Genomic DNA, 50,173 nt, shown 5'->3' with positions numbered 1-50,173 from the left:
TCTGGCGCCAACGTCCACGACAGCCAAGCCCTGATCCCGCTCGTGCGGGGCATACCGCCCATCCGCTCCCGCCGAGGCCCCCGCCGGCGCAGGCCCGGCAAGCTCCACGCCGACAAGGGCTACGACTACCGCCACCTGCGACAATGGCTGTCCCGACGCGGGATCCGACACCGCATCGCCCGCAAAGGCATCGAGACCTCACAACGACTCGGCCGACACCGCTGGACCATAGAACGCACCATGTCCTGGCTCGCCGGCTGCCGCCGACTCCACCGCCGCTACGAACGCAAGGCCGACCACTTTCTGGCCTTCACCAGCATCGCCTGCACCCTCATCTGCTACCGCAGACTCACCAAATGAGATGACTTCTTAGCACTGTGCTGATGTGACGCGTCTGGTCCGGACGGCGCGGTGTCGCCAGGCTGTGTGAGTGGCAGAACGAGTGCGGGTCCATGAGATCGACGACGAGGGAAGGCGCCTGCTGCGGATCATCCGCAGAGGCACGGGGCCGGTGGTGTGGTGACCTGGCGGCGGGCCCAGATGGTGCTGTTGTCCGCTCAGGGCATGTCCGTGGCGAAGATCGCCGAGGTGCGTTTACCAGCGCGGACCGGGTCCGGGACGTGATCCACAACTTCAATGCCGACGGCTTCGACTCCCTCTAGCCGAAGTACAAGGGCGGCCGGCCCAAGACCTTCACCCTTCCCGAACGCCGCGAAATCAAGAAGATCGCCAAGTCCGGGCCGGCCGAGCACGGCCTGCCGTTTTCGACCTGGAGCCTGGCCAAGCCGGCCGACTTCCTGGTCGCCAAGGGGGTGGTCGACGACATCAGCTATGAGGGCCTTCGGCTCCTGCTCCGCGAGGAGGGCGTGTCGTTTCAACGCATAAAGACCTGGAAGACCTCCCGCGACCCCGACTACGCCGCCAGGAAGGCCCGGGTCGAGCACCTCTACGCGCTCGCCGATGGCGAGGTCGTACCCGAGGAAGGCGAACCTGAAGTCGTCTTATGCGTGGAGGAGTTCGGGCCGCTCAACCTCCAGCCCCATCCTGGGCGGCAGTGGGCCGAGCGCGGCGGGAAGCACAAGGACCCTGACCGCCAGGCCCGGCCCCGCCGACGGGCGACCTACACCCGCCCGCACGGTGTGCGGCACCCGTTTGCCGCCTACGACCTGGGCGAAGACAAACTCTACGGCCACACCAAGCCGAGGAAGAACCGGACGAGGTTCCTGGAGTTCTGCCGCTATCTGCGCAGTCTCTACCCGGCCGAGATCCGCATCGCGATCGTGCTGGACAACTACTCCCCGCACCTGACCACGAAGAAGGACACCCGGGTCGGTGACTGGGCGGCGGCCAACAACGTCGAGTTCGCCCACGCGCCGACCAACAGCTCCTGGCCCAACCGCATCGAGGCCCAGTTCACCGCCTTGCGCTACTTCGCCCTGGACGGCACCGACCACGCCAGTCACAAGGAGCAGGGCAGCATGATCCGCCGCTACATCATCTGGCGGAACAAGCACGCCGCAGACGAACGCCTACGCAAGGTCGTCGACAGAGCAAACGTCGCCTGATGCAGCACTAGTGCCGCGACGGGGCAGAGCTTGCCGGGGGCGCTTGGGGGCCGTCCGGTCGGGGGGCTCCCGGGCGTCGGTCCGCGCCCGGGAGAACGGCTGTGCCGGCTGTCGGTGGTCCGTGAGATCCTGGGCATCTCCACGACCACCGACGAAAGCCTGCCAGTGACCGCTACTGATCGTTCCATCGAGCTCGTCAACGCCGCCGCCCAGGCGGCCGCGGACCGGCTCGCGCACGACATCATCGCGTACGACGTGAGCGATGTGCTGTCCATCACCGACGCCTTCCTGCTCGCCTCGGCGCCCAACGACCGCCAGGTGAAGTCGATCGTCGACGAGATCGAGGAGCGCCTTCAGAAGGAGCTGGGCGCCAAGCCGGTGCGCCGTGAGGGCGACCGGGACGCCCGCTGGATCCTTCTCGACTACGTCGACATCGTCATCCACGTCCAGCACAGCGAGGAGCGTGTCTTCTACGCGCTGGAGCGGCTCTGGAAGGACTGCCCCGAGCTGGAGCTGCCCGAGGACGCCGTCAAGACGCGCGGCAAGGGCAAGGAGCACGCCGAGACGGCGGGCGAGCACGCCGGGATCGCCGGTGACCCGGACGGTGAGCTGAGCTGAACGGCTCCAAGAGCGGCCGGGGCCGCCGTATAGTCCTGTGGCGGCACGGCCAGACCGCCTGGAATCTGGAGCGCCGCTTCCAGGGCTCCACGGACATCGAGCTGACCGAGGAGGGCGTCGGACAGGCCCGCAGGGCCGCCCGGCTGCTCGCTTCCCTCAAGCCGGCCGCGATCATCGCCTCCGACCTGCGACGGGCCGCTGCCACGGCCCGTGAGCTGACCGCTGTCACGGGCCTCGACGTGGCGCACGACGCCGGGCTCCGCGAGACGTACGCGGGCGCCTGGCAGGGCCTGACCCACGAGGAGATCGTCGGGCGGTTCGGTGACCAGTACGCGGCCTGGAAGCGCGGCGAGCCCGTGCGGCGCGGCGGGGGCGAGCTGGAGACCGAGGTCGCCGACCGCGCCGCGCCCGTGGTGCTCCGCCACGCCGAGAAGCTGCCCGACGGCGGCACGCTGGTCGTGGTCAGCCACGGCGGGACGATCCGCACCACCATCGGCCGGCTGCTGGGCCTGGAGTCGCACCACTGGGAAGGGCTCGGCGGGCTCTCCAACTGCTGCTGGTCCGTCCTCGGCGAGGGCGCGCGCGGCTGGCGCCTCCTGGAGCACAACGCGGGCACCCTCCCGGAGCCGGTCCTCGGTGACGACGACTGAGCGTCCGGCGGCCGGGTGTTCGCCGGCGGAGCCACCGGATTTCGCTTTCCGGCAGGTCGCAGGCTAAAGTTCTTCTTGTTCGCAGCGCACGGCGCGGGGAACATGAGGGGCTATAGCTCAGTTGGTAGAGCGCCTGCATGGCATGCAGGAGGTCAGGAGTTCAATTCTCCTTAGCTCCACAATCAGCATCACGAACCGGATCCCGTCCCCTGCTGGGGGGCGGGATTTCTGCTGTACGGACGCTATTTCAGGCTGACCAGCAGTCCCCGGCGTGGCAGAATCGGACGACCGGATGGGGGCCAGGGACCGGACCGGGAGGGAGAGCGCGATGTCCGCCAGCAGTATCGGCTGTCCCTCGGGCGATCCGTCCACTCCGGCCCGCGCGCTCGATGGTCATCGCGGACATTCCTACGTGTGCACGGCCGCTGTGGCCACATCTGGAGCTGATTGATGGGTGCGCACAGGCGTACATGCGACTGGTGCGGCAGCGGCACGCCGATCGTACGGGACATGGACCCGCTCAACCCCGAGTACCAGTACTGGTGCGAGGAGTGCGCGCGGGCGCTGATCATAAAAGGCGACCCCATCGAGACCTACCGCGAGTTGGAGGGCGAACCGATCTACGGCCGCCTTCTGGAGGAGCACTGCACCCTCAAGCGCTTCTACTCCTTCGCGACCGCCTGATCGGGACCGGCCGGGACCTGCCGGGCCCGGCAGGGGGCGTGATCAAGGGCCCGGCCGAGGGGCGATCGGCGCCCGGCGGCACCCGGTCCGGCCCCCGCCGGAATCGATTTGGTGGTGGGGCACAGGGACCGTTAATGTTGGCCGTGCCGCCGAGGGGGAAACTCCGGGGCGGTGGAACATGAGGGGCTATAGCTCAGTTGGTAGAGCGCCTGCATGGCATGCAGGAGGTCAGGAGTTCAATTCTCCTTAGCTCCACAGCGAGCAGTGAAGATCAAGAGAAGCGGGCCGTCCGATCAGGGCGGCCCGCTTCTCGTACTACCCGCTTTCCCACGCTTCTGGTGTTCCCGGGCGTCTCCCGGTGCCGGTGGACCGGCGGGACCCTGGAGCGGGGCCCGCCGGCACGCACGTGCTCCGGCTCAGCCGCGGCCCCGGCCGAGGGCCTTGCGCCCGCCGCCCGGCGGCAGCGCCGCGCGCGAGGACTCCTGGCGCGGCGGCTGCGGAGGCGCCGTCTGCTCCAGCCGGAGCGCCAGCGCCGGGCACCGCCGTACAGCGCGCTGGGCCGCCCCCTGGAGGTGCATCGGGACATCCGCCTTTGCGGGCGTGGGGAAGCCGTCCGGGCTCATCCGGAACAGCTCGGGGAGGATGTCCGCGCACAGGCCGTGGCCCTGGCAGAGCGTCCAGTCGATGGCGAGCCTGCCGCCGCTCGGAATGGACTCGACCTCGTCCTGGTAGCCGGGGTTGGGCAGCGGCAGCACCCCGGTCGTCTCGCGTCCGCAGCCGCCGTTGAGCACATGCGCCGCGAGGTCGTCGGTGAACGCCGACAGGGTGGAGGAGAAGAAGCGCGCGGAGCCGTCGGGGTGCTGGCACGCGCCGCGCTTCTTGACCGACTGGGTGACCGCGCGCAGCGCCTCCAGGGCCGCCTGACCGCCGCCGTTGATCACATCGGCGAGACCGCCCGCCGCCGCCGGCAGACCGAGCTTGCACGGTCCGCACTGCCCGGCGGTCTCGGCGGCGAGCCAGTTGGCGACCCGTAGCGCCTCGCCCAGCGGGCAGGTCTCGGGGCCGATCGGCAGGATCGCGCCCGCGCCCAGCGCGCCGCCGAACGACTTGAAGGACTCCTTCGAGATCACGGCCTCGTGGGCGGCGATCGCGTCCATCCAGTTGCCGTGGTAGCCACCGGTCAGGACGCCCTGGGGCATCGGCGGGGCCCCGGCCATCTGGAGGATGTAGCGCAGCGGCACGCCCGAGGGCGCCTCGATGACCATGGGCCGGGCGACCGCGCCGGAGATGGTGAGCATGACCGTTCCCGGCTCGGTCTCCAGCCCGGTGTGGGCGTAGCGGCGGGCGCCGATCCGTGCGCCGATGGCGAGTTGGGCGAATGTCTCCGCGTTCGACAGCAGCGTCGGCAGGCCGCCGACGCCGGACTCCGCGGCGCGCTCACGGCGGCCCGGCGGCTTGGCGGGCCCGCCGTTGATGGCCCGGATCACGGAGGACGCCTCGCCGGAGACCATGCGCTCGGGCGTACGGACGACCTTGGCGCGCAGTTGCTGGCCGCGCCGGTCGGAGAGCCCGCGTTCGGCGAGGGCCGCGCGGATCGAGACCTCGGTGGAGTTCCTGGTCACGGCGATGACCAGGGTGCGCGCGCCCAGGGCCTCGGCGGCCAGCAGCGCGCCGTCGAGGATCAGGTGCGGCGCCCGGTTGAGCATCACCGTGTCCTTGCGGCAGGGCGGTTCGCCCTCGCTGCCGTTGACGACGACGACCGGCCGGACTCCGCGGCTGATCGCCGACTTGGCGACGGCCCGGAGTTTTCTGTGGAAGGGGAAGCCCGCGCCGCCGCGGCCGGTCAGGGATATGTTCTCGGCCAGCTGGGCCAGCCGCTCGCCGGTCATCGCCTCCAGCGGCCCGTGCACCTTGAGGTGCATGGGCAGGTCGAGGCGTTCGACGAGATCGAATCCCTGAGTGAGCTGGGGGAGGCCGACGACACGGACTTCGGGGACATCGGGGAGAGGGGCGTTCACGGTCGGTCTCCTGCGGGTGCCTGCCAGGGTTCCCCGGCCGGGGGCGGATAGAGGGGGCCCGGGGTGGCCGCCTCGTCGTACGGGAAGGGGCCCGATCCGGGCTGACCGGGTCCTGCCTGCGGCCGGCCGTCGTAGGACTGACCGTCGTAGGCGGGTACGGAGCCGGTGTCGTACGGGGGAACGGCGCCCGTGCCGTACGCCGGGACCGAGCCCGTGTCGTACGTCGGGGCGGGACCGGTGCCGTAGGGGGACGCGCCGTCGGGTCCGTAGGGGGAGCCGGTGCCGTACGCGGTGGCGGCGCCCGGATCGAAGGCGGGGGTGGCCCCGGTGTCGTACTGCGGGTTCTGCTGTCCCGGAGGGGCTGTCCCCGGGTTGTACCGAGGGATCGACCCGGTGTCGTACGGAGTGTTCTGACCGCCGTTGCGGCCACCGTCGTAGACAGGGGTGGCCCCGGTGTCGTACGGGGTGGCCTGGCCCGTGCCGTACGCGGCGTTCGCCCCGGGGTACTGGGGGGTCGCGCCGGTGTCGTATGGCTGGTTCTGGCCGCCGTCGTACGGGGGGATCGCCCCCGTGTCGTACGGGGCCGCCGGGGGCTGGGTGAACGCCTGCGCTGGCCGGGGCGGCGAGGGGGCGGGCCAGGAACCGGGCGCTCCCATGGGCTCGTCCTGGATGACCGGCAGCTCCTCGGTCATGGGGATGCGCTCGGCGAAGGGGATGTCCCCGTTGCGCTGACCTCCGGCCGCGGGGGAACCGGGGGGCTGCGCGGGCATCCGCGTGGTCGCGTCCATGGACATGGCGCGGTAGCCGGCGGAGATCCCGGTACCGCTCTCCTGGCCGCGGTCGGAGCCGGGCCCTGAGAAGCCGTCGCCGCCCCGTGGAGCGACGAACATGTCGGCGAGGGGGTCCGCGGCCGAGAGCGGGTCCACGGCCGGTGTGGCCTCGTACAGCGGCGGCGACGGGGCGGCGAGCCGCGGGGGTGTGCGCCCTCCGCCGAGCGGGGCGGAGAGCGAGGCGGAGGCGATCGGGTCCTGCTGCGGCCTGGCCTGGTACTCGCGCTGCGGCGGGATGCCGCTGGCACCGGGCAGGGGAGAGGCCGAGAGGTCGCGGAGCCCGGACCCGGACTCCTGCGCCTCGACGGTGGAGCCCGTCATCGAGACGATCCCCTCGGCCACGCGCCGCTGGACATGACGGGGGAGCAGACGCAGGGAGACGACGCCGGCGACCCCGAGCACGGTCAGGGAATACATCACAGTGACGTAGGTAGCCGCGGGACGTCCTGTGAAGAGTCCGTGAATCAGGGCGAAACACCATGCCGGATAGGCCACCATGTGGATCGCCCGCCAGCGGGCGGCGTACTTGCCGGGAAGGGCGAAGACGCTGCGCATGGCGCCGGTCGTGCCGGCCACGATCATCAGCAGTCCGGCGAGTGAGCCGAAGCCGATGAGGCCGTTCGTACCGGAGACACCCAGGCCGAAGGGGAGCAGGGCGCCGATGAGGGCGACCTTGCCGAGAGTGATCTTGATGGTGACGTGAAGCAGCAGGAAGCCGATCGAGGCGACGGCGGTCGCCCGGTGGATGCCCTGGGCCAGCAGCCGCTGCCGGGGCGCGAGGAGCAGCCGGTCGGTGGCTATCAGACCCCAAACGACCGCCCCGGACAGCGACAGCAGTGACAGCACGCCCGCGCCGAAGTCGATGAAGGCCTGAAAGGCGTCACCTCCTACGACGGCGAGTAGTGGTACCAGTACCAGTGCTGCGGCGGTCGCGATCCCCTGGATCGTCCGGCTGTTGCCGGACTCGGGATTGGGCGACGCGCCGGGCTTGCTTTGAAGGTTCATAGGGGGCAACTCCGAAGGGCTCGGGAAAGCGGTCCCGCTGCCGCATGCTAAGTGGAGCCATACCGGTCAGTACCCGGTTTACAGGTTTAGCCAGGTGAAGGTGAGTTATCCGACTCCGCCGTTGCCCGGATAGGTCCGATACGCGGAGTAAGGCGGTCAGTTGAGCTTCACCGTGCGGTCACCTGGCGGCCCTTCCCGCGGTCCCTGAGGGCGGACCGTGCGCGCGGAACGGGCACTGCGGTACCCTGACGCCATGCGTGCCGTACGCCTTCTGCTTAGCGGGCCGCGCTGACCAGTCCCGACCGATGACCGATCCGGTCGGAGTCAGCGCGGCGTCCCCTCCTGTGTGAGGGGCATTTTTCTTTCGCTGACCGGTGGACCGGTGCGGCCCTGTGCCGCCCGGTAGGGCCGGCCCCCGCTGGCAGAGACGATCGATGGAGCTTCAGGACACCATGAGCGAGACGAATCCGGCTGCCGCTTCCGCCGCCGCTGCTTCCGCCGCTGCCGAGACGGCAGCTCCGCACCGCTACACCGCCGCCATGGCCGCGGACATCGAAGCGCGCTGGCAGGACTTCTGGGACGCCCGGGGCACGTACGAGGCACCGAACCCGACGGGCGAGCTGGCCGGCGATCCCGAGCTGGCGGCCCGGCCCAAGAAGTTCATCATGGACATGTTCCCCTATCCCTCGGGCAGCGGACTGCATGTCGGTCACCCGCTGGGCTACATCGCCACCGACGTCTTCGCCCGTCACCAGCGCATGACCGGCCACAACGTCCTGCACACCCTGGGCTTCGACGCGTTCGGCCTGCCCGCCGAGCAGTACGCGGTCCAGACCGGCACGCACCCCCGAGCCTCCACCGAGGCCAACATGGAGAACATGAAGGCCCAGCTCCGCAGGCTGGGCCTGGGCCACGACCGGCGCCGCTCCTTCGCCACGATCGACCCGGACTACTACAAGTGGACCCAGTGGATCTTCGTACAGATCTTCAACTCCTGGTACGACCCGGAGGCGGACCGCGCGCGCCCCATCGACACGCTGGTGGCGCAGTTCGAGAGCGGGGAGCGTACGACGCCCGACGGGCGCCCCTGGAGTGAGCTGAGCGCCCCTGAGCGCGCCGACGTCCTGGGCGGCTACCGGCTGGCGTACGCCTCCGACGCACCCGTCAACTGGTGCCCCGGCCTGGGCACCGTGCTGGCCAACGAGGAGGTCACCGCCGACGGCCGCTCCGAGCGCGGCAACTTCCCGGTCTTCAAGGCGAAGCTGCGCCAGTGGAACATGCGCATCACCGCCTACGCCGACCGGCTGCTGAACGATCTGGACGCCCTGGACTGGCCCGAGGCCATCAAGCTCCAGCAGCGCAACTGGATCGGCCGCAGCGAGGGCGCCCGGGTCGACTTCCCGGTGACGGACGCCGCCGGGGCGAGCGCCGCGATCACGGTCTTCACGACCCGTCAGGACACCCTGTTCGGCGCCACGTACATGGTCCTGGCGCCCGAGCACGACCTGGTCGAGAAGATCGTCCCGGCGGCCTGGCCCGAGGGCACGCACGAGGTGTGGACGGGCGGTCACGCGACCCCCGCCGAGGCCGTCGGCGCGTACCGCAAGCAGGCCGCGGCCAAGTCCGACGTGGAGCGGCAGGCCGAGGCGAAGGACAAGACCGGCGTCTTCACCGGCGCGTACGCCACCAACCCGGTCAGCGGCGAGCGCCTGCCCGTCTTCATCGCCGACTACGTGCTGATGGGGTACGGCACCGGCGCGATCATGGCCGTACCGGCGCACGACGGACGCGACTTCGCGTTCGCGCGCGCCTTCGAGCTCCCGATGCGCTGTGTCGTCGCGCCCACGGACGGCCGGGGCACGGACCCCTCGACGTGGGACGACGCGTTCTCCTCGTACGACGCGCCCGTCGTCAACTCGACGGGTACGGACCTCACCCTGGACGGTCTGGGCGTGGCCGAGGCCAAGGCACGCATCACCGACTGGCTGTCCGCGCGCGGCATCGGCGAGGGCACGGTCAACTTCCGGCTGCGCGACTGGCTGTTCAGCCGCCAGCGCTACTGGGGCGAGCCCTTCCCGATCGTCTACGACGAGGACGGCACGGCGCACGCGCTGCCCGAGTCGATGCTGCCGCTGGAGCTGCCGGAGGTCGACGACTACTCGCCCCGTACGTTCGACGCGGACGACGCGGACACCCAGCCGGAGACGCCGCTCTCGCGGAACGCGGAGTGGGTCGACGTCGAACTGGACCTGGGGCAGGGAGAGGGCCTCAAGCGCTACCGCCGCGAGACCAACACCATGCCGAACTGGGCCGGTTCGTGCTGGTACGAGCTGCGCTACCTGGACCCGCACAACGAAGAGAAGCTGGTCGACCCGGCCGTCGAGCAGTACTGGATGGGCCCGCGCGAGGGCCAGCCGCACGGTGGCGTCGACCTGTACGTGGGCGGCGCCGAGCATGCCGTACTGCACCTGCTGTACGCACGGTTCTGGTCCAAGGTGCTCTTCGACCTGGGGCACATCTCCTCGGCCGAGCCGTTCCACAAGCTCTACAACCAGGGCATGATCCAGGCGTACGTCTACCGGGACAGCCGCGGTATCGCGGTGCCGGCGGCGGAGGTCGAGGAGCGCGACGGCGGCTACTGGTACCAGGGCGGCAAGGTCGGCCGGGTCCTGGGCAAGATGGGCAAGTCCCTGAAGAACGCGGTCACCCCGGACGAGATCTTCGCCGAGTACGGCGCCGACACGCTGCGGCTGTACGAGATGGCGATGGGCCCGCTGGACGTCTCGCGTCCGTGGGACACCCGCGCGGTGGTCGGCCAGTTCCGGCTGCTCCAGCGCGTGTGGCGCAACGTGGTGGACGAGACGACCGGCGAGGTCACCGTCGTCGACACCGACCCCGCCGACATCGACACGGACACGCTGCGCGCGCTGCACAAGGCGATCGACGGAGTCGTCCAGGACATGGCGGGGCTGCGCTTCAACACGGCCATCGCCAAGGTCACCGAGCTGAACAACCACCTGACCAAGACGGGCGCCCCGATCCCCCGCGCGGTCGCCGAGCCCCTGGTGCTGCTGCTCGCGCCGCTGGCCCCGCATGTCGCCGAGGAGCTGTGGCGCAGGCTGGGGCACACCGACTCGGTCGTGCACCGGGACTTCCCCGTCGCGGACCCCGCGTATGTCGTCGACGAGGCCGTGACCTGCGTCGTGCAGGTCAAGGGCAAGGTCAAGGCGCGGCTGGAGGTCTCCCCGTCCATCTCCGACGAGGAACTGGAGAAGCTGGCACTGGGCGACACGGGCGTGATCGCGGCGCTGGGCGGGGCCGGCATCCGGAAGGTGATCGTGCGGGCGCCGAAGCTGGTGAACATCGTGCCCGCCTGACCGGGCACACCGCGTCCCCGCACGGCGTACACAGGGCTTTCCCCTACGGGCAGGTTGGGGGTTCCGATGGAACCCACGGCCTGCCCGTTCCGTTTACGGTGGAAGGGACACGACCGACTGCGAAGGGGCGCTCCATGGACGTCGCGATCACGATCATGGCGTTGCTCTTCGTCGCCTTCATGGCGCTGGGGGTGTACGCGGGCGTCAAGGCGGTCGGCGCCGCCAAGCGGGGCGTGGACCGTACGATCTCGCAGGCCCGCCGCACGGTGGAGGACACGGCCCTGCGTGCGAAGAGCCTGGGCCAGCCCGGTACGGCCGGGGAGCTGGCCCAGCTACGGCTGAGGCTGCGCACCTCGATGCGCGCCACCCAGGACGCGCTCCAGGCGGGCGTGGCGGAGGACGCCTCGCTCTCCGAGTCCATCCAACTGTTCGAGCGGCTGAGCGTGCACGGCCGGGAGCTGGACGACGAACTGCGCCAACTGGAGCGGGACCCCGATCGGAGCAGGGTCGGGCAGCGGCTCCCGGAGCTGCGGGAGCGCACGGACCGGATCACCCACTCCGCGGACTCGCTGCGCTGGGCCGCGCGGGACCGGGCGCGGAAGTTCTCCGAGGACGACCTGTCCACGCTGAGCGAGCAGATCGACGTGGAGTCCGGGGCGCTGCGGCACTGGTCGACGGAGCCCACGGAGCCCACGGGGTGGTCGGGGCCGACGGCTCCGACGGCCTGGCCGAAGGCTCCGGGGGAGCGGGAGACCGGGGGCGACGGGGACCGGTCGGCGCCGTCCGCCGCGGGGGAGCGGCCCGAGGCCATCGAGCCGCCCGATCCGCGGCGCCGGACCACATACCCCTGGCAGAAGCAGGCCAGGCCCGAGACGACGAACTGACCGTGTACCAGGGCCGGAACCGAACAGTGGGGCGGGGCCGGGCTGCCGCCCCATGAGGACGACGGGTAACCTCCGGCTCATGTCCCGCCATGTCGCGATCGTCACCGATTCCACGGCCTACCTGCCGCCGCAGACGATGGAACGGCACGGCATCACCGCGGTGCCGCTGACCGTTGTGCTCGGGGACCGCGCGCTGGAAGAGGGCACGGAGATCTCGGCCCGTTCACTGGCCCTGGCGCTCCAGAAGCGGACGTCCGTGACCACGTCCCGGCCGAGTCCCGAGGTCTTCGCCGCCGCCTACCGGGCCGCGGCGGACGGCGGGGCCAGGGAGATCGTCTCGCTGCATCTGTCGGCCGAGTTCTCCGGCACCTACGACGCCGCCGTGCTCGCCGCCAAGGACGCGCCCGTACCGGTACGGGTGGTGGACACCGGAATGGTGGCGATGGCGCTCGGATTCTGCGCGCTCGCGGCGGCCGAGGCCGTGGAGGGCGACGGCACGCTCGACGAGGCGGTGGCCGCCGCCGAGAAGCGGGCCGCGGGCACCACCGCCTATTTCTATGTCGACACCCTGGACTATCTGCGCCGGGGCGGCCGGATCGGTGCCGCGCAGGCGCTGTTCGGCTCCGCGCTCGCGGTGAAGCCGCTGCTCCAGCTCGACGGCGGGCGCATCGAGATGCTGGAGAAGGTACGGACGGCGTCGAAGGCGATCGCCCGGCTGGAGGAGATCGTCGCCGACCGGGCCGGCACCGGCGCGGTGGACATCGCGGTGCACCATCTCGCGGCGCCGGAGCGGGCCGCCACGCTCGCGGAGCGGCTGCGTGAGCGGCTGCCGGGACTGGTGGACCTGCATGTCAGCGAGGTCGGCGCGGTGATCGGGGCACACACGGGGCCGGGGCTGCTGGGGGCTGTGATCTCCCCGCGCTGACCCGGGCGCCGGGTGTCCTCAGACTCGCGCCGTTTCCTCATACGCGGACTTTTCCCTCGTTCATACGTGGACTATTCCCTCGTTCGGATGGCCGAGTTATCCACAACTGGCGGGTTATCCACCGGAATTCGGGGCGCTCAGCGCGATCGGGCGGCGGCGCCTACCGTTCTGTGGCATGGCTCTCCGAACACGCTCAGTAACCAGCGGCCCGGGCCGTTCCCCCGGCTCCGACGGCCGTGCCCGCCACGGTCGCACCCGTCCCCGTCCCCGTTCCCCTTCCCGTCTCCGTGCTCACGCGGCGGTCCGTACCGGGACGCCGGCCCGCGTCGGTACGCGTCCGGTGCCCGGCCCCGGGCTTCCGTCCGCGCCCGCGTCGCCGCCGTTTCCCGTGCCGCGATCTCCGGTGCCCGCCTCGGCCCCGTCTCCTGCCGTGGCCCGGGCCCCGGTCGCGCCTCTGACGGAGCCGCGCCGCCGGGCGGCCGCGCTCTTCCCGGCCGCCGCGGTGGACGCTCCGACCGCGGCGACCTCGGTGGACCCCGCGGAGCCCCGCGTACGCCGCAAGGGTGAGCGGAGGCGCGCGTGGGCCGGGGCGCTGGTGGCGGTGCGTGAGCGACTGCCGCTGTGGGTCCAGCTCCGGTGCGGTCTGGAGCTGCGGACGCTGGGCGCGCTCGCGGTGGTGCTGGTGGTGGCCGCCGGGCTCGCCGCTCAGCACTTCTGGACCGGGCGCCCGCAGCCCGTCCGGGCACCCGAGTCGGTCCGCGCGGACGCAGCCGCCCCCGGCGATATGCCCGTGGGGCTGCCCGAACCGCTGCCCAAGGCCGTCGCGCCCGAGCCACCGCCCCCGCCCGAGACGGCCCGGATCGTGGTGGACATCGGGGGCAAGGTGCGGGAGCCGGGCGTGCTGCGGCTGCCCGCCGGGTCGCGGGTCGCCGACGCGCTGCGGGCCGCCGGGGGCGTCGAGCCGGGCGCCGATCTCACCGGGCTCAACCGGGCCCGGCTGCTGATGGACGGCGAGCAGGTGGTGGTCGACGGGCCCGCACCGCCGGGCGCGGCCCCGGGCGGTGGGCTTGGCGGGCCCGGTGCGGGAGCGGCGGCGGGTTTCGGTCCCGGCGCGGGGCCGGGCGGGCCGCAGGCCGTACCCGTCAGCCTCAACACCGCCACCCCGGACCAGCTCGACACGCTCCCCGGCGTCGGGCCCGTTCTCGCCCGGCACATCATCGACTACCGCACCCAGCACGGCGGTTTCCGCTCCGTCGACGAGCTTCGCGAGGTCAACGGCATCGGTGACCGCAAGTTCGCCGACCTCCAGCCGCTCGTACGGCCATGACGCGCCCCGCGGCCCACCGGACGGTCGACCCTCGGCCGTCGACGACCGACCCCCGCCCGCCGGCGGCCGATCCGGGCCAGGAGGGCCCCGCCGATCTCCGGCTCCTGCCGCCCGCCCTGGCGGCGTGGGGCGCGGCGGCCCTGGCCCTGGGTGTCCCGGGCCGCTGGACGGTGCTCGGGGTGCTGGGCTCTCTGCTGGCCTGTGCGCTGCTCCTGGTGCGGTCGGGCGCCGCGCGCGGGCCCCGGCTCACCGGGGTGGCCGCCGCGGGGGTACTGCTCTGCGCCGCCGCCGGGGCCGCCTCCGCCGGGCTGCACGGCGCGGACACCCGGCGCGGGCCCGTGCCCGGCCTCGCCGAGCGATACGCGCCGGTCACCGCGGAGTTGACGGTCACCTCCGACCCTCGGCGTACCCGCCCCCGGCCCGGGGGCGACCGGACGGCCGCGGGCGGTTTCGTCCTCGACGGGGACATCACCCGAGTGACACCGGTACGGGGCGGGGCCACCGCGGTCCGTACGCCCGTCCTGGTGATCGTCCCGCCCGGTGAGCACCCCGGTCGGTGGCAGCGGCTGCTGCCCTCCACCCGGCTCCGGCTGACCGGCCGGCTGGCGCCCCCGCCGCACAGCGACGACCGCTACGCGGCGGCCCTGCGCGTCACGGGAAAGGGCGCGCCGACGGTCACCGGCCCGCCCACCCGCGTCCAGCGCACGGCGGGAGCGCTCCGCGCGGGGCTGCGCGCGGCGACCGAGGGGCTGCCGCCCGATGCCCGCGCCCTGCTGCCGGGGCTGGTCGTCGGGGACACCGCGCGGATCACCCCCGAACTGCACGACGCCTTCGCCGCCACCGATCTGCTCCATCTCATGGCCGTCTCAGGATCGAACCTGACGATCGTGCTCGTTCTGCTGATCGGCCCGCCGGGGCTGGCGGTGCGGGCCGAACGGCGCGGGCTCGCCCCGCGCCTGGGGATCTCGCTGCGGACCACCGCGCTGCTCGGCGGGGCGCTCACCCTCGCGTTCGTGGTTGTCTGCCGACCGGAGCCCAGCGTGCTGCGGGCCGCCGCCTGCGGGCTGATCACCCTCCTCGCCATCGGCACCGGCCGCCGCAGAACACTGCTCCCCGCGCTGGCCGCCGCCGTCCTGCTGCTGGTACTCCTCGACCCCTGGCTGGCCCGCAGCTACGGCTTCCTCCTCTCCGTGCTGGCCACCGGCGCCCTGCTCACCATCGGTCCACGCTGGAGCGCCGCGCTGACGCGGCGCGGGGTGCCGCCGAGGCTCGCGGAGGCGCTGGCCGCCGCCGGGGCCGCACAGGCGGTCTGCGCGCCCGTGGTGGCCGTGTTCGCGGCCCGGGTCAGCCTCGTCGCGATCCCCTGCAACCTCTTCGCGGAGCTGGCGGTCGCCCCGGCCACGGTTCTCGGGTTCGCCGCGCTCGCCCTGGCGCCGGTGGCGCTGCCCGCCGCCGAACTGCTGGCCCGGTGCGCGGGCTGGCCGGCGGGGTGGATCGCGTCCGTCGCCCGCGGTGGCGCGGCACTGCCCGGCGCCCAGACGGAGTGGCCCGGCGGCTGGCGCGGCGGGGCGCTGCTCGCCGCACTCACCGTTCTCGTCGTGGTCGCCGCACGGCGGATCCCGCGCCACCCCTGGGCGGCCGCGCTCTGCGCCGTACTCCTGCTGCTCGCGATCGTGCGGCCCCCGCCGTTCACCCGGATCGTCACCGGCTGGCCGCCGCCGGGCTGGACATTCGCGATGTGCGACGTCGGCCAGGGCGACGCGACCGTACTCGCCGCCGGCGACGGCACCGCCGTGGTGGTGGACACCGGCCCCGACCCCGGGGCCGCCGACCGGTGCCTGCGGGAACTCGGCATCACCCGGATCCCGTTGCTGCTGCTCACCCACTTCCACGCCGACCATGTCGCTGGGCTGTCCGGTGTGCTGCGCGGCCGGGCGGTCGGCGCGATCCAGACCACGACCTTGCCGGAGCCCCCGGAACAGGCCGCGTTCGTGCGACGCGTGGCCGAGGCGGCGCGGGTGCCCGTCGTCCGGGCCGTCCCCGGGGAGCGGCGGTCCATCGGGACGCTCGACTGGCGCGTGCTCTGGCCCCGGGCCGGGGTGCCACCGGCCGCCGCCGAGCCCAACGACTCCAGCGTCGCCCTGTTCGTACGGGTCGCCAGGGGCCCGACCCTGCTGCTCCTGGGCGATCTCGAACCACCCGCCCAGCGCGGCCTGTCGCGGGACCATCCGGCGCTGCCCCCGGTGGACGTGCTCAAGGTGGCCCACCATGGTTCGCCCCATCAGCACCCGGGGCTGCTCAGGGACGTACGCCCGAGGCTCGCGCTGATCTCGGCCGGCCGGGACAACCCGTACGGGCATCCCGCGCCCCGTACCGTCGAGGCGCTGCGCACCGGGGGAGCGGCGGTGCTGAGCACCGACCGGGACGGGGCGATCGCGGTCGTGGGGGCCGGGGCGGGGCTGCGGGCCGTTCCCCGGGGCCCGGGACCGGGGACGGAGCGGTGAGCCGTGGCACCGCGCTCTCTACGACACCGACACCGCCTTCTCCACGACACCGCGTTTCTCTACCTGTTGGTACGTTTGCCTCGAACGGGGCAAGAGTGATCGAATGTATATTCGTCATGGGTCGCCGTTCCGACGACGTTCCGCGGTACGGCCCCGTAGAGCCCGACCGCACAGGGGTACGCACGCCATGATCAGCCGCCTGCTCGGCCGACGGACGGCCGCTCATCAGAAGCCCGGTCCGTTCGCCGGTCTCTCCGTACCGCCCGGCGCCGGACTGCTCAGCTGCCGCGTCATCGACCCGGTCAATGAGCCGGTCGGACAGGCCGAGTTCACGGTGAGCGACAGCAACGGCCGCAAGATCGTGAGCGGGGAGACCGACCCGTTCGGGACGATGGTGGCGATGGTCCCCCTCGGGGAGTACCGACTGGCGATATCCGCCGACAGTTTCACCCCGTTCCGGGGCAATGTGACGGTCGGCGACGGCGCCGAGTCCAGCGGCCTGGGGGACATCACTCTCCAGGTGGCCCCGTCGCTGCCGCTGCCCGCGCCCGGCGACTGGGAGATCGAACCGGCCCACTCCCGGATCGGTTTCATCGCCCGTCACATCGGGCTCGCCCGGGTCCACGGCCGCTTCGACAACTTCGCCGGGGCGATCCGGATCGGCGAGACGATGGAGCAGTCGGCCATGCATGTCGTCATCGGCGCCGCGTCGATCGACACCAGCGTGCGGATGCGCGACGACCACCTGCGCTCCGCCGACTTCCTCGACGTGGACAACTATCCGACGCTGGAGTTCTACAGCGACCGTTTCACCCATCGCGGCGGCAACAACTGGGGGATCACCGGCGCGCTCACCCTCCATGGCGTCACCCGGACCGTCACCCTCGACGCCCACTACCTGGGCATCGGCAACGGCATGGAGGGCGAGACCCGTGCGGCCGTCCGCGCCAGTACGGAGCTGCATCGCGAGGACTACACCGTCAACTGGCAGTCGATGCTGGCCCGGGGCATCGCGGTCGTCGGCTCCAGCATCAGGATCGAGATGGATATCCAGATCGTCCCCAAGACCTGACCGGGCGGCCCACGGGCCCGGCCGGCCTGGGAGAATACGGCCGTGAGCGATGTGAGACACGTACTGGTGCTGCCCGATCGCGACGCCGCGGAGGAGGTGGTGCGGGCGCTCGGCGAGCGCTTCCCGGTGACCGAGGAGCCCCAGCTCGTACGGGATGCCCTGGCCGGGGAGGACGACGCCGAGGACGCCCAGTGGCTGGTGGTCGTGGAGGACCCGGAGGCGCGGCTGGACTCCGCGGCGCTGGACACCTTCGTCGCGGACTGGGACGGCTGGCGCGAGGCCCCGTAACTCCGCCCCGCCCCCGGGACGCTCGAACCCCGGGCCCCCGGGACGCTCGAACCCCGGGCCGTCGGGGCCCTCGGGCCCCGGGCCCGGTCAGACGCCTCTCGCTGTCGGTGGGGCGTGAGATCGTGGACCACGATGGCCACCAGAAAAGCTTCCACCGACGATCCGCTCGCCCCGCTCACACTCGCCGTGGGCCAGGAGGACCTGCTGCTCGACCGCGCCGTGCAGCAGGTCGTCGCGGCGGCCCGCGCCGCCGACGCCGACACGGACGTCCGCGATCTCACCTCCGACCAGCTTCAGCCCGGCACCCTCGCCGAGCTGACCAGCCCGTCGCTCTTCGCCGAGCGCAAGGTCGTGGTCGTACGGAACGCGCACGACCTCTCCGCCGACACGATCAAGGACGTCAAGGCGTATCTGGACGCGCCCGCAGAGGAGATCACGCTCGTCCTGCTGCATGCCGGGGGAGCCAAGGGCAAGGGGCTGCTGGACGCCGCCCGGAAGGCGGGGGCCCGTGAGGTCGCCTGCCCCAAGACGACCAAGCCCGCCGAGCGGCTGGGTTTCGTACGGTCGGAGTTCCGCGCGCTGGGCCGCTCGGCCACGCCCGAGGCGTGCCAGGCCCTGGTCGACTCGATCGGCAGCGATCTGCGCGAGCTGGCCAGCGCCGTCAACCAGCTCGTGGCGGATGTCGAGGGAACGATCGACGAGGCGATTGTCGGCCGCTACTACACGGGCCGCGCCGAGGCGTCCAGCTTCAACGTCGCCGACCGCGCCGTGGAGGGCCGGGCGGCCGAGGCTCTGGAGGCGCTGCGCTGGTCGCTGTCGACCGGAGTCGCCCCCGTACTGATCACCAGCGCCCTCGCCCAGGGAGTGCGGGCCATCGGCAAGCTCTCCTCGGCCCGCGGTGGCCGGCCCGCCGATCTCGCGCGCGAGCTGGGGATGCCGCCGTGGAAGATCGACCGGGTGCGCCAGCAGATGCGCGGCTGGACGCCGGACGGTGTGGCGATCGCGCTGCGGGCCGTCGCCGAGGCGGACGCCGGCGTCAAGGGTGGCGGCGACGATCCGGAGTTCGCCCTGGAGAAGGCGGTCGTCGCGATCGCCCGCGCGGCCCGCTCCGGCCGCCAGGGACAGGGCTAGCGCGACCACTCCGGCCCGGACACGCCGAAGGCCCTGGTGTCCGTTCCGGGGGAACGGGCCAGGACCTTCGACGTCAAGCTGTGCAGCTCATGAAGCTGATGAACGCGCACCCGCGTGGCGAACGCAGTCGCGTGCGAGTTCGGGGGTCGCCGGTCAGGAGCGGTAGAGAGGGCCCGCTGAGTCCTTTCCGGCGGTACACATCAAAGAGACCGGGGCTCAGCCCTGGAGGGTGGCGACCTTGGAGGCCAGCGCCGACTTCTTGTTGGCGGCGGCGTTCTTGTGGATGACACCCTTCGAGACGGCCTTGTCGAGCTGACGGGACGCCTCGCGAGAAGCCGCGGTGGCCTTCTCGACGTCACCGGCGGCAGCGGCCTCGCGGGCCTTGCGGATCGCGGTCTTGAGCGACGACTTGACAGCCTTGTTGCGCAGGCGTGCCTTCTCGTTGGTCTTGTTCCGCTTGATCTGGGACTTGATGTTCGCCACGTTATGAGCCTTCTCAGCTTTGATGAATTCGTTGACCCGGTACAGCACCGACTCGATACAGCACCGTCCGGCCCACCCCGCCGAGGCGGGGACCCCCGCCTCGGCGAGGCGGAGAGAAGAGGGACCGGGACGCAGCTAGTCAGGCTAGCAGCGACCCCGCGACCGGCCCAAACCGGGCGCAGTCCCGTACCCGTGGGACCATGGAGCCTACGTATCGATCCGCGTCCACCCGAGACGAGACGCCGCGCGTCTCAAGAATCAGGACCCTGCGTGCCCGCGACCCCTCTCCATGTGCCCGAGCCGAGCCGTACGGACCCGGCGCTGCTCCGCAACTTCTGCATCATCGCCCACATCGACCACGGCAAGTCGACGCTGGCCGACCGGATGCTCCAGCTCACCGGAGTGGTCGACCAGCGGCAGATGCGCGCTCAGTACCTCGACCGGATGGACATCGAGCGCGAGCGCGGCATCACGATCAAGTCCCAGGCGGTCCGGCTGCCCTGGGCCCCCACCACGGGAGAGGGCCAGGGCACGACCCACGTCCTCAACATGATCGACACGCCGGGACACGTGGACTTCACCTACGAGGTCTCCCGTTCGCTCGCGGCCTGCGAGGGCACCATCCTGCTCGTGGACGCCGCCCAGGGCATCGAGGCGCAGACGCTCGCCAACCTCTACCTGGCGATGGAGAACGACCTCACCATCGTCCCGGTGCTCAACAAGATCGATCTGCCGGCCGCGCAGCCGGAGAAGTTCTCCGAGGAGCTGGCAAACCTCATCGGCTGCCAGCCCGAGGACGTCCTGCGCGTCTCGGCGAAGACCGGTGTCGGGGTGGACGTCCTGCTCGACAAGGTCGTCAAGGAGGTTCCGCCGCCGGTCGGCGTCAAGGACGCCCCCGCCCGCGCGATGATCTTCGACTCGGTCTACGACTCCTACCGGGGGGTCGTGACGTACGTCCGAGTCATCGACGGCCAGCTCAACAAGCGCGAGCGGATCCGGATGATGTCCACGGGCGCCGCCCACGAGCTGCTGGAGATCGGGGTCTCCTCCCCGGAGATGACCCCGGCCGACGGCATCGGCGTCGGCGAGGTGGGCTACATCATCACCGGCGTGAAGGACGTACGGCAGTCCAAGGTCGGCGACACGATCACCACCCTGAACAAGGGGGCGACCGAGGCGCTCGGCGGCTACAAGGACCCCAAGCCGATGGTCTTCTCCGGCCTCTACCCGCTGGACGGCTCGGACTACCCCGAGCTGCGCGACGCCCTCGACAAGCTCCAGCTCAACGACGCCGCCCTGGTCTACGAGCCGGAGACCTCCGCGGCGCTCGGCTTCGGCTTCCGCGTCGGCTTCCTCGGTCTGCTCCACCTCGACGTGATCCGGGAGCGGCTGGAGCGCGAGTTCGGCCTCGACCTGATCGCCACCGCCCCCAACGTGGTCTACCGCGTGGAGATGGAGGACGGCACGGAGCACACGGTCACCAACCCGAGCGAGTTCCCCGAGGGCAAGATCGACTCGGTGCACGAGCCGGTCGTACGGGCCACGATCCTCGCCCCGAGCGAGTTCATCGGCGCGATCATGGAGCTGTGCCAGAGCCGGCGCGGCACGCTGCTCGGCATGGACTACCTCTCCGAGGACCGCGTCGAGATCCGCTACACGCTGCCGCTCGCCGAGATCGTCTTCGACTTCTTCGACCAGCTCAAGTCCAAGACCCGGGGCTACGCCTCGCTCGACTACGAGCCCACCGGCGAGCAGACCGCCCACCTCGTCAAGGTCGACATCCTGCTCCACGGCGACAAGGTGGACGCGTTCTCGGCGATCACCCACCGGGACCAGGCGTACGCGTACGGGGTGCGGCTCGTCGCCAAGCTCCGCGAGCTGATCCCGCGCCAGGCCTTCGAGGTGCCCATCCAGGCGGCCATCGGCTCCCGGGTGATCGCCCGCGAGACGATCCGCGCCATCCGCAAGGACGTCCTCGCCAAGTGCTACGGCGGTGACATCTCCCGGAAGCGGAAGCTGCTGGAGAAGCAGAAGGAGGGCAAGAAGCGCATGAAGATGGTCGGCAGCGTGGAGGTCCCCCAGGAGGCGTTCATCGCCGTGCTCTCCAGTGACGACTCCGGCGGCAAGGCGAAGAAGTAGACGAAGTAACAGCAGCGGCCGTTCCGATGCCGGTCCGATGGCGCTACGGGCCCTCACACCGCGGTGTGAGGGCCCGTAGCGCCATCCGGGTGCCCCCCTAAGCCCCCGGAAAGCTCCCGAGAGCCCCCGCGCGGGCGCCGCTTCGTTATGAAGCGGCTGCTTACGGGCCCTTACGCGCCGGGCGGGCGGCCTCTACCCTGAGCGCAGATTCGTAGTTACTCGTCGGTTTAGTTAATCGCCGGTCGCAGCATTAGTTACTCGTCAGTCACAACTCAGTCAGCACGTCGGCAGCGCTGCCGCGGGCCCGGAGGATGCCGTGAGCGACACTCAGACCTTGATCGAGAACCGGCCGCCCTCCGTGGCGACCCTCTTCATTGAGCGCGTGGCGGCCACGCCGGACGCGGAGGCCTACCGCTACCCCGTCCCGGCCGTCGGCCAGGGCCCCGACGAGTGGCGCTCGCTGAGCTGGGCCGAGGCGTCGGAGCGGGTGTACGCCGTGGCCGCCGGGCTGATCGCGCTCGGCGTACAGCCCGAGGAGCGGGTCGCGCTCGCCTCCGCCACCCGTGTCGAGTGGATCCTCGCCGACCTCGGGGTGATGTGCGCGGGCGCCGCGACCACCACGGTCTACCCCTCGACCAACACCGAGGAGTCCGCGTACATCCTCTCCGACTCCGGGAGCCGGGTGCTGATCGCGGAGGACGCCGCCCAGCTCGCCAAGGCGCGCGAGCGCCGAGCCGAGCTGCCGCATCTCGCCCATGTCGTGGTGATCGAAGCGGCCGGCGCCGTGCCCGCCGAGGGTGACCCGGAGGACTGGGTGCTCTCGCTCGCCGATCTGGAGGCGCGCGGCACCGCGTATCTGGCCGATCACCCCAAGGCGGTCGAGGAGCGGGTCGACGCGATCACCGCCGACCAGCTCGCCACCCTCATCTACACCTCGGGCACCACGGGCCGCCCCAAGGGCGTACGGCTGGGGCACGACAGTTGGTCGTACATGGCCAAGGCGATCGCCGCCACCGGCCTGATCAACACGGACGACGTGCAGTACCTGTGGCTGCCGCTCGCCCACGTCTTCGGCAAGGTGCTGACGTCCGGGCAGATCGAGGTCGGCCACGTCACCGCCGTGGACGGCCGCGTCGACAAGATCATCGACAATCTTCCGGTGGTCCGGCCGACCTACATGGCGGCCGTGCCGCGGATCTTCGAGAAGGTCTACAACGGCGTCGCCGCCAAGGCACGGGCCGGCGGCCCCGCCAAGTACAAGATCTTCCAGTGGGCGGCCGGGGTCGCCCGCGAGCACGCCGTCGCCGCCCAGGACAACTTCCGCCGTACGGGCACGAGGAACGTGCCGTTCGCCCTCGGTGCCCGCCACAAGGTCGCCGACGCGCTCGTGTACAGCAAGCTCCGCGAGGCGTTCGGCGGCCGGCTGCGCGCCGCCATCTCCGGTTCCGCCGCGCTCGCGCCCGAGATCGGCTACTTCTTCTCCGGCGCCGGGATCCACATCCTGGAGGGGTACGGGCTGACCGAGACCAGCGCGGCCAGCTTCGTCAACCCGGGCGAGGCGTACCGTACGGGCACCGTCGGCAAGCCGCTGCCCGGCACCGAGGTACGGATCGCGGACGACGGCGAGATCCTGCTGCGCAGCCCGGGGGTGATGGCCGGATATCACGGGTTGCCGGAGAAGACCGTGGAGGTGCTGGAGTCCGACGGCTGGTTCCACACCGGGGACATCGGCGAGCTGTCCAACGACGGCTATCTGCGGATCACCGACCGCAAGAAGGACCTGATCAAGACATCGGGCGGCAAGTACATCGCCCCGGCCGAGGTCGAGGGCCGGTTCAAGGCGGTCTGCCCGTTCGTCTCCAACATCCTGGTGCACGGGGCCGACCGCAACTACTGCACGGCGCTGATCGCGCTCGACGAGCCGGCGATCCTCGGCTGGGCGGCCGAGAACGGCATGGCCGGCCGGCCGTACGCCGACGTGGTCGCCTCGGCGGCGGTCGAGCAGCTCGTCGACGGGTATGTGAAGCGGCTCAACGAGGGCCTGCAGCGCTGGCAGACCATCAAGAAGTTCCGGCTGCTCCCGCGCGATCTGGACATCGAGCACGGTGAGCTGACGCCCAGCCTCAAGCTCAAGAGGCCCGTCGTGGAGCGGGAGTACAAGAATCTGATCGAGGAGATGTACGAGGGCTCCCGCGAGGCCTGACGCGGGACATGACGTGCGGGGGCGGGGCCGCGAGGGCAGACTCGCGGCCCCGCCGGTCCGACGCCTTGCCGGTCCGACGCTTTGCCGGTCCGACGCCCCGCCGGTCCAGCGCCCCCTCGGTCCAGCGCCTTATCGGTCCAACTGCCTGTCGACTTACCGGCTCATCGATCTGCCGGCTCGCCGGCCTACCGGTCCCGCCCGCGCCGCAGTTCGCCCAGCGCGTCCTCGATCCGCTCCAAGTGGCGCCGCAGATCGGCCAGATGCTCCGGCGCGTCGCTCCGCAGCGCGTCCTCGATCTTCGCCAGCCGGCCGGCCACCTCCCCGAGCTGCTCCTGCTCGCGCGCCAGCGCCCGCTCCAACTGGCGGTTCTTGCGGTGCAGATCGAGGAAGACGCTGACCTTGGCCCGCAGCATCCACGGGTCGAACGGCTTGGTCAGAAAGTCCGCCGCGCCCGTGGCGTAACCCCGGTAGGCGTAACCGCTGTCGGAGCCAGGTCCGTTCAGGAAGATGATCGGGATGTCCTTGGCCCGGTCGAGCCGCTTGATCCGGTACGCGGTCTCGAAGCCGTCCATGCCGGGCATCCGGACGTCCAGCAGTATCAGCGCGAACGGCTGGCGCAGCAGTGCCTCCACCGCCTCCTCGCCGGAACGGGCCCGTACGAGCCGCTCGTCCAGCGAGGCCAGCACCGCTTCGAGCGCGGTGAGGTTGTCCTCCATGTCGTCGACGAGCAGAATGCCCGCGCGCTCCGTGCCGACCGCTGTGCCGTTCATGTGCTGATCATCCTTGTTGGTCCTTGTCCGGCCTGTGTCTTTCGGCCAGCGAGGCAAGAATGCTCTGTCCGGGGCTGTTTCGCACGCGGTTCCGGAGCTTTGGCCCGCACTCCGCGCCACCGCCGCGCCACCCCTACGGCGGCCGGTCCGCCCGCCCGTGCGGATCCCGCTGTCAAGGCCCGGGGGCAATCTCCGGCGACTTCCATGACTCGGTGCGTAGGAACGCCCTCCGTCTGTCACTCTGTCGGGATCGTAAGCGGCACAACGCCAGAACCGGATCAGGAGCCGCAGTGGGGCCCATTCCGATGCCGCGCGACACCCGCCACCGTCCGGCACCCCAGGTGCCGTTACGGAGGGACGCGCGGTCCATCTCCCGTACCAGCCTGCCCGGCAACCCGCTCGCACCGTCCGCCGCACGCCGCTTCGCACGCGCGGCGCTCGCGGACTGGACCAGCCTCGGGCTGCTCGCCACCTGCACCTACTGCCAAGGGGAGACAGGCTGCTCCCCGGGCACGCACAGCACCGATCTCCTCGCCGACGACGCCGTGCTGATCGTCGACGAACTCGTCACCAACGCGGTCGTGCACGCGGGCACCACCGTCGAACTGCTCTGCCGGCTCGAAGCCCCCTGCGAGGATCCCTCCGGGGACCTCGCGGGGGCACGGGCAGGCGACGAACCGGCCGCGCTCGTCCTCGAAGTCTCCGACCACCACCCGACGCGGTCCCTCCAGAGCGACCCGAACGGACCGCCGCCCTCCGGCACGCCCGAGTACGGCCGTGGGCTGCAGCTCGTCTCCGCGCTCGCCGAACGCTGGGGCATCACCTACCGTGCCGGCCTCAAGACGGTCTGGGCCCGGCTCCCCCTCGAAGGGCGGGAAGCAGGACCCGACGGCGGACCGGCCGAGCCCGCCCTGCGCCGCGGTCTGCGCGCCGCCGAGATCCTGGCCCCCGCACCCCGGCGTACGGTCCGCGACGAACCGGAGTGGGCCGGCGGAGGGGCCCTCTCCTTCCTCGCCGAGGCGTCCGAACTGCTCGCGGGACAGCTCGACGAGGACCTGGTCGCCGCGCTCGCCGGCCAACTGCTGGTGCCACGCCTGGCCGACTGGTGCGCGGTCTGGCTGGACGGCGACGGAGCACAGGCGGGCGCGGCGCCCCGGCTCGCCCGTGTCTGGCATGCCGACGAGTCCCGTATCGAGCCGCTGCGCGCCACACTGGCGAAGGAGCCGCCGCGGCTCCCCGGCCCGCCGCACGGCACCCCGGTGCCGGTGCCCTGGCCGGCCTTCGAGGGCGCGGTGGGCGACGGCGCGGCGCTCGCCTGCCGGCTCGTCGCGAACGGCCGCGCCCTGGGCACACTCCTGCTCGGGCGCCCCGGGCAGAGCGCCGTCCCCGACGCGGTGACCTCCCTCGTCGAGGACTTCGCCCGGCGCGTCGCCCTCGGTATCGGCGCGGCCCGCCGCTACACCCGGCAGGCCACCATCAGCCGCGTCCTCCAGCGCGGACTGCTGCCCACCCAGATGGCGCGCATACCCGGCGTCGCCAGCTCCCTCGTGTACGAACCGAGCGACGAGGGGCTCGCGGGCGGCGACTTCTACGACGTCTTCCCGTGCCCGCCCGGCGATCGCTGGTGCTTCATGCTCGGCGACGTCCAGGGCAGCGGCCCCGAGGCCGCCGTCGTCACCGGCCTCGCCCGCCCCTGGCTGCGGCTGCTCGCGCGCGAGGGGTACGGGGTCGGTCCGGTCCTCGACCGCCTCAACCGGCTGCTCCTCGACGACGCGACGGAGGCGGCCGAACCGGCGTCCCTGACGGCCGTCGGGGCGGCCGGCGGGCCCGGGGGGCCGCCCGGAGCCCTGGCGAGCCCTCCGGGGCCGCCCGAGGGCCGCCAGGCCCGCTTCCTGTCGCTGCTGTACGGCGAGCTGACGCCCCTGCCGGACGGCGGCGGCGTACGGTGCGTCCTCGCCAGCGCCGGCCACCCCCTGCCGCTGCTCCTGCGTCCCGACGGCACCGTGAGGACCGCCGCCGAGCCGCAGGTGCTGCTCGGGGTCGTGGAGAAGGTCGCGTACGAGAGCAGCACCTTCGACCTGGAGCCCGGGGACACGCTGCTCTGCGTCACCGACGGCGTCACCGAGCGACGCTCGGGCCGCCGGATGCTCGACGACGGCGACGGGCTCGCGCGGGCCCTCGCGCAGTGCGCCGGGCTGACGGCACAGGGGGTGGCGGAGCGGATACGGCGCGCGGTGCACGAATTCGCGGAGGCGCCGCCGGGGGACGACCTGGCGCTGCTGGTGCTCCAGGCGGAGTGATCACGGGCGGGCGGGGCGCGGCGGGCCGGGTGGAATCCAGCCCCGTCCAGCCCCGTCCAGCCCCGTCCCGCCCTTCCCCTCGCGTACGGGACACTGGGTGCATGCCTTCCGCACTGCCCGACGGTGACCCCATGCCCGAGACCGGAGCGCTGCCCCGGCACGCCCTGGCAGGAGCGGCGGACCGACCGCTCGGCTTCTACCTGCACGTTCCGTACTGCGCGACCCGCTGCGGCTACTGCGACTTCAACACGTACACGGCGACCGAGCTGCGCGGCTCCGGCGGAGTGCTGGCCTCCCGCGACAACTACGCTGACACCCTCGCCGACGAGGTCAGGCTGGCCAGGAAGGTCCTCGGCGACGACCCGCGCCAGGTCCGTACGGTCTTCGTCGGCGGCGGCACCCCGACCCTGCTCGCCGCCGGGGACCTCGTACGGATGCTGGGCACGATCCGTGACGAGTTCGGGCTCGCGGAGGACGCGGAGATCACCACGGAGGCGAACCCCGAGTCCGTGGACCCGGCCTACCTCGCCGCCCTGCGCGAGGGCGGCTTCAACCGGATCTCCTTCGGCATGCAGAGCGCCAAACAGCACGTCCTGAAGGTCCTCGACCGTACGCACACCCCGGGCCGCCCCGAGGCGTGCGTCGCGGAGGCCCGCGCCGCCGGGTTCGCCCACGTGAACCTCGACCTGATCTACGGCACGCCGGGGGAGACCGACACCGACTGGCGCGACACCCTCGCGGCGGCGGTCGGCGCCGGCCCCGACCACATCTCGGCCTACGCGCTGATCGTCGAGGAGGGCACCGGGCTCGCCCGCCGCATCCGGCGCGGCGAGGTCCCCATGACGGACGACGACGAGCACGCGGACCGCTACCTCATCGCGGACCAGGTGCTCGCGGAGGCCGGCTTCTCCTGGTACGAGGTGTCCAACTGGGCCACCACGGAGCAGGCGCGCTGCCTCCACAACGAGCTGTACTGGCGCGGCGCCGACTGGTGGGGCGCGGGCCCCGGCGCCCACAGCCACGTCGGCGGCGTGCGCTGGTGGAACGTGAAGCACCCCGGCGCGTACGCCCAGGCCCTCGCGGAGGGCCGCTCCCCGGGCGCGGGCCGCGAACTGCTCACCGAGGAGGACCGCAGGGTCGAGCGCATCCTGCTGGAACTGCGCCTGGCCGACGGCTGCGAGCTGTCCCTCCTCCGCCCGGCCGGCCTGACCGCCGCCGTCCGCGCCCTGGCCGACGGCCTGCTCGTACCGGAGCCGTACGAGGCGGGCCGCGCGGTGCTGACGCTGAAGGGCCGCCTCCTGGCGGACGCAGTCGTCAGGGACCTGGTGGACTGATCACCCGCCGGTGTGAATCCCCGCGGATTCGGGTGTGGCTGCTTAGGCTGTTCTCCTGCTCTGCCGCTAACAGAAGCGGCGGAATGTGGAGGCTCACGGAGATGACCGCTGTGGATGAGCGACCGATCACCGAAACCACCGCCGAGCGGCACGAGAGCTTGGAAGCTTGCTACAGGAGCCTTGAGGTTCCCGGGAAGCTCAAGGCGGAACTCCTCAGGGATGAAATCGTGATGATGGCTGGGCCCGACTGGGTCCATAACCTGATCGTGCTGTTCGTGGAACGGCAGATCCCGATCGACCACTGGTATCCGGTCCAGACCCAGGACCTCTCGATCCCGGGAGAGCCCGCCGAGCCACAGCCGGACCTCGTCGTGGTCGAGCACGGTGCTTTTGAGGGGCCGGGGCGCCTGGTTCCCGCCCCGGCCGTCACTCTGGTGCTTGAGGTCGTTTCCAAAACCAGCATCGACCGTGACTACGGCGTCAAGCGTTCGATCTACGCGGCGGGCCGTGTCCCGGCCTATCTCATCATCGACCCGACGGAGGCGCGTTGCGCGCTGCTCACCGAGCCGACCGGCAGCGGCGAAAACGCGGACTATCGAGTGGAGCGGACCGCCAAGTTCGGTGATCCGCTACCCCTCGACATGCTCGGGATCGAGCTCGACACCAGCAGGTTCGGGACTCTTCCCCCGGTCAGGACTCACCGCCGACCGTGACGAAGTCGATCAGCTCCTCCACCCGCCCCAGCAGCGCCGGCTCCAGATCCCGGTAGGAGTGCACCCGGGACAGGATGTGCTGCCACGCCGCCCCCGTGTTCGCTGGCCAGCCCAGCGCCTCGCACACGCCCGTCTTCCAGTCCTCACCCCTCGGCACCCTCGGCCAGGCCGCGATGGACACCGAGGACGGCTTCACGGCCTCCCAGACGTCGATGTACGGGTGGCCCACCACCAGGACGTCCGGCCCGGCCGCCGCCGCCGCGATACGGGACTCCTTCGAGCCGGGTACGAGATGGTCGACCAGCACGCCGAGCCGGGCGTCCGGCGCGGGGACGAACTCGGCCACCACCGCCGGGAGATCGTCGATGCCGCCCAGAAACTCCACGACCACGCCCTCGATGCGCAGATCGTCGCCCCAGACCTTCTCCACCAGCTCCGCGTCGTGCCGCCCCTCCACATAGATCCGGCCCGCCCTCGCCACCCGCGCGCGGGCGCCCGGCACGGCGACCGAGCCCGAGGCCGTACGGGCCGGGGCGGCCGGCCCGGCGGCGCCGGCGCCCGGACCGCCAGGGCGCGGCCGGACCAGCGTCACCGGCCGGCCCTCCAGCAGGAAGCCGCGCGCCACCAGGGGGAAGACACGGTGCTTGCCGAAGCGGTCCTCCAGGGTGACCGTCGGCCCCTCGGCGGTCTTCTCGCAGCGGATCACCGCGCCGCAGAAACCCGTCGTCACCTCCTCGACCACCAGATCGGTTTCGGCGGGGACCTCCGGCGCGGGCGTGGGCTTCTTCCACGGGGGCGTCAGATCGGGGCTGTAGCTGCGCATGCGGACGACGATAGGCGGGGCGTGACCGCGGGGCTACGAGGGCGCCCCCGAACCGCCGAACCGCGCGGCCAGCGCGTCGCGTTGCGCCCGTACGAACGCCGCGTCCACCACCGCCCCGTGCCCCGGCACGTACACCGTCCCGTCCCCGCCGCCCAGCGCCAGCAGCCGGTCCAGGGCGGCGGGCCAGCGCGCCGGGACCGCGTCGGGGCCCGCCTGCGGCTCGCCCGACTCCTCCACCAGGTCCCCGCAGAAGAGCACCGCCGGCCCACCGGGACCCCCCGCCCCGCCGCCCGCCCCGGGCACCAGCAGCGCCAGGTCGTGCGCCGTGTGCCCCGGCCCCGCGTTCGCCAGCACCACCCGCCGCCCGCCGCCCAGGTCCACCGTCAGCTCGCCGCACACCGCGTGCCCCGGCCGGACCAGCAGATCCACCGCCTCGGCCGCCTCCGCCTCCGCGACCCCCTCCCGTACCGCCTCCTCGTACAGACTCCCCGCGGCCCCCTCCCCGGCCAGCAGCTCCGCCAGACCGACCGCCCCGTACACCGCCACGCCCGAGAACGCCGCCGCCCCCAGCACATGGTCGAAATGCGGATGGCTGAGTGCGACATGTGTCACGCGCCGGCCGCCGAGCAGCGCCCGCGTCCCCGCCCGGAGTCCGGCGCCCTCCCACAGCGTCGACCCCGTGTCGTAGAGCAGCGCGCCCCGCTCCCCGACCACCAGACCGACGGTCGCGTCCCACCCCGGCAGGCGTCTGCGGCCCACTCCGGGCCCCAGCCGCTCCCACCCGTGCTCTTCCCAACGGACGTCCATACCGGGACGCTACGGGAGACCACTGACATCCGGCGCCGGGATCCGCCGGGATCCGCCGGGTAGCCTGGTCGGCCGCCCTTGCTCCGTGTACGCCTTACGGCCGTACACTGAACCGGGAGCCTCTGGCACTCCTCCGGAACGAGTGCCAACGGGCGCCGGCGAGTGCCACGGCGGGCGAAGGACGACGGACGACATCGGGAGGTGTGCGCCATGCTCAGCGAACGCAGACTCGAAGTGTTGCGCGCGATCGTCCAGGACTACGTCGGCACGGAGGAGCCGGTCGGTTCCAAGGCGCTCACGGAGCGCCACAAACTCGGCGTCTCCCCGGCGACCGTACGCAACGACATGGCGGTGCTGGAGGACGAGGGCTTCATCGCCCAGCCGCACACCAGCGCCGGGCGCATCCCGACCGACAAGGGCTACCGGCTCTTCGTCGACCGGCTGGCGGGGGTCAAGCCCCTGTCGCTGCCGGAGCGCCGCGCCATCCAGAACCTGCTGGACGGCGCCGTCGACCTCGACGACGTCGTGGGCCGTACGGTACGGCTGCTCGCGCAGCTCACCCGGCAGGTGGCCGTCGTGCAGTACCCCTCGCTGACCCGCTCGACGGTGCGGCACGTGGAGCTGCTGGCGCTCGCGCCCGCCCGGCTGATGCTCGTCCTGATCACGGACACCGGACGGGTCGAGCAGCGTCTGGTCGACTGTCCCGCGCCGTTCGGCGAGACCTCCCTCGCGGACCTGCGGGCCCGGCTCAACAGCCGGATCGTCGGGCGCCGCTTCGCGGACGTCCCGCAGCTCGTGCAGGACCTGCCCGACTCCTTCGAGCAGGAGGACCGGGGGACCGTGTCGGCGGTCCTCGCGACCCTGCTGGAAACCCTGGTCGAGGAGACCGAGGAGCGGCTGATGATCGGCGGAACCGCCAACATCACCCGCTTCGGACACGATTTTCCCCTGACCATCCGGCCGGTGCTGGAGGCGCTGGAGGAGCATGTGGTGCTCCTCAAGCTCCTCGGTGAGGCCGCGGACCCCGGCATGACCGTACGTATCGGGCACGAGAACGCCCACGAGGGCCTCAACTCCACGTCCGTCGTCGCGGTCGGCTACGGTTCGGGCGACGAGGCAGTCGCCAAACTCGGCGTGGTCGGCCCGACCCGCATGGACTACCCCGGAACGATGGGAGCGGTACGCGCAGTGGCACGTTACGTCGGACAGATCCTGGCGGAGTCGTAAGTGGCCACGGACTACTACGCCGTACTCGGCGTGCGCCGCGACGCATCTCAGGACGAGATCAAGAAGGCATTCCGCAGGCTCGCGCGCGAGCTGCACCCGGATGTCAATCCCGATCCCAAGACGCAAGAGCGCTTCAAGGAGATCAACGCCGCGTACGAGGTGTTGTCGGACCCGCAGAAGAAGCAGGTCTACGACCTCGGCGGCGACCCGCTGTCCTCCAGCGGGGGCGGTGGCGCGGGAGGGTTCGGAGCCGGCGGCTTCGGCAACTTCTCGGACATCATGGACGCGTTCTTCGGCACGGCGTCGCAGCGCGGCCCGCGGTCGCGGACACGGCGCGGCCAGGACGCGATGATCCGGCTGGAGATCGACCTCAACGAGGCGGCCTTCGGTACGACCAAGGACATCCAGGTCGACACGGCGATCGTCTGCACGACCTGCTCCGGCGAGGGCGCCGCGCCCGGCACCTCCGCCCAGACCTGCGACATGTGCCGCGGCCGGGGCGAGGTCTCGCAGGTCACCCGGTCCTTCCTGGGCCAGGTCATGACCTCGCGGCCCTGCCCCCAGTGCCAGGGCTTCGGCACGGTCGTACCGACGCCGTGCCCCGAGTGCGCGGGCGACGGCCGGATCCGTTCGCGCCGTACGCTCACGGTCAAGATCCCGGCGGGCGTCGACAACGGCACCCGTATCCAGCTCGCGGGCGAGGGCGAGGTCGGCCCGGGCGGCGGCCCCGCCGGTGACCTGTACGTGGAGATCCACGAGGTCCCGCACGCGACGTTCCAGCGGCGCGGCGACGACCTGCACTGCACGGTCACGATCCCGATGACGGCGGCGGCGCTGGGCACGAAGTGCCCGCTGGAGACGCTGGACGGCGTGGAGGAGATCGACGTACGGCCCGGCACCCAGTCCGGCCAGTCGATCCCGCTGCACGGCCGCGGCATCACGCACCTGAGGGGCGGCGGCCGGGGCGACCTGATCGTCCACGTCGAGGTGATGACCCCGACGAAGATGGACCCGGAGCAGGAACGCCTGCTGCGCGAACTGGCCCAGCTCCGCGGCGAGGAACGGCCCACCGGTCAATTCCAGCCAGGGCAGCAGGGGTTGTTCTCGCGGTTGAAGGACGCGTTCAACGGGCGGTAGGCGGGCCCCGCGGCTCCTGCCGCCCGTCCGGCCGGGCGGTTGCCCTCGGGCGAGCACAGTAGCCGGGGCCGTTCTCCCCGTTGAAGGAAGCCTTGAACGGGCGGCAGGACGGCCAGGCGTACGTGCCTGGACGCTGCCCTCGGCGGACGGTGCGGCGGGCCGGTCGGTCAGGGTTCGGGGGCAGGCCCCCGGGCCCCTCGTCCCGCCCTGCGCGGTACCGATTCGGAGGTGCCGTGGCCGACATGGCACCATGCGTGCATGTCCTCCGCACTGACCGATCTCTGCCGGTATCCGATCGTGCAGGCCCCCATGGCGGGCGGCGCGTCCTGCCCGCAGCTCGCGGCGGCCGTCTCCGAGGCCGGGGGCCTCGGGTTCCTGGCCGCCGGGTACAAGACGGTCGACGGCATGTACGAAGAGATCAAGCAGCTCCGGGGCCTCACCGGCCGCCCCTTCGGCGTCAACCTCTTCATGCCGCAGCCGCACTACGCCGACCACGCGGCCGTCGAGGTCTACCGCAACCAGCTCGCCGGTGAGGCCACCTGGTACGAGACACCGCTCGGCGACCCCGAGTCCGGGCGGGACGACGCGTACGAGGCGAAGCTCGCGATCCTGCTCGACGACCCGGTACCGGTCGTCTCCTTCACCTTCGGCTGCCCCACCAGGACGACCTTCGACGCCTTCGCGGGCGTCGGTACGTACACCGTCGTCACCGTGACCACGGCCGAGGAGGCCCAGACCGCCCAGTGGTCCGGCGCCGACGCCGTCTGCGTGCAGGGCATCGAGGCCGGCGGCCACCAGGGGACGCACCGCGACGACCCGTCCACCGACGGCGCCGGCATCGGGCTGCTCTCGCTGATCGCACAGGTCAGGGAGGCCGTCGAGCTGCCGGTCATCGCCGCGGGCGGGCTGATGCGCGGCGGCCAGATCGCCGCCGTACTCGCCGCGGGCGCCGACGCCGCGCAGCTCGGCACCGCGTTCCTCGTCTGTCCGGAGTCCGGGGCGAACGCTCTGCACAAACAGGCCATGACCAACCCGCTGTTCGTACGCACCGAGCTGACCCGGGCGTTCTCGGGACGGCCCGCCCGAGGGCTCGTCAACCGCTTCATGCGCGAGCACGGCCCGTACGCCCCGCCCGCCTACCCCGAGGTCCACCACCTCACCTCCGGGCTGCGCAAGGCCGCCGCCAAGGTGGGCGACGCGCAGGGCATGGCGCTCTGGGCCGGCCAGGGCCACCGGATGGCGCGCGAACTGCCCGCGGGCAAGCTGGTCGAGGTCCTCGCGGGTGAACTCGCCGCGACCCGCGCCTCGTTCATGCCCGGCCTGGGCAACGCGCCGTGACCGCTCCCGTCTTCGTCGTCGCCCCCGGCGCGCTGCGCGCGGGCACGGTCACGCTCGACGGGCCCGAGGGGCGCCACGCCGTCTCCGTACGGAGGCTGCGCGTCGGCGAGGAGATCGTCCTGACGGACGGCGCGGGCACCGGCGGTTACGGCACGGTCTCGGCGGTCGAGGGCAAGGACCGGCTGGACGTCGCGGTCACCGAGGTACGGACCGAGGCGGAACCCACGCCCCGGATCACCGTCGTCCAGGCCCTCCCCAAGGGCGACCGGGGCGAACTGGCCGTCGAGACCATGACGGAGACCGGTGTCGACGCCGTCGTCCCGTGGGCCGCCGCGCGCTGCGTCACCCAGTGGCGGGGCGAGCGGGGCGCGAAGGCGCTCGCCAAGTGGCGGTCCACCGCGCGCGAGGCGGGCAAGCAGTCGCGCCGGGTGCGGTTCCCCGAGGTCGCGGACGCCATGACCACCAAGCAGGTCGCCGCGCTGCTCGCCACGGCGGACTTCGCGGCCGTCCTGCACGAGGACCGCGACGCGGACAGCGCTGCGCTGGCCGCCGCCGAACTGCCGGTCGCGGGCTCGATCGTGCTGGTCGTGGGCCCCGAAGGGGGCGTGTCGCCCGAGGAGTTGACGGCCTTCGCGGCGGTGGGCGCGCGCCCGTACCGGCTGGGCGCCACTGTGCTGCGCACCTCCACCGCGGGAACGGCGGCCACGGCGCTGCTGCTGGGCCGTACGGGCCGCTGGTCCTGACCGTACGCCCGTACCGCCCGCGCGCTGCCACCCCGGTCCTGTCGGTGGCGCCCGATACGATGCGCCCGTACGGAACTGATCCACGGATCTGATCACAGAACTGATCACGGATCTGATCACGGATCTGATCACCGACCGATCACCGACTGACACCGCTCTGCCGAGGAGGCCGGGACCATGGCCGGAGAACCGCAGGCCGACTGCCTGTTCTGCAAGATCGTCTCGGGGGAGGTGCCGGCGACCATCGTGCGCGAGAGCGCGACCACCGTCGCCTTCCGGGACATCAACCCACAGGCGCCGACACATGTCCTGGTCATTCCCCGGGCGCACTACCCGGACGCCGCCACCCTCGCCACCGCCGAACCCGCCGTCGCCGCGGACATACTGCGCGAGGCCGCGGCCGTCGCCGCCGACGACAAGGCGGACACCACCGGCTACCGCGTCGTGTTCAACACGGGCTCCGGCGCCGGCCAGACCGTCTTCCACGCGCACGCCCACGTACTGGGCGGACGCGGCCTCAACTGGCCTCCCGGATAGACGCCTTGTCCGTACGAGAACTGGTCGTGCTGGGCACCGCCAGCCAGGTGCCCACCCGCCACCGCAACCACAACGGCTATCTGCTGCGCTGGGACGGCGAGGGGCTGCTCTTCGACCCGGGCGAGGGCACCCAGCGCCAGATGGTGCGCGCGGGCGTCGCCGCGCACGACATCAACCGGATCTGCGTCACGCACTTCCACGGCGACCACTCGCTCGGTCTCGCCGGGGTCGTCCAGCGCATCAACCTCGACCAGGTGCCGCACGAGATCACCGCGCACTACCCGGCGAGCGGCCGGCGCTTCTTCGAACGGCTGCGGTACGCGACGGCCTACCGCGAGACCGTCGCGCTGACCGAGGCGCCGGTCACCGGCGACGGCGTCCTCGCGCGCACCCCGGCGTACACCCTGGACACCCGCAAGCTCTCCCACCCCGTCGAGGCGTACGGCTACCGCCTCACCGAGCCCGACGGGCGCCGGATGGACCCCGTACGGCTCGCCGCGCACGGCATCGCGGGCCCCGACGTGGGGAGGCTCCAGCGCGAGGGCGCGCTCGACGGCGTCACGCTGGAGCAGGTCAGCGAGGTCCGGCGCGGCCAGCGGTTCGCGTTCGTCATGGACACCCGGCTCTGCGACGGGGTGTTCGCGCTCGCCGAGGGGTGCGACCTGCTGGTCATCGAGTCGACGTTCCTGGACGAGGACGAGCGGCTGGCCACCGACCACGGCCACCTCACCGCGGGCCAGGCGGGCCGGGTGGCGGCGGAGTCCGGTGTACGGCATCTCGTGCTGACGCACTTCTCCCAGCGCTACAGCGAACCCGACGCCTTTGAGCGGCAGGCACGGGCCGCGGGCTTCGAAGGCGAACTGACGGTCGCCGCCGACCTCGTACGGGTGCCGCTCCCCAAGCGCTGACAGGGGCGGCCGCCCGGCGTGTCCGGTGGGGCCCCGCCGATCGGGCAGACTGTCCGGATCCGCACGCGATCGGGAGCCCGCCGTGATCACACCCAACGGAGACCCGCTGGACCACCTGGACCACCTGGACCGCCCGGGGCCCGTGGCCCCGGGACACACCGCGCTGGAACACTCGGCCCATGTCGACCCGCTGGGGGCGCTGCGCGCCCCCGACGACCCGGAGTACGACGTCTACCTCACGGGCACGGTCTTCCTCGACATCATCTTCACCGGCCTGGACAGCGCCCCCGTACGGGGCACCGAGTCCTGGGCCAGGGGCATGGGGTCGAGCCCCGGCGGCATCGCCAACATGGCCTCGGCGCTGGCCCGGCTCGGGCTGCGCACCTCGCTCTCCGCCGCCTTCGGCGACGACCACTACGGCGAGTACTGCTGGGACGCGCTGGAACGGGGCGAGGGCATCGACCTCTCGCGCTCGCGCACCGTGCCCGGCTGGCACTCCCCGGTGACCGTCTCCATGGCGTACGAGGGCGAGCGGACCATGGTCTCGCACGGCCACGAGGCCCCGCCGCCGGAGGGCGCGCTGCCCGAGTGCCCGCCCCGGGCGCGGGCCGCCGTCGCCGCGCTCACGCCCGGGCGGCGCGACGAGTGGATCGCCCACTCCGCACGCCACGGGAGCCGGATCTTCGCCGATGTCGGCTGGGACGACACCGGCCGCTGGGACCTGGCGGGACTGGCCGACCTGGAGCACTGCGAGGCGTTCCTGCCCAACGCGGAGGAGGCCATGCGGTACACCCGTACGGACTGCCCCAGGGCCGCCGCGCGGGTGCTCGCCGAGCGGGTCCCCGTCGCCGTCGTCACGCTGGGCTCGGAGGGCGCGTACGCCGTGGACGGGGCGACCGGCGAGACCGCCGAGGTCCCGGCGATCGCGGTGGCCGCGCTCGACCCGACGGGCGCGGGCGATGTCTTCGTCGCCGGGTTCGTCACCGGCACGCTGGCCGGCTGGCCGCTCGCCGACCGGCTGGCCTTCGCCGGCCTGACCGCCGCGCTCTCCGTCCAGGAGTTCGGCGGCTCGCTCTCCGCGCCCGGCTGGTCGGAGGTCGCGGCCTGGTGGAGCTACGTCCAGGGCTCGCCCGAGCAGGACCCGGCGGCGCTGCGGCGCTACGCCTTCCTGGCGGAGCTGCTGCCCGCGCCGAGCCGGCCGTGGCCGCTGCGCAGGGCCGTCCCGACGATCGGATTCGGCCGCTCGGGCTGAGGGTGCGGCGGTGAGGCGCGGGGGGTTCGTGAGCAAGGCGCGGGGAAAAGCCCTAGGGCCTTGTCAGTGCGGGGTCGTACGCTGGTACTCCAGAGGTTGTCGAGCGGCGAGAACCCTGCAACGGGAGGTATGCGCAGGCCACAGGGCCGGCCCATGACTCAGACACCTACAGTCCAGACCCCCGCGCCCGACCGGGACCCCGCGTCGGACCGCACACCCGCGCCGGAGCAGGCACGCGCCCGGTGGACCGTCCCCGCCAAGCACCCGATGGTGACGGTCCTGGGCTCCGGAGACTCCCTGCTGCGAGTGATCGAGAAGGCGTTCCCGGCCGCCGACATCCATGTCCGGGGAAACGAGATCAGTGCGAGCGGCAGCGCGGTGGACGTCGCGCTGATCCAGCGCCTGTTCGACGAGATGATGCTGGTGCTCCGCACCGGTCAGCCGATGACGGAGGACGCAGTGGAACGTTCGATCGCCATGCTCAGGGCGAGCGAGAACGGCGGCGCGGACGGTCCCGAGACGCCCGCCGAGGTGCTCACCCAGAACATTCTCTCCAGCCGTGGCCGGACGATCCGGCCCAAGACCCTCAACCAGAAGCGGTACGTCGACGCGATCGACCGGCACACGATCGTCTTCGGCATCGGCCCGGCCGGTACGGGCAAGACGTATCTCGCCATGGCCAAGGCGGTCCAGGCGCTCCAGGCCAAACAGGTCAACCGGATCATCTTGACCCGGCCCGCCGTCGAGGCGGGGGAGCGGCTCGGCTTCCTGCCCGGCACGCTCTACGAGAAGATCGACCCGTATCTGCGCCCGCTCTACGACGCGCTGCACGACATGCTCGACCCCGACTCGATCCCGCGGCTGATGGCGGCGGGCACGATCGAGGTCGCGCCGCTGGCGTACATGCGCGGACGCGCTCAGCCGGTCTTCACCAAGGTGCTGACGCCCGACGGTTGGCGCCCGATCGGTGAGCTTGAGGTGGGAGACCTGGTCATCGGGTCGAATGGAGAGCCAACGCCCGTTCTGGGCGTATATCCGCAGGGTGAGAAGGACATCTACCGCCTCACAGCCCAGGACGGAGCGTCGACGCTGTGCTGTGGCGATCATCTGTGGACTGTCAGGACGGCGTCCGACCGTCGTCGCGACAGGCCGTGGCGGGTCCTTGAAACAAAAGAGATGATCGGCAATCTCCGCGCAGCACATGCCCGACGGTACGAGCTGCCTCTGCTGACCACCCCGGTGTGCTTCCCCGCGCGGGAGGTCCCCATGGACGCCTATGCTCTGGGCCTGTTGCTGGGCGATGGCTGCTTGACCGGCCGCACCACACCTGGCTGCGCCACGAACGGCCCGGAACTCGCCGCAGCACTGGAGACCGCGCTTCCGGGAGTCGGCGTACGGCATAGGGGCGGAGTTGATTATGCTCTGAACCGGGTGAAAGCGCCTGGTGACGTCGTCACCCTGGAAAACCCTGTCACGCGGGCTCTGCGGGCTTTGGACCTGCTCGGTACCAGGTCCCAGACGAAGTTCGTACCGGATGAGTATCTGAGGAACAGTGCTGACGTCCGTCTGGCGCTGCTGCAGGGATTGCTGGACGCTGACGGCGGACCTGTGGTTCAGGCCGATCGGACATGCCGGGTTCAGTACAGTACGACATCGATTCTGCTCCGCGACGATGTCATCGCTCTGGTGCAGTCGCTGGGTGGTGTCGCATACAGCCGCCGCAGGGCCGCCGCAGGCCGTATGCCGGGGAAGGCCCGTGGTAGGGAAGTCCATCACCGCGAGGACTCGCACGTCATCGATATCCGACTTCCCGAGGGTGTCGAGCCTTTCCGGCTGGCCCGTAAGCGGGAGAGGTACCTCGCGGCCGGGGGTGGCGGGCGGCCCATGCGCCATATCGACAGCATCGAACCCGCCGGTCGGGAGGAAGCGGTGTGCATCCAGGTGGCAGCTGCGGATTCTCTGTATGTCACCGAAGACTATCTGCTGACGCACAACACCCTCAATGACGCGTTCATCATCCTGGACGAGGCACAGAACACCAGCCCCGCGCAGATGAAGATGTTCCTGACGCGCCTCGGCTTCGAGTCGAAGATCGTCATCACCGGGGACATCACCCAGGTCGACCTCCCGGGCGGCACGAAGAGCGGTCTGCGCCAGGTCCAGGACATCCTGGAGGGCGTGGACGACGTGCACTTCTCCCGGCTCACGTCCCAGGATGTCGTACGGCACAAGCTCGTCGGCCGTATCGTCGACGCGTACGAGCAGTACGACAGCGACAACGGGAAGTAGACCAGAGCGCACCATGTCGATCGACGTCAACAACGAGTCAGGCACCGAGGTCGACGAGCAGGCGATTCTCGACACCGCCCGCTACGCGCTCGCCCGGATGCGCATCCACCCGCTCTCCGAACTGTCGGTGATCGTGGTGGACGAGGCCGCGATGGAGCAGCTCCACATCCAGTGGATGGACCTGCCGGGGCCGACGGATGTCATGTCCTTCCCGATGGACGAGCTGCGTCCGCCGGTCAAGGACGACGAGGAGCCCCCGCAGGGGCTCCTCGGTGACATCGTGCTCTGCCCGGAGGTCGCCAAGCGGCAGGGCGAGGAAGCGCCGACGCAGCACTCCATGGACGAGGAGCTTCAGCTCCTGACCGTCCACGGGGTGCTGCATCTGCTCGGGTACGACCACGAGGTGCCGGAGGAGAAGGCCGAGATGTTCGGCCTCCAGGCGGCGATCGTCGACGGCTGGCGCGCCGAGCGGGGGCTCACCGGCCCGTCGCCCGCGCCCACGGTCTCGTGACCGCGCAACTGATCGTCGGGGCCGTCGCGCTGGTCGTCGTCGCCTGGCTCGCCGCCTCCGCCGAGGCGGGCATCGCCCGCGTCTCCAGCTTCCGGGCGGCCGAGGCCGTACGGTCGGGGCGGCGCGGCGCGGCCAAGCTGGCCCAGGTCGCCGCCGACCCCACGCGCTATCTCAACGTGGCCCTGCTGGTGCGGGTCGCCTGCGAGATGGCGGCCGGCGTACTGGTCACCTACGTCTGCCTGGAGCGCTTCCAGGAGACCTGGGCGGCGCTGGTCGTCGCCATCGGCGTGATGGTCCTCGTCTCGTACGTCGCGGTGGGCGTCTCGCCGCGTACGATCGGCCGCCAGCACCCGCTGAACACGGCCACGGCCTCCGCGTACGTCCTGCTGCCGCTGGCCAGGATCATGGGCCCGATCCCGCAGCTCCTGATCCTCCTGGGCAACGCGCTCACCCCCGGCAAGGGGTTCCGCAAGGGCCCGTTCGCCAGCGAGGCCGAGCTGCGCGCCATGGTCGACCTGGCGGAGGCGGAATCGCTCATCGAGGACGACGAACGCCGGATGGTGCACTCCGTCTTCGAACTGGGGGACACCCTCGTACGGGAGGTCATGGTCCCGCGCACGGACCTCGTCTGCATCGAGCGGTACAAGACGATCCGTCAGGCGCTCACCCTGGCGCTGCGCTCGGGCTTCTCCCGCATCCCGGTGACCGGGGAGAACGAGGACGACATCGTCGGCATCGTCTACCTCAAGGACCTGGTCAGGAAGACCCACATCAACCGTGACTCCGAGGCCGACCTGGTCTCGACGGCGATGCGCCCGGCGGCGTTCGTGCCCGACACGAAGAACGCCGGTGATCTGCTGCGCGAGATGCAGCAGGAGCGCAGCCATGTCGCGGTCGTGATCGACGAGTACGGCGGCACGGCCGGGATCGTCACCATCGAGGACATCCTGGAGGAGATCGTCGGCGAGATCACCGACGAGTACGACCGCGAGCTGCCCCCGGTCGAAGAGCTGGGCGACGGCTCCTACCGGGTCACGGCCCGGCTCGACATCGGAGACCTCGGGGAGCTGTTCGGCCTCGACGAGTACGACGACGAGGACGTGGAAACGGTCGGCGGCCTGCTCGCGAAGGCCCTGGGCCGCGTCCCCATCGCGGGCGCCACCGCATGCGTCGAACTCCCCGACGGCCGCACCCTGCGTCTGACGGCCGAATCCCCGGCCGGCCGCCGCAACAAGATCGTCACGGTCCTCGCGGAACCGGTCAAGGCGGAGGCCCCGGCCCCATGACGGCCCGCGCGCTGACGGCCGGGGCGCTCCGTTCGTTCTGCCTGGACCTGAACGGCGCCTTCGAGGACACCCCGTTCCCGCGCAACCAGGACCTGACCGTCTTCAAGGTCGGCGGCAGGATCTTCGCCTTCTGCGCCCTGGGGGAGACCCCGCTGAAGGTCTCCCTCAAATGCGACCCGGAGGAGGCGCTGCGCCTGCGGGAGACCCACGAGGCGATCGTCCCCGGCTGGCACCTCAACAAGCGCCACTGGAACACGGTGACGGCGGCGGACCTGCCGACGCGGATGGTCCGCGAGCTGATCGAGGACTCCTACGACCTGGTGGTGGCGGGCCTCCCGAAGGCGGCACGCCTCCGCCTGGACCGGCCGTAGCGGCCGACCCGGGCCCTGAGCGTGCTCAGCACTGCGCCGACCGCAAGGTTTTGAGGTCGACCACCGTGAATGCACGCAGCCGCATCACGAGTTGTCCGGCCGGACCCAGCGGATGCGGGGGTCGTCGAAGGCCACCCCGGCGACATCCACCGGAACCGGGGACGGGTACCCGGGGCGGTAGAGCGCGCCCCGTACGCCCACCGGACCGAAGTCGCGAACGCCACCACACACTGTTCGCGCAGGTGGGGGCAGGCACGTACGGACTTCACCGCGCACGGCACGCACAATGGAGGGTGGGTCGTGGCCAGCCCCTCGGAGGAGCGCAGATCTTCCTCGACTCCGCGTCGTACGTGCTGGAGTACGACTTCAACGCGTAGCGCGGGATGCTTATGCTCGGAGCATGACACGGACCACCGACAGCGCCGACGCCACCGACCTCGACCCCGAGGACCGCAAGATCATCACTCTGGCCCGTTCCGCTCGCGCCAGGAACGGGGTGCCCGAAGGGGCGGCCGTGCGGGACGAGACCGGGCGGACGTATGTCGCCGGGAGTGTGGAGCTGGACTCCCTCAGGCTGAGCGCGCTGCGGACCGCCGTCGCGATGGCCGTGGCCAGCGGGGCCACCTCGCTGGAGGCGGCGGCCGTCGTCACCGACGCCGCGACCGCGTCCGACGAGGACCGTGCCGCCGTACGGGACCTCGGCGGGCCCGCGACCCCGGTCCTGGTGGCGGGCGCGGACGGTGCGCTGCGGGTGACGGTCACCGCGGGATGACGAGCGTACGCGGCGCGGTGGGCGGGGCGTTTACGGGTCGGCTGGTCGGCGGAGGGTGAAGGATCGGGGAGAATGGGCGCCATGAGCGCTCGTACCTCCTCTCCCGAGACTCCTTCCGAGTCGGCCGAAGCCCCCCACCGGGCCGGCTTCGCCTGCTTCGTCGGTCGCCCCAACGCGGGCAAGTCCACCCTCACGAACGCTCTGGTCGGCCAGAAGGTGGCCATCACCTCGAACCGGCCGCAGACCACCCGGCACACCGTGCGCGGCATCGTGCACCGCCCCGAGGCGCAGCTCATCCTGGTGGACACCCCGGGCCTTCACAAGCCGCGCACCCTGCTCGGCGAGCGGCTGAACGATGTCGTACGGACGACCTGGGCCGAGGTCGACGTGATCGGCTTCTGTCTGCCCGCCAACGAGAAGCTGGGCCCCGGCGACCGGTTCATCGCCAAGGAGCTGGCCGGGATCAAGAAGACGCCGAAGGTCGCCGTCGTCACCAAGACCGACCTCGTCGACTCCAAGACGCTCGCCGAGCAGCTCATCGCGATCGACCAGCTCGGCAGGGAACTCGGCCTGGAGTGGGCGGAGATCGTCCCGGTCTCGGCGGTCGGCGACCAGCAGGTCGGCCTGCTGGCCGACCTCCTCGTCCCGCTGCTCCCGGAGAGCCCGCCGCTCTACCCGGAGGGCGACCTCACCGACGAGCCCGAGCAGGTCATGGTGGCCGAGCTGATCCGCGAGGCCGCGCTGGAGGGCGTACGGGACGAGCTGCCGCACTCGATCGCGGTCGTCGTCGAGGAGATGCTGCCGCGTGAGGACCGCCCGGCGGACAAGCCGCTGCTCGACATCCACGCGAACGTGTACATCGAGCGCCCGAGCCAGAAGGGGATCATCATCGGCCCCAAGGGCAAGCGGCTCAAGGAGGTCGGGACGAAGTCCCGCAAGCACATCGAGGCGCTGCTCGGCACGCCGGTCTTCCTCGACCTGCACGTCAAGGTCGCCAAGGACTGGCAGCGGGACCCGAAGCAGCTGCGCAAGCTCGGGTTCTGAGCCTCCAGGGACTCAGGCGCCTTCCTTCAGGACTCTGGAGATCAGTTCCCGCTGCGCGTCCGTGAGATGAGGGTCCGCGCAGTGGACCGTGCGGCCGTCGACCGTGATCGTGTAGGCGAAGCCGTCCGGGACCCCGGCGCGTGAGGCGGGGCCGTGGCTGGTGAGGGCGCGGTGGGCGAGGGCCTGCCAGTGGGTCGCGTCGGGGAGCGGGGCCGTGTCGATCTCGGCCGTTCGCTCGATGCCGGCGAAGCCGCCCGTACGCCGTACTTGGATACGCATGGGTCCTGTCTAGTACGTGACGGGCGGCGGCAGTAGCCGCCGCCCGTGCCGGTGCCGAAGTCGCCGGTGCCGAGGAGGTCAGGCGGTGGGGACCCCGACCTGGGACCACGCCTTGACCACGGCCTCGTGCTCCGCCGCGTCCCCGTAGCGCTCCCGCGCCGCCGCGACCGTCAGCTTGGCGAAGTCCGCGAAGTCCGCCTCGACGTCAAGGTCGCCGCCGGTCAGCACGTCGAACCAGATCTGGCCCGCACGCTCCCACGCCTTGCCGCCGAGCCGGGTCGCCAGCAGGTAGAACGCGTGGTTCGGGATGCCGGAGTTGATGTGCACCCCGCCGTTGTCGCGGCTCGTCCGTACGTAGTCGTCCATCGTGGCCGGCTGCGGGTCCTTGCCGAGGGCATCGTCGTCGTACGCCGTGCCCGGGGCCTTCATGGAGCGCAGCGCCACCCCCTGGACACGTGGCGCGAGCAGTCCCTCGCCGATGAGCCAGTCCGCCTGGTCCGCGGTCTGTTCCAGCGTGTACTGCTTGACCAGCGAACCGAAGACGTCCGACACGGACTCGTTGAGCGCACCGGACTGGCCGTAGTAGGCGAGGTTGGCCGTGTACTGGGTGAGGCCGTGCGTCAGCTCGTGGCCGATCACGTCCACCGGGAGCGTGAAGTCGAGGAAGATCTCCCCGTCGCCGTCCCCGAAGACCATCTGTTCGCCGTCCCAGAAGGCGTTCCCGTACTCCCGGTCGTAGTGCACGCTGGCGGTCAGCGGCAGCCCCGCGCCGTCCAGCGAATCACGGCCGTACGCCGAGAGCAGCAGCTCGAACGTCGAGCCGAGACCGGCGTACGCGCGGTTGACGGTGGCGTCCTGGCCCGGCTCCGCGCCCTCCTCGCGGACCTTCGTGCCGGGCAGCGCCGTACCGTTGCGGCAGTCGTAGATGGTGCGGTGGGGGGTGCCCGTCGCGGCGTCCTCCGCCGCCGCGGCGGTCCTGAGCGGCCCCGCGGCGATGGTCAGCCGGCGGCGGGTGCGCTGCGCGGAGTCCGCCTCAAGGGTGCGGCGGGCGGGCCCGGAGACCACGGGGTCGTCGGCCTGCGCGAGCTTGTCGAGTACGTGCGGCGGCACGATGGTGCAGAAGACCGGTGTGATGGCGTTCATGACTGCAATGTGGCAGCCCGTCGCGGGTCTGTCACTCATTGCGACAGTCTTTGCTGAAATGGAGTGATCCGGGCCGGTACGGCCGTGACGCGTTCCGTATGCTGATACGGAGCCGCACGTGCACCGCGTCTCGGTTACGCTGCTACGCACCATGCGTTTCGGGCTGCTTCTCCTTAGCTGCCGCGGCGAGGGCCTGTAGTCGTAGGCCGACCCCCTCCCCGCGGAGTCTGGCGTTGCGGTGATCACGCCCCGTCGGCCGTCCCAGTGGACACACGAGGAGCCCTACGCAATGTCTGCACCTTCCGTCGGTCGCCCCACGCCCATCACCAACGCGACCCACACCCAGCGCCCGTCCGGGATGCCGATCCACAAGTACGGCCGTTACGAGGCCGTGGACATCCCCGACCGCACCTGGCCGGACAACCGGATCACCGTCGCGCCCCGCTGGCTCTCCACCGATCTGCGCGACGGCAACCAGGCGCTGATCGACCCCATGTCGCCGGCGCGCAAGCGCGAGATGTTCGACCTGCTGGTCCGTATGGGCTACAAGGAGATCGAGGTCGGCTTCCCCGCCTCCGGTGAGACCGACTTCGCCTTCGTACGGTCGATCATCGAAGAGGGCGCGATCCCCGAGGACGTGACGATCTCCGTCCTGACCCAGGCGCGCGAGGAACTGATCGAGCGCACCGTCGAGGCGCTGCGCGGCGCCCACCGCGCCACCGTCCACCTCTACAACGCCACCGCCCCCACCTTCCGCCGGGTCGTCTTCCGCGGCACGAAGGAGCAGGTCAAGCAGATCGCCGTGGACGGCACCCGGCTGGTGACCGAGTACGCGGAGAAGATCCTCGGCCCGGAGACCATCTTCGGCTACCAGTACAGCCCGGAGATCTTCACCGACACCGAGCTGGACTTCGCCCTGGAGGTCTGCGAGGCCGTCATGGACGTCTGGCAGCCCGAGGCCGGCCGCGAGATCATCCTCAACCTGCCCGCCACCGTGGAGCGCTCGACGCCCTCCACGCACGCGGACCGCTTCGAGTGGATGTCCCGCAACCTCTCCCGCCGTGAGCACGTCTGCCTGTCCGTGCACCCGCACAACGACCGCGGTACCGCCGTCGCCGCCGCCGAGCTGGCGCTGATGGCCGGCGCCGACCGGATCGAGGGCTGTCTGTTCGGCCAGGGCGAGCGCACCGGCAACGTCGACCTGGTGACGCTGGGCATGAACCTCTTCTCGCAGGGCGTCGACCCGCAGATCGACTTCTCGCGGATCGACGAGGTCCGCCGTACCAGCGAGTACTGCAACCAGATGGAGATCCACGCGCGCCACCCCTACGTGGGCGACCTGGTCTACACCTCCTTCTCCGGCTCCCACCAGGACGCCATCAAGAAGGGCTTCGACGCCCGCGAGGCCGACGCCGCCACGCGCGGCCTGTCGGTCGAGGACGTCGAGTGGGCCGTGCCGTACCTGCCGATCGACCCGAAGGACGTGGGCCGCTCCTACGAGGCGGTCATCCGCGTCAACTCGCAGTCCGGCAAGGGCGGTATCGCGTACGTCCTGAAGAACGACCACAAGCTGGACCTGCCGCGCCGGATGCAGATCGAGTTCTCCCGCATCATTCAGGCCAAGACCGACGCCGAGGGCGGCGAGGTCACCCCCGCCCAGATCTGGTCGGTCTTCCGCGACGAGTACCTGCCCAACGCGGAGAACGCCTGGGGCCGGGTCCAGCTCCGCTCCGGCCAGTCCACGACCGACACGGACGGCAAGGACACCCTGACCGTCCAGGCCGTCGTGGACGGTACGGAGACGGTGCTGACCGGCACCGGCAACGGCCCGATCTCCGCCTTCTTCGAGGCCCTGGCGGCGGTCGGGGTGGACGCCCGGCTGCTGGACTACCAGGAGCACACCATGAGCGAGGGCGCGAGCGCGCAGGCCGCCTCGTACATCGAGTGCGCCATCGACGGAAAGGTGCTGTGGGGCATCGGCATCGACGCCAACACCACCCGCGCGTCACTCAAGGCGGTCGTTTCCGCCGTCAACCGCGCGACGCGCTGATCCGCCGGGGCGCCGCCCCGCGCCCCGCGCTGACCTGAGCGTTCTCGGACCCCGCCCTGGTACGCAAGGGGCGGGGTTCGGCCATGTCGTGGCGATCTCACGCCACGGTGCTGACGGCACCTCGAAGATGTGGCTAACATCACGTCAACGCGGCGGCTCTGCGGTCCCATTCACCGAACAGGGGGCAGAGACGCGGTGCAGTGCAGCGCAACGAAGCGTTGCCGGGGCGTGACGGAGGTGCGCGACGTGCTGCCAGCTCAAGGACCACGCGGCCGAAAACCGCGCCTCTGTGGCATTCGTACGTCGTGGACCACGGTCGGCGACGGGGAGTTCTTCTGCCCCGACTGCGGTGGCGACCGCAACTACCGGCGCCGTACCGGCCGTCGCCGCTTCACCGTGCTCGGCATCCCGCTGCTCGCCCGCGGCTGCGCGGGCCCCGTCGTCGAGTGCGCCGCCTGCCACGCCCACTTCGGCACGGACGCCCTGGACCACCCCACCACGCTCCGGTTCTCCGCGATGCTGCGCGACGCCGTCCACACGGTCGCGCTCGCGGTCCTCGCGGCCGGCGGCACCTCGTCCCGTACGGTCCGCGAGACCGCCGTCCTCACGGTGCGCGCGGCCGGGTTCGAGGACTGCACGGAGGACCGGCTGACGGACCTGGTCGAGGCGCTGGCCGCCGACACCGGCCGCTTCGTCATCGACGCGGGCCCCTTCGGCGCCGCGCTCGCCATCGAACTCCACGAGGCGCTGGAGCCGCTCGCGCCGCACCTCGCCCCGGCGGGCCGGGAGTCGATCCTGCTCCAGGGCGCCAGGATCGCCCTGGCGGACGGGGTCTACAGCCCGGCGGAGCGCGAGGTGCTGAGCATCGTCGGCGGCGCGCTCCAGCTCCGCGCGGACGACACGGCGCGCCTGCTGCTGGCGGCGTCGGGCACGCCCTCCTGAGGGCCCCGCGGTGCCGCGTACCCGCCCGTACGCGTCCCCGGCACTTCCGTACGTACGGGAAAGCGGCGCCCGCGCATGCGCGAGAATGGCGGCATGAGTCTGTTCCGGGACGACGGCGTCGTGCTGCGCACCCAGAAGCTCGGTGAGGCCGACCGCATCATCACGCTTCTGACCCGCGGCCACGGCCGCGTCCGCGCCGTCGCCCGGGGGGTGCGCAGGACCAAGTCGAAGTTCGGGGCCAGGCTGGAGCCGTTCTCCCATGTCGACGTGCAGTTCTTCGCGCGCGGCAGCGAGCTGATCGGGCGCGGTCTGCCGCTGTGCACCCAGAGTGAGACCATCGCTCCGTACGGTGGCGGGATCGTCTCCGACTACGCCCGCTACACCGCCGGCACCGCGATGCTGGAGACCGCGGAGCGGTTCACCGACCACGAGGGCGAACCGGCCGTCCAGCAGTACCTGCTGCTCGTCGGCGGGCTGCGGACCCTCGCCAGGGGGGAGCACGCGCCCCATCTCATCCTGGACGCCTTCCTGCTCCGCTCCCTCGCCGTCAACGGGTACGCGCCGAGCTTCGACGACTGCGCGAAGTGCGGGCTGCACGGCCCCAACCGGTTCTTCTCCGTGGCGGCGGGCGGGGTCATCTGCGGCGACTGCCGGGTGCCCGGCAGCGTCGTACCCTCTGCTGAGGCCGTCGGACTGCTCAGTGCGCTGCTGACCGGGGACTGGACAACGGCCGACGCGTGCGAGGCGCGCCATGTCAGGGAGGGCAGCGGGCTGGTGTCCGCCTATCTGCACTGGCATCTGGAGCGCGGCCTGCGCTCCCTCAGATACGTGGAGAAGAACTAGCTCGGACAGCGAAGAGCTGAGCGAGGAACGAGGAGACGAGAAGCGCATGGCACGACGCGGAATCATGGGACGCTCCCGCCGCGAGTACAAGACGCCTGAGCCGCATCCGTCGGGGGCGACGCCGCCGAAGATCCCCGGCGAGCTGGTGCCGAAGCACGTGGCCTGCGTCATGGACGGGAACGGCCGCTGGGCCAAGGAGCGCGGGCTGCCGCGCACCGAGGGCCACAAGGTGGGCGAGGGGGTCGTCCTCGACGTGCTCAAGGGCTGCCTGGAGATGGGCGTGAAGAACCTCTCCCTGTACGCCTTCTCGACCGAGAACTGGAAACGCACCCCTGACGAGGTGCGCTTTCTGATGAACTTCAACCGCGATGTCATCCGGCGCCGCCGCGACGAGATGGACGAGCTGGGGATCCGGATCCGCTGGGTCGGCCGGATGCCCAAGATGTGGAAGTCGGTCGTCCAGGAGCTCCAGGTGGCCCAGGAGCAGACCAAGGACAACGACGCCATGACGCTCTACTTCTGCGTCAACTACGGCGGCCGTGCGGAGATCGCCGACGCGGCGCGGGCGCTCGCGGCCGATGTCGCGGCCGGCAAGCTCGACCCGGGCAAGGTCAACGAGAAGACGTTCGCGAAGTACCTCTACTACCCGGACATGCCGGACGTGGATCTCTTCCTGCGGCCGAGCGGTGAGCAGCGTACGTCCAACTACCTGATCTGGCAGAGCAGTTACGCGGAGATGGTCTTCCAGGACGTGCTGTGGCCGGACTTCGACCGGCGGGACCTGTGGCGGGCCTGCCTGGAGTACGCGGCCCGGGACCGACGCTTCGGCGGGGCGCTGCCCAACGAGGCGGGCGACGTGGACATCCCGGAGCAGGCCGAGCAGGCCGAGCAGGTCTAGCGCGGGCCGAGCGGGTCTGGTGCGGGCCGGGCAGGTCCAGTGCGGGCCGGGCGGATCTGGTCGAGGCGGACGCGCGGGGGGGGGGGGGGCCGGGGGCGGGACCGCGGGCCCCACCACCCCCCCCGCCCACAGCGCCGAAGCCCGCACCCCCCC

At 71.6% G+C, this 50,173-nt stretch carries 42 protein-coding genes, 2 tRNA genes and 1 pseudogene; 37 read left to right on the top strand and 8 right to left on the bottom strand.

Annotated elements, in window-relative coordinates:
* The 7 genes and pseudogenes from ACIQ7D_RS18875 to ACIQ7D_RS18845 all read left to right on the top strand — a co-directional run.
* The coding region (locus ACIQ7D_RS18875) for an IS5 family transposase (RefSeq protein ID WP_403938843.1) at positions 1-360 on the top strand (360 nt) is incomplete at its 5' end.
* Between the two features lie 70 nt (positions 361-430).
* Positions 431-1,565, top strand: a pseudogene (locus tag ACIQ7D_RS18870) (IS630 family transposase).
* Between the two features lie 165 nt (positions 1,566-1,730).
* Complete coding sequence (gene rsfS / locus ACIQ7D_RS18865) at positions 1,731-2,183, top strand: ribosome silencing factor (protein WP_403938841.1); 453 nt, start codon at positions 1,731-1,733, stop codon at positions 2,181-2,183.
* Positions 2,180-2,833, top strand: coding sequence for a histidine phosphatase family protein (locus ACIQ7D_RS18860; RefSeq protein WP_403938870.1), 654 nt, complete (start codon positions 2,180-2,182; stop codon positions 2,831-2,833). The genes rsfS and ACIQ7D_RS18860 overlap by 4 nt, the downstream gene beginning before the upstream one ends.
* Before the next feature lie 106 nt (positions 2,834-2,939).
* Positions 2,940-3,012 (top strand) — tRNA-Ala (locus tag ACIQ7D_RS18855).
* A 271-nt stretch (positions 3,013-3,283) separates the two neighbouring features.
* Positions 3,284-3,517 carry a hypothetical protein gene (locus ACIQ7D_RS18850; RefSeq protein WP_403938839.1) on the top strand — a complete coding sequence of 78 codons (234 nt, stop codon included), beginning with the start codon at positions 3,284-3,286 and terminating at the stop codon, positions 3,515-3,517.
* Positions 3,518-3,699: 182 nt separating this feature from the next.
* A tRNA-Ala gene (locus ACIQ7D_RS18845) sits at positions 3,700-3,772 on the top strand.
* A gap of 161 nt (positions 3,773-3,933) precedes the next feature.
* Here the strand turns inward: ACIQ7D_RS18845 and ACIQ7D_RS18840 are convergent.
* Both ACIQ7D_RS18840 and ACIQ7D_RS18835 read right to left on the bottom strand, forming a co-directional pair.
* The gene (locus ACIQ7D_RS18840) at positions 3,934-5,535 is read right to left on the bottom strand and encodes a ferredoxin (protein ID WP_403938837.1); all 1,602 of its coding nucleotides are present in this window, start codon (positions 5,533-5,535) and stop codon (positions 3,934-3,936) included.
* The gene (locus tag ACIQ7D_RS18835) at positions 5,532-7,370 is read right to left on the bottom strand and encodes a hypothetical protein (protein WP_403938835.1); all 1,839 of its coding nucleotides are present in this window, start codon (positions 7,368-7,370) and stop codon (positions 5,532-5,534) included. Before ACIQ7D_RS18835 ends, ACIQ7D_RS18840 begins: the two co-directional genes overlap by 4 nt.
* 452 nt (positions 7,371-7,822) lie before the next feature.
* Here ACIQ7D_RS18835 and leuS point away from each other — a divergent pair, with 452 nt between their 5' ends.
* The 8 genes from leuS to holA all read left to right on the top strand — a co-directional run bounded on the left by leuS (position 7,823) and on the right by holA (position 18,878).
* A complete protein-coding gene (gene leuS, locus ACIQ7D_RS18830) occupies positions 7,823-10,747 on the top strand; it encodes a leucine--tRNA ligase (RefSeq protein WP_403938833.1) in 2,925 nt (974 codons plus the stop codon).
* Positions 10,748-10,881: 134 nt separating this feature from the next.
* Positions 10,882-11,631: a hypothetical protein gene (locus ACIQ7D_RS18825; protein ID WP_403938831.1), complete on the top strand. Its 750-nt coding sequence runs from the start codon at positions 10,882-10,884 to the stop codon at positions 11,629-11,631.
* A 79-nt stretch (positions 11,632-11,710) separates the two neighbouring features.
* Positions 11,711-12,556: a DegV family protein gene (locus ACIQ7D_RS18820; protein WP_403938829.1), complete on the top strand. Its 846-nt coding sequence runs from the start codon at positions 11,711-11,713 to the stop codon at positions 12,554-12,556.
* Positions 12,557-12,731: 175 nt separating this feature from the next.
* Entirely contained in the window at positions 12,732-13,883 is a 1,152-nt protein-coding gene (locus ACIQ7D_RS18815; protein ID WP_403938827.1) for a helix-hairpin-helix domain-containing protein, read from the top strand.
* The gene (locus ACIQ7D_RS18810; RefSeq protein ID WP_403938825.1) at positions 13,880-16,387 is read left to right on the top strand and encodes a ComEC/Rec2 family competence protein; all 2,508 of its coding nucleotides are present in this window, start codon (positions 13,880-13,882) and stop codon (positions 16,385-16,387) included. The genes ACIQ7D_RS18815 and ACIQ7D_RS18810 overlap by 4 nt, the downstream gene beginning before the upstream one ends.
* Positions 16,388-16,574: 187 nt before the next feature.
* Positions 16,575-17,459, top strand: a complete 885-nt coding sequence (locus ACIQ7D_RS18805) for a YceI family protein (RefSeq protein WP_403938823.1) — start codon at positions 16,575-16,577, stop codon at positions 17,457-17,459.
* A gap of 42 nt (positions 17,460-17,501) precedes the next feature.
* On the top strand, positions 17,502-17,747 hold the full coding sequence (locus tag ACIQ7D_RS18800) for a hypothetical protein (RefSeq protein ID WP_403938821.1): 246 nt from the start codon (positions 17,502-17,504) through the stop codon (positions 17,745-17,747).
* Positions 17,748-17,879: 132 nt separating this feature from the next.
* Positions 17,880-18,878 carry a DNA polymerase III subunit delta gene (gene holA / locus ACIQ7D_RS18795; protein WP_403938819.1) on the top strand — a complete coding sequence of 333 codons (999 nt, stop codon included), beginning with the start codon at positions 17,880-17,882 and terminating at the stop codon, positions 18,876-18,878.
* A gap of 216 nt (positions 18,879-19,094) precedes the next feature.
* Here the strand turns inward: holA and rpsT are convergent, their stop codons facing one another.
* Positions 19,095-19,361 (bottom strand): 30S ribosomal protein S20, encoded by a 267-nt coding sequence (rpsT, locus tag ACIQ7D_RS18790; RefSeq protein ID WP_329827156.1) that lies wholly within the window; start codon positions 19,359-19,361, stop codon positions 19,095-19,097.
* 270 nt (positions 19,362-19,631) lie between these two features.
* Here rpsT and lepA point away from each other — a divergent pair, with 270 nt between their 5' ends.
* Positions 19,632-21,500, top strand: coding sequence for a translation elongation factor 4 (gene lepA / locus ACIQ7D_RS18785; RefSeq protein WP_403938817.1), 1,869 nt, complete (start codon positions 19,632-19,634; stop codon positions 21,498-21,500).
* 316 nt (positions 21,501-21,816) lie between these two features.
* Entirely contained in the window at positions 21,817-23,703 is a 1,887-nt protein-coding gene (locus tag ACIQ7D_RS18780) for an AMP-dependent synthetase/ligase (RefSeq protein WP_403938815.1), read from the top strand.
* A 185-nt stretch (positions 23,704-23,888) separates the two neighbouring features.
* Here ACIQ7D_RS18780 and ACIQ7D_RS18775 read toward each other — a convergent pair whose 3' ends face one another.
* Positions 23,889-24,473 (bottom strand): two-component system response regulator, encoded by a 585-nt coding sequence (locus tag ACIQ7D_RS18775; protein ID WP_384990570.1) that lies wholly within the window; start codon positions 24,471-24,473, stop codon positions 23,889-23,891.
* Between the two features lie 305 nt (positions 24,474-24,778).
* Here ACIQ7D_RS18775 and ACIQ7D_RS18770 point away from each other — a divergent pair, with 305 nt between their 5' ends.
* The 3 genes from ACIQ7D_RS18770 (at position 24,779) to ACIQ7D_RS18760 (ending at position 28,820) form a co-directional block, all read left to right on the top strand.
* Positions 24,779-26,773: a SpoIIE family protein phosphatase gene (locus tag ACIQ7D_RS18770; protein WP_403938868.1), complete on the top strand. Its 1,995-nt coding sequence runs from the start codon at positions 24,779-24,781 to the stop codon at positions 26,771-26,773.
* A gap of 101 nt (positions 26,774-26,874) precedes the next feature.
* Positions 26,875-28,107 carry a radical SAM family heme chaperone HemW gene (gene hemW / locus ACIQ7D_RS18765; protein WP_403938814.1) on the top strand — a complete coding sequence of 411 codons (1,233 nt, stop codon included), beginning with the start codon at positions 26,875-26,877 and terminating at the stop codon, positions 28,105-28,107.
* A gap of 101 nt (positions 28,108-28,208) precedes the next feature.
* Positions 28,209-28,820 (top strand): Uma2 family endonuclease, encoded by a 612-nt coding sequence (locus tag ACIQ7D_RS18760; RefSeq protein ID WP_403938812.1) that lies wholly within the window; start codon positions 28,209-28,211, stop codon positions 28,818-28,820.
* Here the strand turns inward: ACIQ7D_RS18760 and ACIQ7D_RS18755 are convergent.
* Both ACIQ7D_RS18755 and ACIQ7D_RS18750 read right to left on the bottom strand, forming a co-directional pair.
* Positions 28,798-29,643 carry a DUF3097 domain-containing protein gene (locus tag ACIQ7D_RS18755; RefSeq protein ID WP_403938811.1) on the bottom strand — a complete coding sequence of 282 codons (846 nt, stop codon included), beginning with the start codon at positions 29,641-29,643 and terminating at the stop codon, positions 28,798-28,800. The genes ACIQ7D_RS18760 and ACIQ7D_RS18755 overlap by 23 nt on opposite strands.
* 33 nt (positions 29,644-29,676) lie before the next feature.
* The gene (locus ACIQ7D_RS18750) at positions 29,677-30,450 is read right to left on the bottom strand and encodes an MBL fold metallo-hydrolase (protein ID WP_403938809.1); all 774 of its coding nucleotides are present in this window, start codon (positions 30,448-30,450) and stop codon (positions 29,677-29,679) included.
* Between the two features lie 210 nt (positions 30,451-30,660).
* On the opposite strand from ACIQ7D_RS18750, the gene hrcA reads away from it, so the two are divergent.
* The 13 genes from hrcA to era all read left to right on the top strand — a co-directional run bounded on the left by hrcA (position 30,661) and on the right by era (position 43,865).
* Positions 30,661-31,677, top strand: coding sequence for a heat-inducible transcriptional repressor HrcA (hrcA, locus tag ACIQ7D_RS18745; protein WP_329827165.1), 1,017 nt, complete (start codon positions 30,661-30,663; stop codon positions 31,675-31,677).
* Positions 31,678-32,814, top strand: a complete 1,137-nt coding sequence (gene dnaJ, locus ACIQ7D_RS18740; protein WP_384990559.1) for a molecular chaperone DnaJ — start codon at positions 31,678-31,680, stop codon at positions 32,812-32,814.
* A gap of 258 nt (positions 32,815-33,072) precedes the next feature.
* Positions 33,073-34,152, top strand: a complete 1,080-nt coding sequence (locus tag ACIQ7D_RS18735) for a nitronate monooxygenase (RefSeq protein ID WP_403938807.1) — start codon at positions 33,073-33,075, stop codon at positions 34,150-34,152.
* Positions 34,149-34,895 (top strand): 16S rRNA (uracil(1498)-N(3))-methyltransferase, encoded by a 747-nt coding sequence (locus ACIQ7D_RS18730; protein WP_403938805.1) that lies wholly within the window; start codon positions 34,149-34,151, stop codon positions 34,893-34,895. Before ACIQ7D_RS18735 ends, ACIQ7D_RS18730 begins: the two co-directional genes overlap by 4 nt.
* A gap of 177 nt (positions 34,896-35,072) precedes the next feature.
* Positions 35,073-35,432, top strand: a complete 360-nt coding sequence (locus ACIQ7D_RS18725; protein ID WP_403938803.1) for a histidine triad nucleotide-binding protein — start codon at positions 35,073-35,075, stop codon at positions 35,430-35,432.
* A 5-nt stretch (positions 35,433-35,437) separates the two neighbouring features.
* Positions 35,438-36,340 carry a ribonuclease Z gene (locus tag ACIQ7D_RS18720; RefSeq protein WP_403938801.1) on the top strand — a complete coding sequence of 301 codons (903 nt, stop codon included), beginning with the start codon at positions 35,438-35,440 and terminating at the stop codon, positions 36,338-36,340.
* Positions 36,341-36,482: 142 nt separating this feature from the next.
* Positions 36,483-37,592: a carbohydrate kinase family protein gene (locus ACIQ7D_RS18715; protein WP_403938866.1), complete on the top strand. Its 1,110-nt coding sequence runs from the start codon at positions 36,483-36,485 to the stop codon at positions 37,590-37,592.
* Between the two features lie 153 nt (positions 37,593-37,745).
* Positions 37,746-39,881, top strand: coding sequence for a PhoH family protein (locus ACIQ7D_RS18710; RefSeq protein WP_403938799.1), 2,136 nt, complete (start codon positions 37,746-37,748; stop codon positions 39,879-39,881).
* Between the two features lie 13 nt (positions 39,882-39,894).
* Entirely contained in the window at positions 39,895-40,392 is a 498-nt protein-coding gene (gene ybeY / locus ACIQ7D_RS18705) for an rRNA maturation RNase YbeY (RefSeq protein WP_384990546.1), read from the top strand.
* Positions 40,389-41,678, top strand: a complete 1,290-nt coding sequence (locus ACIQ7D_RS18700) for a hemolysin family protein (RefSeq protein ID WP_403938797.1) — start codon at positions 40,389-40,391, stop codon at positions 41,676-41,678. The genes ybeY and ACIQ7D_RS18700 overlap by 4 nt, the downstream gene beginning before the upstream one ends.
* 11 nt (positions 41,679-41,689) lie before the next feature.
* The gene (locus ACIQ7D_RS18695) at positions 41,690-42,049 is read left to right on the top strand and encodes an MmcQ/YjbR family DNA-binding protein (protein WP_403938864.1); all 360 of its coding nucleotides are present in this window, start codon (positions 41,690-41,692) and stop codon (positions 42,047-42,049) included.
* 400 nt (positions 42,050-42,449) lie between these two features.
* Positions 42,450-42,821: a cytidine deaminase gene (locus ACIQ7D_RS18690; protein WP_403938795.1), complete on the top strand. Its 372-nt coding sequence runs from the start codon at positions 42,450-42,452 to the stop codon at positions 42,819-42,821.
* 72 nt (positions 42,822-42,893) lie between these two features.
* A complete protein-coding gene (gene era / locus ACIQ7D_RS18685) occupies positions 42,894-43,865 on the top strand; it encodes a GTPase Era (RefSeq protein WP_403938793.1) in 972 nt (323 codons plus the stop codon).
* A 12-nt stretch (positions 43,866-43,877) separates the two neighbouring features.
* Here the strand turns inward: era and ACIQ7D_RS18680 are convergent, their stop codons facing one another.
* Positions 43,878-44,144: a protealysin inhibitor emfourin gene (locus ACIQ7D_RS18680; protein ID WP_403938791.1), complete on the bottom strand. Its 267-nt coding sequence runs from the start codon at positions 44,142-44,144 to the stop codon at positions 43,878-43,880.
* A gap of 78 nt (positions 44,145-44,222) precedes the next feature.
* The gene (locus tag ACIQ7D_RS18675) at positions 44,223-45,287 is read right to left on the bottom strand and encodes a M4 family metallopeptidase (protein ID WP_403938789.1); all 1,065 of its coding nucleotides are present in this window, start codon (positions 45,285-45,287) and stop codon (positions 44,223-44,225) included.
* Positions 45,288-45,576: 289 nt separating this feature from the next.
* Between ACIQ7D_RS18675 and leuA the strand changes: the two genes are divergently transcribed.
* The 4 genes from leuA to ACIQ7D_RS18655 all read left to right on the top strand — a co-directional run bounded on the left by leuA (position 45,577) and on the right by ACIQ7D_RS18655 (position 50,020).
* Positions 45,577-47,337, top strand: a complete 1,761-nt coding sequence (gene leuA / locus ACIQ7D_RS18670; RefSeq protein ID WP_403938787.1) for a 2-isopropylmalate synthase — start codon at positions 45,577-45,579, stop codon at positions 47,335-47,337.
* 246 nt (positions 47,338-47,583) lie between these two features.
* Positions 47,584-48,279 (top strand): TerB family tellurite resistance protein, encoded by a 696-nt coding sequence (locus tag ACIQ7D_RS18665; protein ID WP_403938785.1) that lies wholly within the window; start codon positions 47,584-47,586, stop codon positions 48,277-48,279.
* A gap of 93 nt (positions 48,280-48,372) precedes the next feature.
* A complete protein-coding gene (gene recO / locus ACIQ7D_RS18660; protein ID WP_403938783.1) occupies positions 48,373-49,122 on the top strand; it encodes a DNA repair protein RecO in 750 nt (249 codons plus the stop codon).
* A gap of 46 nt (positions 49,123-49,168) precedes the next feature.
* Positions 49,169-50,020: an isoprenyl transferase gene (locus tag ACIQ7D_RS18655; RefSeq protein WP_403938781.1), complete on the top strand. Its 852-nt coding sequence runs from the start codon at positions 49,169-49,171 to the stop codon at positions 50,018-50,020.
* Positions 50,021-50,173: the final 153 nt, after the last annotated feature.

It is taken from the genome of Streptomyces sp. NPDC096310 (assembly GCF_044763125.1).
Taxonomy (GTDB): Bacteria; Actinomycetota; Actinomycetes; order Streptomycetales; family Streptomycetaceae; genus Streptomyces.
The sequence above is the reverse complement of the archived record's forward strand: the minus strand, read 5'-3'. Positions and strand labels throughout refer to the sequence as shown.

Bases quoted from the DNA above. Each gene is read 5' to 3' on its own strand.
- ACIQ7D_RS18850 (WP_403938839.1), top strand. From the start codon at position 3,284: ATGGGTGCGCACAGGCGTACATGCGACTGGTGCGGCAGCGGCACGCCG.
- ACIQ7D_RS18835 (WP_403938835.1), bottom strand. From the start codon at position 7,370: ATGAACCTTCAAAGCAAGCCCGGCGCGTCGCCCAATCCCGAGTCCGGC.
- leuS (WP_403938833.1), top strand. From the start codon at position 7,823: ATGAGCGAGACGAATCCGGCTGCCGCTTCCGCCGCCGCTGCTTCCGCC.
- ACIQ7D_RS18825 (WP_403938831.1), top strand. From the start codon at position 10,882: ATGGACGTCGCGATCACGATCATGGCGTTGCTCTTCGTCGCCTTCATG.
- ACIQ7D_RS18820 (WP_403938829.1), top strand. From the start codon at position 11,711: ATGTCCCGCCATGTCGCGATCGTCACCGATTCCACGGCCTACCTGCCG.
- ACIQ7D_RS18815 (WP_403938827.1), top strand. From the start codon at position 12,732: ATGGCTCTCCGAACACGCTCAGTAACCAGCGGCCCGGGCCGTTCCCCC.
- ACIQ7D_RS18810 (WP_403938825.1), top strand. From the start codon at position 13,880: ATGACGCGCCCCGCGGCCCACCGGACGGTCGACCCTCGGCCGTCGACG.
- ACIQ7D_RS18805 (WP_403938823.1), top strand. From the start codon at position 16,575: ATGATCAGCCGCCTGCTCGGCCGACGGACGGCCGCTCATCAGAAGCCC.
- holA (WP_403938819.1), top strand. From the start codon at position 17,880: ATGGCCACCAGAAAAGCTTCCACCGACGATCCGCTCGCCCCGCTCACA.
- ACIQ7D_RS18775 (WP_384990570.1), bottom strand. From the start codon at position 24,473: ATGAACGGCACAGCGGTCGGCACGGAGCGCGCGGGCATTCTGCTCGTC.
- ACIQ7D_RS18770 (WP_403938868.1), top strand. From the start codon at position 24,779: ATGCCGCGCGACACCCGCCACCGTCCGGCACCCCAGGTGCCGTTACGG.
- hemW (WP_403938814.1), top strand. From the start codon at position 26,875: ATGCCTTCCGCACTGCCCGACGGTGACCCCATGCCCGAGACCGGAGCG.
- ACIQ7D_RS18760 (WP_403938812.1), top strand. From the start codon at position 28,209: ATGACCGCTGTGGATGAGCGACCGATCACCGAAACCACCGCCGAGCGG.
- ACIQ7D_RS18755 (WP_403938811.1), bottom strand. From the start codon at position 29,643: ATGCGCAGCTACAGCCCCGATCTGACGCCCCCGTGGAAGAAGCCCACG.
- ACIQ7D_RS18750 (WP_403938809.1), bottom strand. From the start codon at position 30,450: ATGGACGTCCGTTGGGAAGAGCACGGGTGGGAGCGGCTGGGGCCCGGA.
- hrcA (WP_329827165.1), top strand. From the start codon at position 30,661: ATGCTCAGCGAACGCAGACTCGAAGTGTTGCGCGCGATCGTCCAGGAC.
- ACIQ7D_RS18735 (WP_403938807.1), top strand. From the start codon at position 33,073: ATGTCCTCCGCACTGACCGATCTCTGCCGGTATCCGATCGTGCAGGCC.
- ACIQ7D_RS18725 (WP_403938803.1), top strand. From the start codon at position 35,073: ATGGCCGGAGAACCGCAGGCCGACTGCCTGTTCTGCAAGATCGTCTCG.
- ACIQ7D_RS18710 (WP_403938799.1), top strand. From the start codon at position 37,746: ATGACTCAGACACCTACAGTCCAGACCCCCGCGCCCGACCGGGACCCC.
- ybeY (WP_384990546.1), top strand. From the start codon at position 39,895: ATGTCGATCGACGTCAACAACGAGTCAGGCACCGAGGTCGACGAGCAG.
- ACIQ7D_RS18690 (WP_403938795.1), top strand. From the start codon at position 42,450: ATGACACGGACCACCGACAGCGCCGACGCCACCGACCTCGACCCCGAG.
- era (WP_403938793.1), top strand. From the start codon at position 42,894: ATGGGCGCCATGAGCGCTCGTACCTCCTCTCCCGAGACTCCTTCCGAG.
- ACIQ7D_RS18680 (WP_403938791.1), bottom strand. From the start codon at position 44,144: ATGCGTATCCAAGTACGGCGTACGGGCGGCTTCGCCGGCATCGAGCGA.
- ACIQ7D_RS18675 (WP_403938789.1), bottom strand. From the start codon at position 45,287: ATGAACGCCATCACACCGGTCTTCTGCACCATCGTGCCGCCGCACGTA.
- leuA (WP_403938787.1), top strand. From the start codon at position 45,577: ATGTCTGCACCTTCCGTCGGTCGCCCCACGCCCATCACCAACGCGACC.
- recO (WP_403938783.1), top strand. From the start codon at position 48,373: ATGAGTCTGTTCCGGGACGACGGCGTCGTGCTGCGCACCCAGAAGCTC.
- ACIQ7D_RS18655 (WP_403938781.1), top strand. From the start codon at position 49,169: ATGGCACGACGCGGAATCATGGGACGCTCCCGCCGCGAGTACAAGACG.